The organism is Chryseobacterium sp. S0630, assembly GCF_024158915.1.
Taxonomy (GTDB): Bacteria; Bacteroidota; Bacteroidia; order Flavobacteriales; family Weeksellaceae; genus Chryseobacterium.
This window is the reverse complement of record NZ_JAMZGF010000021.1, coordinates 1-57,671: the sequence shown is the minus strand read 5'-3', so window position 1 is coordinate 57,671 and position 57,671 is coordinate 1. Positions and strand designations below refer to the sequence as shown.

Annotated in this window: 47 protein-coding genes, 2 tRNA genes and 1 pseudogene (1 of these 50 running past the window's edge); 29 read left to right on the top strand and 21 right to left on the bottom strand. The window is 35.9% G+C overall.

The features are described from left to right. The 4 genes from NK356_RS11475 to NK356_RS11460 form a co-directional block, all read left to right on the top strand. Positions 1-2,638, top strand: partial view of a SusC/RagA family TonB-linked outer membrane protein gene (locus tag NK356_RS11475; RefSeq protein ID WP_253317015.1) — the 3' portion only. It extends 692 nt beyond the left edge of the window; only the last 2,638 of its 3,330 coding nucleotides appear in the window; its start codon lies off the left edge, out of view; it ends in the stop codon at positions 2,636-2,638. 12 nt (positions 2,639-2,650) lie between these two features. Next, positions 2,651-3,970, top strand: coding sequence for a RagB/SusD family nutrient uptake outer membrane protein (locus tag NK356_RS11470; protein ID WP_034695167.1), 1,320 nt, complete (start codon positions 2,651-2,653; stop codon positions 3,968-3,970). Positions 3,971-4,049: 79 nt separating this feature from the next. Further along, positions 4,050-4,811, top strand: coding sequence for a LytTR family DNA-binding domain-containing protein (locus NK356_RS11465; RefSeq protein ID WP_034695168.1), 762 nt, complete (start codon positions 4,050-4,052; stop codon positions 4,809-4,811). Between the two features lie 73 nt (positions 4,812-4,884). Further along, complete coding sequence (locus tag NK356_RS11460; RefSeq protein WP_253317027.1) at positions 4,885-5,574, top strand: aldose epimerase family protein; 690 nt, start codon at positions 4,885-4,887, stop codon at positions 5,572-5,574. Positions 5,575-5,680: 106 nt separating this feature from the next. On the opposite strand, the gene NK356_RS11455 is transcribed toward NK356_RS11460, so the two are convergent. Then, positions 5,681-5,753, bottom strand: a tRNA-Phe gene (locus tag NK356_RS11455). Positions 5,754-6,295: 542 nt separating this feature from the next. Here NK356_RS11455 and tssD point away from each other — a divergent pair. From tssD to NK356_RS11410, 9 genes are all read left to right on the top strand, one after another. Beyond that, on the top strand, positions 6,296-6,700 hold the full coding sequence (gene tssD / locus NK356_RS11450; protein WP_034695169.1) for a type VI secretion system tube protein TssD: 405 nt from the start codon (positions 6,296-6,298) through the stop codon (positions 6,698-6,700). A gap of 127 nt (positions 6,701-6,827) precedes the next feature. Continuing rightward, positions 6,828-8,708, top strand: a complete 1,881-nt coding sequence (locus tag NK356_RS11445) for a type VI secretion system Vgr family protein (RefSeq protein ID WP_253317014.1) — start codon at positions 6,828-6,830, stop codon at positions 8,706-8,708. Position 8,709: 1 nt separating this feature from the next. After that, complete coding sequence (locus NK356_RS11440) at positions 8,710-10,071, top strand: hypothetical protein (RefSeq protein ID WP_253317013.1); 1,362 nt, start codon at positions 8,710-8,712, stop codon at positions 10,069-10,071. A gap of 4 nt (positions 10,072-10,075) precedes the next feature. Beyond that, positions 10,076-10,618 (top strand): hypothetical protein, encoded by a 543-nt coding sequence (locus tag NK356_RS11435; protein ID WP_034695171.1) that lies wholly within the window; start codon positions 10,076-10,078, stop codon positions 10,616-10,618. 1 nt (position 10,619) lies between these two features. Further along, positions 10,620-10,826 (top strand): hypothetical protein, encoded by a 207-nt coding sequence (locus NK356_RS11430; protein WP_253317012.1) that lies wholly within the window; start codon positions 10,620-10,622, stop codon positions 10,824-10,826. A 144-nt stretch (positions 10,827-10,970) separates the two neighbouring features. Then, complete coding sequence (locus tag NK356_RS11425; RefSeq protein ID WP_253317011.1) at positions 10,971-11,453, top strand: hypothetical protein; 483 nt, start codon at positions 10,971-10,973, stop codon at positions 11,451-11,453. Positions 11,454-11,485: 32 nt separating this feature from the next. Continuing rightward, positions 11,486-12,280, top strand: coding sequence for a hypothetical protein (locus NK356_RS11420; RefSeq protein ID WP_034695178.1), 795 nt, complete (start codon positions 11,486-11,488; stop codon positions 12,278-12,280). An 18-nt stretch (positions 12,281-12,298) separates the two neighbouring features. After that, positions 12,299-16,447, top strand: a complete 4,149-nt coding sequence (locus NK356_RS11415) for a TIGR02594 family protein (RefSeq protein WP_253317010.1) — start codon at positions 12,299-12,301, stop codon at positions 16,445-16,447. Between the two features lie 14 nt (positions 16,448-16,461). After that, a complete protein-coding gene (locus NK356_RS11410; RefSeq protein WP_253317009.1) occupies positions 16,462-17,760 on the top strand; it encodes a hypothetical protein in 1,299 nt (432 codons plus the stop codon). 115 nt (positions 17,761-17,875) lie between these two features. Here NK356_RS11410 and NK356_RS11405 read toward each other — a convergent pair whose 3' ends face one another. The 4 genes from NK356_RS11405 to NK356_RS11390 all read right to left on the bottom strand — a co-directional run bounded on the left by NK356_RS11405 (position 17,876) and on the right by NK356_RS11390 (position 22,729). After that, on the bottom strand, positions 17,876-19,225 hold the full coding sequence (locus tag NK356_RS11405) for a DUF3472 domain-containing protein (protein ID WP_253317008.1): 1,350 nt from the start codon (positions 19,223-19,225) through the stop codon (positions 17,876-17,878). Positions 19,226-19,444: 219 nt separating this feature from the next. Next, a tRNA-Phe gene (locus NK356_RS11400) sits at positions 19,445-19,517 on the bottom strand. Positions 19,518-19,626: 109 nt separating this feature from the next. Continuing rightward, positions 19,627-21,468, bottom strand: a complete 1,842-nt coding sequence (locus NK356_RS11395; protein ID WP_253317007.1) for a lysophospholipid acyltransferase family protein — start codon at positions 21,466-21,468, stop codon at positions 19,627-19,629. Between the two features lie 22 nt (positions 21,469-21,490). Beyond that, positions 21,491-22,729, bottom strand: coding sequence for an aspartate kinase (locus NK356_RS11390; RefSeq protein WP_253317006.1), 1,239 nt, complete (start codon positions 22,727-22,729; stop codon positions 21,491-21,493). Between the two features lie 324 nt (positions 22,730-23,053). Here NK356_RS11390 and fbp point away from each other — a divergent pair, with 324 nt between their 5' ends. Next, positions 23,054-24,070 carry a class 1 fructose-bisphosphatase gene (fbp, locus tag NK356_RS11385; protein ID WP_034695188.1) on the top strand — a complete coding sequence of 339 codons (1,017 nt, stop codon included), beginning with the start codon at positions 23,054-23,056 and terminating at the stop codon, positions 24,068-24,070. After that, positions 24,071-25,075: an o-succinylbenzoate synthase gene (locus NK356_RS11380; protein ID WP_253317005.1), complete on the top strand. Its 1,005-nt coding sequence runs from the start codon at positions 24,071-24,073 to the stop codon at positions 25,073-25,075. 14 nt (positions 25,076-25,089) lie between these two features. On the opposite strand, the gene NK356_RS11375 is transcribed toward NK356_RS11380, so the two are convergent. Then, positions 25,090-25,257 (bottom strand): hypothetical protein, encoded by a 168-nt coding sequence (locus tag NK356_RS11375; protein WP_156106428.1) that lies wholly within the window; start codon positions 25,255-25,257, stop codon positions 25,090-25,092. A 447-nt stretch (positions 25,258-25,704) separates the two neighbouring features. Beyond that, a complete protein-coding gene (locus tag NK356_RS11370) occupies positions 25,705-26,835 on the bottom strand; it encodes an alpha/beta hydrolase (RefSeq protein ID WP_034695190.1) in 1,131 nt (376 codons plus the stop codon). A 153-nt stretch (positions 26,836-26,988) separates the two neighbouring features. Between NK356_RS11370 and NK356_RS11365 the strand changes: the two genes are divergently transcribed. After that, positions 26,989-28,659 carry a glutamine--tRNA ligase/YqeY domain fusion protein gene (locus NK356_RS11365; protein ID WP_253317004.1) on the top strand — a complete coding sequence of 557 codons (1,671 nt, stop codon included), beginning with the start codon at positions 26,989-26,991 and terminating at the stop codon, positions 28,657-28,659. Positions 28,660-29,036: 377 nt separating this feature from the next. On the opposite strand, the gene NK356_RS11360 is transcribed toward NK356_RS11365, so the two are convergent. The 3 genes from NK356_RS11360 to NK356_RS11350 all read right to left on the bottom strand — a co-directional run bounded on the left by NK356_RS11360 (position 29,037) and on the right by NK356_RS11350 (position 33,105). Further along, on the bottom strand, positions 29,037-29,933 hold the full coding sequence (locus NK356_RS11360) for a 3-hydroxyacyl-CoA dehydrogenase (protein WP_253317003.1): 897 nt from the start codon (positions 29,931-29,933) through the stop codon (positions 29,037-29,039). A gap of 272 nt (positions 29,934-30,205) precedes the next feature. After that, positions 30,206-32,134 carry an oleate hydratase gene (locus NK356_RS11355; protein ID WP_253317002.1) on the bottom strand — a complete coding sequence of 643 codons (1,929 nt, stop codon included), beginning with the start codon at positions 32,132-32,134 and terminating at the stop codon, positions 30,206-30,208. 89 nt (positions 32,135-32,223) lie between these two features. Continuing rightward, positions 32,224-33,105: an AraC family transcriptional regulator gene (locus NK356_RS11350; RefSeq protein WP_034695194.1), complete on the bottom strand. Its 882-nt coding sequence runs from the start codon at positions 33,103-33,105 to the stop codon at positions 32,224-32,226. Positions 33,106-33,406: 301 nt separating this feature from the next. On the opposite strand from NK356_RS11350, the gene NK356_RS11345 reads away from it, so the two are divergent. Continuing rightward, complete coding sequence (locus NK356_RS11345) at positions 33,407-34,588, top strand: MFS transporter (protein ID WP_253317026.1); 1,182 nt, start codon at positions 33,407-33,409, stop codon at positions 34,586-34,588. Between the two features lie 92 nt (positions 34,589-34,680). Here NK356_RS11345 and NK356_RS11340 read toward each other — a convergent pair whose 3' ends face one another. After that, complete coding sequence (locus tag NK356_RS11340; RefSeq protein WP_034695196.1) at positions 34,681-35,646, bottom strand: YpdA family putative bacillithiol disulfide reductase; 966 nt, start codon at positions 35,644-35,646, stop codon at positions 34,681-34,683. 131 nt (positions 35,647-35,777) lie between these two features. Here NK356_RS11340 and NK356_RS11335 point away from each other — a divergent pair, with 131 nt between their 5' ends. After that, the gene (locus NK356_RS11335) at positions 35,778-36,419 is read left to right on the top strand and encodes a hypothetical protein (protein ID WP_253317001.1); all 642 of its coding nucleotides are present in this window, start codon (positions 35,778-35,780) and stop codon (positions 36,417-36,419) included. Positions 36,420-36,516: 97 nt separating this feature from the next. On the opposite strand, the gene NK356_RS11330 is transcribed toward NK356_RS11335, so the two are convergent. The 10 genes and pseudogenes from NK356_RS11330 to NK356_RS11285 form a co-directional block, all read right to left on the bottom strand. Next, positions 36,517-37,809 carry a glycosyl transferase family 1 gene (locus NK356_RS11330; RefSeq protein ID WP_253317000.1) on the bottom strand — a complete coding sequence of 431 codons (1,293 nt, stop codon included), beginning with the start codon at positions 37,807-37,809 and terminating at the stop codon, positions 36,517-36,519. Positions 37,810-37,866: 57 nt separating this feature from the next. Continuing rightward, on the bottom strand, positions 37,867-38,049 hold the full coding sequence (locus NK356_RS24265) for a hypothetical protein (RefSeq protein WP_367399303.1): 183 nt from the start codon (positions 38,047-38,049) through the stop codon (positions 37,867-37,869). Positions 38,050-38,243: 194 nt separating this feature from the next. Further along, positions 38,244-40,784 carry a YfhO family protein gene (locus NK356_RS11320; protein ID WP_034695200.1) on the bottom strand — a complete coding sequence of 847 codons (2,541 nt, stop codon included), beginning with the start codon at positions 40,782-40,784 and terminating at the stop codon, positions 38,244-38,246. A gap of 31 nt (positions 40,785-40,815) precedes the next feature. Then, on the bottom strand, positions 40,816-41,046 hold the full coding sequence (locus NK356_RS11315) for a hypothetical protein (RefSeq protein ID WP_253316999.1): 231 nt from the start codon (positions 41,044-41,046) through the stop codon (positions 40,816-40,818). A gap of 62 nt (positions 41,047-41,108) precedes the next feature. Further along, positions 41,109-42,158 (bottom strand): DUF6263 family protein, encoded by a 1,050-nt coding sequence (locus NK356_RS11310; protein WP_253316998.1) that lies wholly within the window; start codon positions 42,156-42,158, stop codon positions 41,109-41,111. Positions 42,159-42,172: 14 nt separating this feature from the next. Continuing rightward, a pseudogene (locus tag NK356_RS11305) lies at positions 42,173-43,159 on the bottom strand (serine hydrolase domain-containing protein). A gap of 135 nt (positions 43,160-43,294) precedes the next feature. Next, on the bottom strand, positions 43,295-44,044 hold the full coding sequence (gene rlmB / locus NK356_RS11300; protein ID WP_034695204.1) for a 23S rRNA (guanosine(2251)-2'-O)-methyltransferase RlmB: 750 nt from the start codon (positions 44,042-44,044) through the stop codon (positions 43,295-43,297). 70 nt (positions 44,045-44,114) lie between these two features. Next, a complete protein-coding gene (locus tag NK356_RS11295) occupies positions 44,115-44,507 on the bottom strand; it encodes a four helix bundle protein (protein WP_034695205.1) in 393 nt (130 codons plus the stop codon). 52 nt (positions 44,508-44,559) lie between these two features. Next, positions 44,560-45,030 carry a DinB family protein gene (locus NK356_RS11290; RefSeq protein WP_034695206.1) on the bottom strand — a complete coding sequence of 157 codons (471 nt, stop codon included), beginning with the start codon at positions 45,028-45,030 and terminating at the stop codon, positions 44,560-44,562. A 247-nt stretch (positions 45,031-45,277) separates the two neighbouring features. Then, positions 45,278-46,612, bottom strand: coding sequence for a peptide-N-glycosidase F-related protein (locus NK356_RS11285; protein WP_253316997.1), 1,335 nt, complete (start codon positions 46,610-46,612; stop codon positions 45,278-45,280). A 237-nt stretch (positions 46,613-46,849) separates the two neighbouring features. Here NK356_RS11285 and NK356_RS11280 point away from each other — a divergent pair, with 237 nt between their 5' ends. The 11 genes from NK356_RS11280 to NK356_RS11230 all read left to right on the top strand — a co-directional run bounded on the left by NK356_RS11280 (position 46,850) and on the right by NK356_RS11230 (position 57,209). Beyond that, on the top strand, positions 46,850-48,157 hold the full coding sequence (locus NK356_RS11280) for a hypothetical protein (RefSeq protein WP_253316996.1): 1,308 nt from the start codon (positions 46,850-46,852) through the stop codon (positions 48,155-48,157). Positions 48,158-48,435: 278 nt separating this feature from the next. Further along, entirely contained in the window at positions 48,436-49,440 is a 1,005-nt protein-coding gene (locus NK356_RS11275) for a MoxR family ATPase (protein WP_034695238.1), read from the top strand. Further along, entirely contained in the window at positions 49,440-49,898 is a 459-nt protein-coding gene (locus tag NK356_RS11270) for a GNAT family N-acetyltransferase (RefSeq protein WP_253316995.1), read from the top strand. The genes NK356_RS11275 and NK356_RS11270 overlap by 1 nt, the downstream gene beginning before the upstream one ends. A gap of 62 nt (positions 49,899-49,960) precedes the next feature. Continuing rightward, complete coding sequence (locus NK356_RS11265) at positions 49,961-50,824, top strand: DUF58 domain-containing protein (protein WP_076597442.1); 864 nt, start codon at positions 49,961-49,963, stop codon at positions 50,822-50,824. A gap of 61 nt (positions 50,825-50,885) precedes the next feature. Next, positions 50,886-51,782, top strand: coding sequence for a BatD family protein (locus tag NK356_RS11260; RefSeq protein WP_062674406.1), 897 nt, complete (start codon positions 50,886-50,888; stop codon positions 51,780-51,782). Next, on the top strand, positions 51,775-52,767 hold the full coding sequence (locus NK356_RS11255; RefSeq protein WP_034695211.1) for a VWA domain-containing protein: 993 nt from the start codon (positions 51,775-51,777) through the stop codon (positions 52,765-52,767). The genes NK356_RS11260 and NK356_RS11255 overlap by 8 nt, the downstream gene beginning before the upstream one ends. After that, positions 52,767-53,774: a VWA domain-containing protein gene (locus NK356_RS11250; RefSeq protein WP_034695212.1), complete on the top strand. Its 1,008-nt coding sequence runs from the start codon at positions 52,767-52,769 to the stop codon at positions 53,772-53,774. Before NK356_RS11255 ends, NK356_RS11250 begins: the two co-directional genes overlap by 1 nt. Before the next feature lie 99 nt (positions 53,775-53,873). Beyond that, positions 53,874-54,617: a tetratricopeptide repeat protein gene (locus tag NK356_RS11245; protein WP_051934307.1), complete on the top strand. Its 744-nt coding sequence runs from the start codon at positions 53,874-53,876 to the stop codon at positions 54,615-54,617. Then, positions 54,617-56,356 (top strand): BatD family protein, encoded by a 1,740-nt coding sequence (locus NK356_RS11240; protein WP_253316994.1) that lies wholly within the window; start codon positions 54,617-54,619, stop codon positions 56,354-56,356. The genes NK356_RS11245 and NK356_RS11240 overlap by 1 nt, the downstream gene beginning before the upstream one ends. A 44-nt stretch (positions 56,357-56,400) precedes the next feature. After that, positions 56,401-57,003: a MarC family protein gene (locus tag NK356_RS11235; protein WP_034695216.1), complete on the top strand. Its 603-nt coding sequence runs from the start codon at positions 56,401-56,403 to the stop codon at positions 57,001-57,003. Between the two features lie 5 nt (positions 57,004-57,008). Next, complete coding sequence (locus NK356_RS11230; protein WP_034695219.1) at positions 57,009-57,209, top strand: hypothetical protein; 201 nt, start codon at positions 57,009-57,011, stop codon at positions 57,207-57,209. The last annotated feature ends 462 nt before the right edge of the window (positions 57,210-57,671 follow it).

The following is a 57,671-nucleotide window of genomic DNA, read 5'->3' as shown; positions in this document are numbered from 1 at the left end:
CCCTAACGATATTGAAGATATTACCATTCTTAAAGATGCTGCAGCAACAGCTATTTATGGTGCAAGAGCAGCCAATGGAGTTATCTCTATCACCACTAAAAAAGGAAAGAAAGGAAGTCTGAAACTGAATTTCTCAGCAGATACTTTTGTGACATCACGTCCTGACTTTGATAAATTAAACCTTTTAAATGCCTCTGAAAAAGTAGATCTGGAATTGATGCTTGCCAAGCGTGCAGATCTTACGTACCGTGCAGATAAAGGAGAAGTAATGAGAATTCTGACTCAGAACAGCCAGCTTGATGCTTTCAGAAACGGAGGTTTTGATGCGTTGAATTCATTGACTCGCCAACAGATTAACGGTTTAAGAAATAACAATACAGACTGGGGCAAACTGTTATACAGAAATGCCATCAACAAACAATACGGATTAAGTGTTTCCGGAGGAAGTGACCGCGCAGATTACTATTTCTCTCTGGGATACTATGATGAAGAAGGAACAACTATCGGGACAGGTTTTAAGCGTTATAACCTGACTTTAAAAAACAACTACAAATTAAGCGATAAGTTAAATGCAGGAATCTCTATTTTCGGAACGCAAAGTGAACGTACCTCTTTTGTAACGGATGCTGATGCTTCAATAAACCCGGTTAACTATTCAAGAAATGCCAATCCATATCTGAGACCTTTTAATGCAGACGGAAGTTACAACTATGATAAAGATATGGATGGTTTTGAAGACCGTTATATTCCTTTCAACTTCCTGGAAGAAAGAGAGAATACCAACTATTCACTGAAAAATAACTCTCTGAAAGCGATTTTAGATTTAGAATATAAAGCTTCAAAAAGTTTAAGATTTACCTCTCAGTTAGGCCTTCAGTATGATGCTAATAAAACAGAGAAATTTGCAGCAGAGAATACCTACTTCACCAGAAAAATGAGAGAAAATACCCGTTACTATAAAGATGGTAAATACAATTACTTTCTACCGGCTGGTGCGGTAAAACAAAACTGGGATAATGATTTCTTCCAATACAACTGGAAATTGCAGGCAGCGTACAGCACAAAGATCAATAAGCATGAAATTGATTTGATGGCAGGTACAGAAATCCGTAAAACAGAAGATAACACGACTATCACGAGAGCTTTCGGATACGATCCTGCAACAAGAAGAGCCACAGCAATCGTTTTCCCGAATTCAAGTTTTGCAGCGGACAAAAGATATGAAACCTACCGTGAAGCAGCTCCTATAGAGAATGCTTATGCGTCTATGTTTGCGACAGCTTCTTATACTTACGATCAGAAATATACATTCTTCGGAAGTGTGAGATATGACGGAACCAACCTTTTCGGGGTGAATAAGAAATATAAATACCTTCCGATATGGGCTGTTTCAGGATCTTGGCTGGTAACGAAAGAAGACTTTATGAAGAATATTTCTGCGGTATCTAACCTGAGACTGAGAGCTTCTTATGGTCTTCAGGGAAATATCGACAGAAACACCTCACCGTTCTTCATCGGTGAATATAATGATGCCACAATTCTTCCGGGAGGAAAAGAACCTATTATCAATGTTCTCAGCCCTCCAAATGATAAACTGAGATGGGAAAAAACAACCAATACCAACTTAGGGCTTGATTTAGGATTGTTCAATAACCGTATCAGCCTTACCGCTGATGTCTACAGCAGAAAAGGTACAGATATGATCAGTATGAAAGAAACTCCTCTTGAAACAGGATTCGAATATACGATGATGAACTGGGGAAGCCTTACCAATAAAGGGTTTGAATTGGCCATATCTACCAGAAACATCAATCATGATAATTTCAAATGGACCACTACCATCAACTTTGCTCACAACAAGAGTAGAGTATTGAGCGAGCAGCCACGTGATAATGCATTGCTTCCTTCCAGAGAAGGGCTACCTGTAAATGCTGTTTTTGCTTTGAAAACCGCAGGAATGGATGAACAGGGGAACCCATTATTCTGGAAAGGAGATCAGAAGATTTCAGCAGCAGAATTCTTTAAGCTATATGATGTATATGCAGATTTCCTGCCAGGACAGCTTGTAGATACCAAACTTTCAAACGCGGAGCTGAGAAGCCTGTTTACCTATGTGGGAGACAGAGATCCTAAATTTACCGGAGGTATTATCAACACATTTAAAGTAAGTAATTTTGACCTTACCATCTCTGCAACATTCAACCTGAAGCAGACGGTAATGAGAACACCTTCTTACCGCGGTATGGAGCTGGACAGAGGAAGAAATTACACAAGAGATATTTATGAAGCCGGAGGTTCGCTTCCGGGAATTACAAGTCCTGATATGGACGCTAATCCGGACGGATGGATGGCGAATAAATGGTTTACCGGAAACCGTTCCAATGCATACAGTTTACTGGATGTATGGGCGAAAGAGATCAGCTATATCAGAATCAGCAGTATCCGTTTGGGGTATACACTTCCTAAAGAATTTACAAACCCGATGGGAATCACAAGTTTGAGACTGAGTGTTGAAGGACGTAACCTGTTTGTATTCAGTAACGGATATAAAGGATATTTCGATCCGGAAACGTATGGTAATATTTATGCACAGCCTATCACCAAGTCGGTAACCGTAGGATTTAATGTTTCTTTTTAAAACTTGAGAAAAATGAGAAAAATTACAGCAATCATAGCACTTGCAGCAATCAGCTTTATCAGTATCGGATGCGACAGGTTTTTAGATATTCAGCCTGAAGGAAAAGTGATTCCTACCACTGCTGAAGACTACAGAAAAGTACTTACATCTGCATATTCAAAATATCCTGTTCACAAATCACTGGTGGCACTTCGTACTGATGAGGTGAATATTGATGATAATTCAGCAGATTTTATTTCCTATCGTGAAATTGCGATGTGGAAAGACGCAAACAATGATCAGGCATCTACGGAATTCCCATGGGTAAGCTTTTATTCCGTGAACTTTTATCTGAATCAGATTATCAATGAAGGAAGCAAAACCATGCAGGATTCTCCGGAAAAGAACCAGATTTTAGCAGAAGCGTATGCCCTTCGTGCTTACCTGTATTTTGATATGGTGAATTTATACGGAAAGCCATACAACAGTGCTACGGCTTCTACAGACAGAGGAGTTCCTATCAATCTTGAAATTGATCTTGAGCAGGTATTGAAGCCATCTTCTGTACAGGAAGTATATGCACAGGTTCACGCAGACCTTAAAAAGGCTGAGGATCTGATGGTGGAGCAGAAGCAGGCACTGGGAGTCAATTATAGATTCTCAAAAACAGCATTGCTGGCATTTGAGGCAAGAGCTGCGCTATATGAAGGAGACTGGAATAAAGCTTTAAACTATGCAGATCAGGTATTGGCAGTAAAAGGAGATTTGAGCAATTTAAATACTGTCAACACACCACCCAACCATTATGCTTCTCCGGAGTCTATCATGGCTTTGGATAATACATGGGATAACTCTATAAAGAACTTATCTTTTGCATCTCCGGAATTGATTTCTTCATACAATTCTACTACAGATAAAAGGTTTGGCATGTATTTTGAAAAAAATGGTAGTAAGTATAAAGTCACCAAAGGAGGAAGCTTAGAATTTAAAGTATCTTTCAGAACAGCTGAACAGTACTTTATAAAATCTGAAGCATTATTAAAGTTGAATAAACTGGCAGAAGCTAAAGAAACACTTCTGAAAGTATTAAAAAACAGATATACTCCGGATGGATATACTTCAGTACAAAATGCAGTAAACTCAATGGATTCTGCAGCATTTATGACCTTTATTCTGGATGAGAGATTCAGAGAATTTGCTTTGGAAGGTCAAAGATGGTTCGACTTAAGAAGAGCAAATCAGAAAAAAATAAGCCACACGATTAGTGGTAAAGAGTATATTCTTCAGCAGAATGATCCGCGATATACCATTGAATATCCAATGAGTGCGAAGAAGAATAACCCTAATTTATAGAACTTCATATCAAATTCAATACAGAGGAAGCCGCTTGAACTTAATTGTTTCAGCGGTTTTTTTGTACTTTTGCATCGTTATGAAAATTGCCATTATAGAAGATGAGCTGCTGGCTGTGAATTATCTGAAAAATCTTTTAGATACACAGAACATTGTCCCTGTTACAGAGACTGTTATTCTTCGTTCCAAAAAACAGGCAATTGATTTCTTTGAGAAAGATTCGGCAGATCTTATTTTTATGGATATTCATCTTGGAGATGGAATGAGCCTGGAAATTTTTGAACAGATAGAGCTTTTTACCCCGATTATTTTCATTACTGCATTTGATGAATACGCGATGAGGGTTTTCAGACATTTCACCATTGATTATCTTCTGAAGCCTTTTGAGGAAGAAGATTTGCATAAAGCTTTACAAAAATTTATTTCCATAAGAAATAATTTCGACCCTGAACCGGTTCTTAAGTCTATTTCATCCCTTCGACAGGCAGGCGATGAGGTCATGAAACGTTTTATGGTAAGAGAGGGGAATAAACTCAAATCAATAGATGAACATAACGCCGCTTATTTTTTTGCCTCCGGGAAATACCTTTTCCTCACTACTAAAGATCATCAGACCTATATTTATGATGATACCATTAAAGATATTATTCAAAAGCTGAATCCTGAAATTTTCTTTAAAATAAACCGCAAGTTTATCATTAATAAAGACGCAGTTTCAGAAATTATCAAACATTCCAGCCAGAAAGTAGAACTTAGGCTCTCACCGGAACCGGAAGTAAATACTGAGATTTTTATCAGTAAAATGCAAATCGCCGAATGTTTAAGCTGGCTGAATAAGTAATTTTTTACATTTCGATCTTTTTGTGATTAATAAATCTCAAATGTGAAAATTATTAATCAAAACAATATAAAACATCTACTACACCGATACTACATCATTTTTTCAATACACTTCTCCTGACGGGGAAGAGGGTTATCCTGGTACAGAATCTGTAACGGTAACTTATTCCATTAGTGAAAATAATGAATTACGGTTAGATTATTCAGGGACAACAGACCAGGAAACTATACTCAATCTGGTAAACCATTCTTATTTTAACTTGGCGGGAGAGGGAAGTGGAACAATAAATAACCATCAATTGCAGATTGAGGCTGATTTTTACACTCCTCTTACAAAAAACCTTGAACCGACAGGTGAAATTTTAACTGTAAAAAATACTCCGTTTGATTTTACTTTCATAACAGGTATTGGAGACAGAATTGATACGGATCATGATCAGCTTACGATTGGAAAAGGATATGATCATAATTTTGTTTTAAGACACCCTATGCATCGTTTAGATTTAGTAGCTACTGTTATAGAACCGCTGTCAGGGAGAAAAATGGAAATATTTACCACTATGCCGGGTTTGCAGTTATATACTGCTAATTGGATAAAAAATATAAAAGGAAAAGAAGATCACCTATACCAGGAAAGAGAGGCGTTTTGTTTGGAAACACAGAATTTTCCCGATGCAATTAACCAATCCCATTTTCCATCACCAATACTGACGCCTAATAATGTATATAAGCATTCAACTATTTACAAATTCTCAATTCATTAACATCAAATCAGATTTAACAGTTGATAAATCCCAAGTTTAGAGATTGCTGAAAAGAAGTTATATTAAAAAACAAAAAAACCTCTAAAATAAATTAGAGGTTTTGAAGTGGTTTCTCCAGGAATCGAACCAGGGACACATGGATTTTCAATCCATTGCTCTACCAACTGAGCTAAGAAACCATTTATGTTTTCGTTTATTACTTCGTTGTTTTAAAGTGATGCAAAAGTATAATATTTTATAATACCACGCAAGTTTTTTGATTAATTTTTTTGAATAAATATGCTGGTATAGCTGGATTGTAGTTTTAATCTATTGTTCGTCAGTATTTTGGTGTATTTATTTTTTTTCTGTTTTTTTTTTGAATATAATGTTCAACGAGCCTTATTAAAAGATTTTCAGCTCTGATATCTAGATTTTTTCTCAAAAAATGTTGTACTTACAAAGGATGGAGCGGAAGATTTTTCTACAGGATTACTTTGGAGTTAAATTGTTGCCCCTTCAAACAATTTTAAACAGACCATAAAATAATCCTGTTTTTAGTTATGAAAAACAGCAAACACTTGATTTATAACACATAATTCACCTAACAAGTGTTAGTCGTACTATTACTACATTTTTTTAAATTTAATAATAAACGCTATTTGTTTTTTGCAAATACATCTATATTTGGTGATATAGAAAGCAAACAATCACAATACATTAACCATTAAAATTTACAATCATGGCAGAAAGAAATTCAAGAGGAATTTTAAAATTCAACAACGGAGAAGGACAAAAGCTATTAAAACTTAACTATAGCGTATCAAGAGCTACAGACGTATCAGGGCGTGTAGCATCAGATCCTTCCAACGCGCTTATCAAAATTACAGTGGAAGCTACTGATAAATCAGACATCCTGGAAAGTTTACTGAACGGAAAGTATAAGCCTACTGTAGGAGAGATTACTTTCAACAAATCTCACGAAGAAGGAACATTAACAACATTGAAGTGGAACAATGGTTATGTAATCCAGCATGAGGTAGATTTCGATGCTGTAGATGACAACAGTATGTATATCAGTTTTGTGGTAAGTGCAGAACAGATAGATCTGGGGAATTCTTCTTACTTCGGAGCATGGCCTTCTTAAGCATATTCAGAATTTAAATATCAGGCAGAATAGTACATCCGTTTCAAGGGAAGCTGTTCTGCCTTTTTTAACCTTATAGAACGACTGTTTATTCCAAATAAAGTTCTGAAAAAAACACCTAATCACTATGAATAAAAATGCCTCGAATTCCGATAAGATTTCTGAGAATCATATTCCCGGAATCAACCGTGTGGTAAAACTGGATATTGTGATTGAAGGCAAAATAATCAAACACTTCAAGCATTTCCGCCTACAGCAAAGTGCGAGACGCCATCACAATTTTGAACTTATTCTGGCCCATGATTCTCTTGGGGAAGCTCAAAACCACACACTGGAACAAGCCCGTCAGTTTTTGGGAAAAAGAATTACCATTGTTTTCAAATATAAAGATTATGAAAGTGAAAGCCCGGAAAGAACTTTTGTAGGAGTAATCACCAAAGCCGCATTCAGCCAGGAAAAAATGAGTCTGGGAAATATTGTCCTGAGAGGCCAAAGCCCTACCATTTTGATGGATGCTGCTCCCCATACTCAAAGTTTTGGAGGTGATCAGACCGTTAATACAGGAATTATTGCCAACAAAATACTTAAAGAAGCTCTGGGAACAGAAAAATTTGATTTCAGAGTAGATACACAGAATAAAAGCTATATCAATTATAGCTCACAATATAACGAGACCCATTATAACTATCTTGCAAGAACAGCCGAAGCCTACGGAGAACAGTTTTACTATGATGGGGAAGTACTTCATTTCGGAAAACTTCCACCTTCGGAAAAACCGATCAAGCTTGTTTATGGAAGCAATGCTACAGATGTTCAGGTAGAACTGAATGCTGTTCATACCAATCCTCAGTTTTTTGGATATAACAGCAGCAGTCATACTAAAATGGAGGGCTCAGAAAATAATATCAGGCATCTGGGAGAAATCCCTTCAAAAGCTTATGAGCTTAACAATACCATCTTTAAAACACCTTCTCTGTCTCCCGTACCTATCAATGCCAATATGTTTGTGGATGTAAGCGATTCTCAGAAAAGTGCTGCCGGAAGTGCTGCTGTGGAAGTATTTACAGTGGCAGGAAATACTACGGTTCCTTTTCTGTATCCAGGTTGCCTTGCTGATATGGAAATGCGAAAGCCTGACACCAGCCAGACTTCTTATTTTACAAAACTTACTATTACGGAGGTGACTCATGAAGTCAACGCCAGAGGATATTATAACGGTAGTTTTGAAGCGATTGCTGAAGGAACAGGTTTTATGCCAAAACCGGATTTTATACAACCCAAGGCCGAGCCACAGGTTGCCACTGTTATTTCCAATACAGATCCCCTTAACCAGGGAAGAATACAGGTAAGATTCGACTGGCAGAAAAATCCGGATACCACCCATTTTATCAGAATGATGAGCCCTGATGCAGGAGGTACAGATATGATCACTCAAAACAGAGGTTTTGTAGCTGTGCCGGAAGTAGGAGATCAGGTAATGGTCGGTTTTGAATACCATCATCCCGATTTTCCCTTTGCTATGGGAGGAATGTTCCACGGACAGGTTGCATTGGGAGGAAGTATTAATAATCACCTTAAATCTATTCAGACAAGAAGTGGTAATAAAGTGATTTTTAACGATCAGGAAGGAAGCATCTTTATTGAAGATCCTAGTGGAAATACTTATCTCATGGACGGAAAGGGGAATATTGTGGTGAATGCGCCCAAAAATATCACCTTCACAGCCGGAGAAAATGTGCAGATCAATGCCGGGAAAAACATTATTGCTTCTGCCCAGAGGAATATAAATATTATGGCTGGAGAAGATATCACTGAAACGGCTAATGATGATTATAATCTGATAGCAAGCAATATTATTGAAACCGCAGAGGCTGGCAGAAAATCTACTGCTAAAAATATTACAGAGAATATGGAAGCAGGTTCTTACATCAGTACAAAAGATGCCATTAATGTAGAAAGTGCCAAGGAAGTGCTTATCAATAGTGGTAAACAGGTAAAAATGCAGTAATATGGCAGGCGAAGGCGGAAATATCGTACGAAATGTCTTTGGTAGATCTTACAAGGAAGCAGAGCATATTATGAAAGATGCTTCCAAAGGAACTCTGGATTTTAAATCTCCTCAGGAAAACACCTTTTATGGGAAAAAAGGAGGAAAGAAATTTGATGAATATCAGGAGAAAGAGCAAACAAAGCCATTACAGGTAAAGGCTGTAAAATGCTATGAAGATTTTGCATGTACAAAAGAGATTAAAATTATAGAAAAAGGGAAAAGTTATTTTTTTAAAGCCATTCAATACAACAGAACGCCAACAAAATCAGAATTGAAGAGTCTTAAATGGGCGATACAATATGATGATACCAATATAGCTAATGCACCACAGGTAACGGGTGAAGAGAAGATTTCTTATGCTGTACCGAAGGATAGAAATATTGCTAAATTGAGAGTGTATGCCTTTTTTAAAGAATATAGCCCGAATGTAAAAGCAGAAGTATATTTAATAAAAGAAGAGGTAGTAATAATTATAGGTACTGAGCAGCACTCGACAAATATTGCAAATAAGCTAATGTTTCCCGGGGAAGCAGTCAGAAAAGTTCGTACTAAATATCCTAATTACCCTTTTGTTAAGGTAGCCTTATTTACTGATGGATATTCCGAAAATCAGTTGTCAACAATAACAAATGATTTAATTAAGCATAATAAGAGCTTAACAGTGATAAGAGTTACTACAATAGATGATGTTGTTAATATTATTAATTCTGGAAATAGGGATAGTACAGCTTTTGATAATAAAAGAAGAGTTAAGGAAATTTTTGCATATTCACATGGTTATGTAAGAAATACAACAAATGAAGGAGTAATAGCATTTGGGTACGAAGGTAAAGGCGCTGAGAAGCAGGAACTTGATGCCAAGAGCTTTTCAAAAGTTAATCCAGCTGTTTTTTTAGATGGAAACACATCTGTATTTTATTCTTATGCATGCAGAACTGGTATCGGAACAAGTTCGGAGACAACTACAAATGCTTTTAAAGATAAAAGCTTGGCACAAAAAATGGCTAATCATGGTAAAATAACAGTCTATGGCTATATGAGGAGATCACTATATGAAGATGCATGGGGAACACAGAATCATAGGGATACTTATGCTTCTGATCATGATGAGGGAGGTTCAACTTGGGAAAATTTTAAAACAGATTTAAAAGATACATATCAGTCGGATCCAAATGATATGGATACTTACAATAAATACAGGAAAAAAGAAATAAAATTAGATAAAGCAATCTGGAACCCGGATGGAGCATATTTGGATGTAAAAGCAGGTACCTGGCCGGTAGGTGTCCCAGCAACTTATGAAAAATTTTTACCAAAATAATATTATGAAAATAAAAACTCTTCTCACATTAATTTTTACAACTCTAATCTTAATAAGCTGTAATAAAAGTAAGGATCTGGGTGGATATAGAGAAAATTATAGTTTAGAAAATGACTCTATCACTAGTGATACAATTGCATTTAAAAATTTTGTAGGAGAAATTCCCCAATTATTTAATAAAAATGTACATCAACTTAGCAAGAAAATAACCTTTAAAATAAACCATTCAGATGGTATTGATCTGAAAGGAAATAAGATATTAATCAGTTTGGAAAATGAAAACATTTATTTTGGAGATTATAATCAGGATATAACAGTCAATGTTGGCTATGATCAACCCTATTATGCAAGTTTAAGGTTTTATATTATAAGTGATAAAAATAAAACCATTAATAAATTTACTTCAGATCTTCATTATCCAATTTTTAAAAAACAATATGATGAAATAGATGTTAAGCTTCTATCTGACTCAAAAAAGATATATAATGATTTAGAAACATCTTATGAAATAACTAATATTCCAGATGAAATAGCTGAAAAGAAATAGAATGATAATTGATAAAAGATCTAAGATAGCCATCGGAATTATAGTGTTTCTTGAGCTTCTATTTTTAGCAAGAGCGTATATTATTCATTCCTTTTATAAAAATGATGAATTGTATGGAGATGGTATTCCTGATATTGCTAAATATGATAAAGAATTTTTATCAACAGTGATATATTCTGTTTTGATAATGTTTTTTTATCAGTTATAAGTATTCTAATTTTTAAAAGAAAGCAAAAATGATATTAATATAAAGATGAAAAAAGCAGAGAAGATCATCTTCGTAATATGGGCAGAAGAAGGCCGGGAGAATATTAAATGATTAACGATTAAACCTAATAGGGATTACAAAAAAATGAAGTATTTGCAATCTATAAAAATGATCACGATAGTATGCTTTCTTTTAATAGCCTTGAGCTGTGACAAGAAACATAATGACTTTATTCCTCTTGAGCATATGACTTTTACCAATGCTTATTATAAAAATGCGGTCAAGATTTCATACTATATTCTTGTAGACAATCCGGAACCTACTGAAAATGTTCTGAAAAAAGAAATTATAAAGTATGTAGAAAACAGATTGAAAAGCAATAAAGTTCTTACAAAGCCGGAAACCTCCTCACTCAACTTTGTTTTTTACAGAAAAACGGATAATACTTCATATTTTATAACCAATAAAGAAAGTGCCGGAGAGCTGTTAGGAGAAGAAATGTCACATTATCAGCAGGATTTTATAGCCAATTATGTGGTAAGCAAATGTGGAAAAGGAACAATAGAGAAAATATACCTCTACAATCTGCCGGAAGAGACGGTGGCAAATAAAAACTGTGATAAATAGTGTCGTGTATTTTTTCTAAATAATAATCCCATATGGTAGAAACAAGAGTAAAGCCTTTTCAGAAATATACATCAGGAATCCATCATTATCAGGTGGAAAATGCTCTTGAAATACAGTTTGGAGAAACAAAAGGATTTTATTCATCTTTTAACATTACCCTTCAGGAAAAGGTAAATGAAGATCTCACCAAAAGCTGGCTGATAGAAAAAGTAGAAGATTCCCCTTTTCCATCAGAAAATAAATTCATGGAAATCCTGTATGTGCTGGAAAAAAGCTCTTATCCTTTGGAAATACAGGTAGATGAAAAAGGGAACTTTCTAGGCGCTGCAGATCATCAGAAAAATATAGAAAACTGGAAACTCAAAACATCAAACCTTCAGGAAAAGTATCAAAATGTAGAGGTTTTCAGAAGTCAATACTTATCAGCGCTTGAAGATGAAGCCGGTTTTTATAAAAATAAGCTCAAAGAACCCTTTTGGAATCTTCTTTTGTTTGCTCCTTATTATGTAGACAACGGAGGAAAAAATGAAGAATCCATGGTATGGAATATCAAAGGAATCGGAGATGTAGAATGCCACGGAATTATCAGTGCAGAGCAAAGGGAATATGGCTTTGAGGCTTTCTTTGCTTCTGAAATTAAAATTCCGGAAACAATAAAAAAAGAATTAGATACAAAATACCTGTATCAGGCAGGGCAGTATCACATAAGATTGCATATAGAAATGGAATATAATTCTCACAAAAAACAGTATTCCAAAAAGAAAGCTGACTTTATATTGTCAGATGGAGAAAAAACAGTATACCGGGAAACGATCACAATGACTTAAACTTTATGAACAAATGACATGGCGGATAAAGGATACATCATTATAGAAGGAGCCACTGCGTACTGCAGCAGTTCTGTAACCAACAACTCCAATGGGACAGCCGTTCCCATGGAAGTAAAAAGCCAGAAAAAAAAGCTGGGCAAAAACAAATATTTTGCACAGAATAAACCTGTAGCTACCTATCTTGATGATAAAGCAGACAGTTTCGGAGGGGGAAACGGATTCGGAAACTGTAAAGGATCAGATGGGAAAACCTATCCATGCAAAGGCAAGTGTAATATCAAATATAAAGACTATTACGAAAATGTAGAATTCAACAAGAGTATGAAAATCCTGTTGGATGCTTCTACTGGAAACTGTCCGGGATATGGTGTTCCGGGAACTATCGCTTTTGCAACCACCGGGCAGGCCAACAATGTTTCACAGATCGATGTGAAAGAAGCCGATGAGTTTTCCGTAGCCAATACTTCCCCGCAATGGCCTTCATCTTCCGCTTCTGAGGCAAGTATAGCAGTATCATCAATTTCAATGATAAGACCGATACCAACGGATAAACTTAATGGTACTTACTATTATATCAAAGGAATGAATGGCCCGCTTCTTCCTATTATGAATCCTTTTGGCGGAGATAATCTTGATCTGAAAGCTCTGTTCAAAGGCGATGAGAAGAAAATTATCTGGGCACTTTTTAAAGGAGAAGGAACAAAAGATAAAATAAAAACATTTATCGGATTGGGAAGCAATTTCAGTCAATCCATGAGTAAAATATTCGACGGACTTACAGAAGGGAAGTACAGACTGGAAGCTTATGGTAAAAAAGCAGGTGATGCCAAATGCTCTCTCAATGTGGAAGTCGTACAGGATTTTGTAAAGAAAATTGTCAGTCCGGGTTCTTCAACTTTAATTAATATTCCTCTGCCGCTATCCATTGAACGTAAGCTCAACAGTACAACAGATCAGGCAAAAATATTAAACAGAGGATTCTTTATGCCGGTAAATACTGTTCACTGGACTGTAAAACAAGGAACAGCAGTACTGTATAACAGTTCTTCCGGAGCTTCTTCTTCACATCTTGTTTCCGTTACAGGTGCAGGTGATCGTGTTATTCTCACTTTTAAAAATGCAGGTAAATATACAGTTGAAGCCTTTACAGATCCTACCGACCCCAAGCCGCAGTCTGTAGAAATTAAAATCGAAAACAGTCTGGGAGTAATGGGAGTCAAAGGAGAACCTGGTTTGGTGAGATTCAGTGATACTATCAAAGTGCAGGCTTCGAAGTTTAATGTTAATTATATGCCTTCAGGGACTTCTGTATATTGGTATCTTAAAAAAGAAGGAGTAGGAAGAGTTGCTTTATTTGAAAATTCACCTTCTTTCAAAACAGGAACAATTAATAAAAAAGTAGCTGAATTGCTTTATAATGATGCAAAACTGGCCAGTAATCAATATTTTGGAAAATATATACTTGAAGCCTATGCTAATCCGTTAGGAACTGGAAAACAGCCCGGATTTTCCGGATCAGACTGTTTTAATTTTGAGGTGATTCAAAATGTCATAGATAAATTTACCCTTCCGGCTGCCAATATTCCGAAAGGAACAAAAATAAAATATACAGCAACGGCAAGAATTGCTACGCTGGCAGGCAATGAAGCCATCAAAATAGAAGTTCCGGATAAAGTGACCAATAACGGAGACGGAACCATTACATTCAATGATCTCGGAGAATATACTATTTCGGCTTATTTAACAGGAGATTATACTGATGGAAAGAAAATAGAAGCGAAAGTAAAAGTTTCTGAACCTGCTGTAAAAAGAGCACTTTGGGCCTATGGAACTGGTGTGAAACGTACTGAAACCGGATTTGGAGAAGAAACGTATGGATTTATTGAGATTGATGGACTTCAGAATCAGGCTTTAAAAGTAAAAATCTGGGTAAAAGGTGAAGGTGATGATTTCTATAAAGAGAAAGACAAATACATGCTGGAGGAGAAAACAGTTACGTTGAACAATGAAGGCAAAGCTTCTTTCCTTATTACCACCAATGATGATTATAAGAAAAAATTGCTGGCGGCTATACCAAAAACAACAGAAAATCCCAATCCGTCATACCGAATCGTATTTACGGTAGAGCTTCAGGCAAGCTCATCTGGAGATATTGTGCTTCCAGGTAATATTACCATTCAGGGAACGAAACCTGTGGTGGTAGACAGTGCTACAACTTATCTGGAAGTTTTAGATTCCAATGAAGAACTGGTCATCACTTCCGAGCAGAAAATTGTTTCCATTATGTTCTCTACTGAGGATGGTAAAGATATTCAGCGTATGCAGACTTTCTATGGCAAAACCCATAAACTTTGGGTACATACCGTTAATATGACTGAAGAAGTTCTGAAGATTGATGTTTTGAAGGAGATTCCCAAAGAAGGCTTAAACGAAAAAGATCATATCACCTATACCCACGAAAGTAAGCAAAGTTATAACGAGGAAAAAACAGGTAAAGACGGTCTTTTGGAAGTTTCCTTTACAGCAAAAGAAGAATGGAAAAATCCACCGAAAAACTTTGATTACTACATTGCTCAGGTTTCCCGTCAGGTTCAGGATCCCGCCGATCCCAAAAAGAAAGTCTGGAAAATAGAAAAAAGCCAGTTGACAATCAATAGTACGCTTCCTGCTGATCTTGTCAGAACGGAGGATATGGAAAAACTGGGAATTAAAGCGTATAAAAAAGATGGAACAGCATTTACTCAGCAAGAGATGTTGGAGTTGCGTAAGCAATTTATTTTCTACGAGAGTGGTTGTCTCAAAGTATCTCAGAAAGAGACACCGGAGGCTATTGAGAATGATGTGATGCCTGTGGTTGTGGAAATGGCGGAGGTGAGAAAACAGAAAACATGTTATTGTAATCGTGATTTTACTGAAAGTGAAATCAAAAGTTTGGTAAAACATATGCGTGGTAAAGAAGAAATATGGGAATCTACAGACATGGATCGTGAAAGTTTTGCAGATTTAACAATGGAGTTGAATGCTATGTTTAGAAAATATGATATTAATAAATGCATTCAAAAAATAGCATTTTTAGCAAATGTTTATTCTGAAACCAGTTTTTTTAGAACAGCAGGAGAAGAATCAAGTTCTCATGCCTCTAGTGGCTACAAGTATAAAGGTCGTGGAATACAGCAGCTTACTGGGGATGGGAGTGATCCTGTTGCATATAAAGATTATGATGAAAAAGTTCCTGAAGATATTGTTACATATCCTGAATTGGTGGCTACTAAGCTTTATTTAGCGGTAGACAGTGGTGGTTGGTTTTGGTCAGTTTATAAAAAAATACCAAATTGGAAGGAAAATCCTAATAAAGACTATTCGCAAGCAGAAAAGGATGCAATGAAGTTTAAAAGAGAATATTTTAGTAAAGCGCTTGGGAAAACATTAAATGAAACTGCATTATTAATGGAGGATGAGGAAGAACGTTATTATTTTTTAATTTGTAAAGTATTAAACGGCTATACCTTGACTCATAAATTAGAAGTAAATCCTAATGGATGGGAACATAGAAAACAAGGTCTTTCCAATCTTAAAGCATGGTTTAAATACGATAAAAAAGTCTGCGATGGAGAAGCTGTGGCAATGCCAAATCTTGAAGGAAGAGCGCCATGGATGGAACTGGTTTGGAAAGAAGAAGCAAGGAATCTAGTAGAAACCGGAACCAATAAAGAAATTCAGAAGTTTTTTGATGGAACTCCTTATGAAAATGCAATGAAAAATGGTACAGAAAATGAAACAACTATTGCATGGTGTGCGGCTTTTGTCAACTGGATTATGAAACATTACGGTTACGAAGGAGTTACTACTGATAAAGGATATGATGCTGTGAGAGCATTAAAATGGGCAACATGGGCAGAAGGAAAAGACCTGAAAAAACCTGTTTATGGAGCAATTGCTGTGAAAACAAGAACCGGAGGAGGGCATGTAGGTTTTGTTGCTGGAAAAAAAGGAAATAAAGTCGTTATTTTAGGGGGTAATCAATCGCAGAAATTGTATTGTGTAGCATATGAGATTTCTGATTATTATGCCTATGTAGTCCCTACAAATTACGAAATTACAGACGCAGATTATAATTTACCGGAATATAAAGGAAATCCTGGTGCAAAAGGATCTGAACTTTAAAATATAAAAAGAAAATGAAACATAGAATTTTAATGAGCCTGCTTTTTATTTCTTCTGCTTTAGTATCATGTCAGGATAAAAAGGCTGAAAATAAAAAGAATGTGGCAACTATTACAGAAAGTTCTGCAGGTCTGCAATTTAATCAAGATGTTAATACTATGCTAAAAAAACAGTTAGAATATGGAAAACCTTCTTTTGATAATCCATACCAGTATTCCGATAAAGATTTGGAAGTAGCAACTCCAATATTGAATCAATTACTTTTAGATAATGGTTATAAAGCTATCAGCAATGAAGAGTTTAGTAATAAAATAAAACAGATTTTTAACCGGATTATTGATAAGAACTCAACCAGTAAATTTCTGTATATCAATTTAATTGATAAGTGTGATAAGGAGTTGAATTTTTTTCCAAATAACGCAGAGAATAATGGGGTATTTGTAGTTAAAAATCAGAACTTCATTACTGATCTTTATCCACTTCCCTTGATTATTGATTATCAAAAAACATATAGTGAAGCAGCTCAGGAAGAAAATTCGGCTTCAAAAAACTATAAAGATGCCAACGGAAATGAAGTTAAGAAATATTTATGGAAAGATATGTCCAATCTGAAGGAGCAGAGAAAGAAGAATATACAAACATTAGTTGCACGTAACCTCTATTTGTTTAATGATAATAAGGCTCAATACAAATGGCTTACCCTTAATGATTCCTATTTTATGGAGGCTTTAGTAAAAACTTTTGGCTACACTCAGGATATTGATTTATTGAAGTGGGTTATTGAAAGAACAAAATTTGATAAAAAAGACCCGTCTGATTATGGGAAATTGTTTTGGGTAAAGCAATGTGATGAAACAGTAAAAATACATGCTAATACTTTTAAAATTTTACAAAAATTATATCTTCCTACTGATCCGTCAGAAAATAGATTTATCTTGGATAATATAAAAAATTATCTTGAATATTTTGCTGATTTTAATAACAAAGAAACTGGTGTTTCGAAGGAGGATAAGGTGAAAATACTTGCAAATATTGTTTATTTTGGTGAACAATATAAGTATGACAAAAGATTTGTTTCAGGATACGGAGACAACTCTAAATTGATGGGGAGGTTACGCTTCTTTTTAGATAAGGAGGAAGTAAATATTTTACAGAAAAATAATTATTTTAACCTTCCAAAATTTAAAGAATGGTGGGATAATGCAGACTATGATGAATATTTTGTTGAAGAATGTGAATACAATGGAACATGTGGCCCGGATAATCAACCGATGAATATTACAGATTGGCGAAAACAACATCCTAAAAAATAATATATCAAGCACAGTCAGAAATGAGTGTGCTTTTTATAAAAGTTTCTAATCCTTTAGAATTTAAAAAGCCAGCTATTATTTAAAGTAGCTGGCTTGTTATTTTTAAATGATCATTCTAAGGAAGTGTAGAAAAATTAATATTTGGAGCTGATGTAGGTGCACTAACAGAAAACTGTGTGCCGGGAGCAACGACTGTATTAAAGAACCCTCCATTTTGCAAAAAGAAAGCGTTACCATTGGTGCCTCCTATGGCATCTATTCTTTGTTGGGCATTATAAGTGTTATCCACACTGAACTTTGCTCCGGAAATGGCAAACCAATTGCCGTCTGAAGTTTTTACCCATTGATTTTTGAATTCTGCTTTTCTGCCCTGATATCCATTTTCGGGATTGAAATTTTCAACAAAACTATAGAAGCTTTTAAGATAAGTACTGGTTTGAGGCCGTTTCCAGCTGGCTATCAGCTTCCATGTCGTAGAATCCGGAGATAAAAACCAGGCTGTAAAATCTGTTTTTCCGGTTCCATCAGGTTCACCTTTTAATAAAAATTTATAGGTTTGTCCTGCGCTCCAGTTGTATTTGTAGTAGCTTTGCCCGCCCGAGCCTTCATTGCCGAATTCTCCGATTGTTACTCCGGTTCCGGCTCTGTTCAGAATGATTTTGTGATCAGGAGGAATATTATTCGGATCATCCGTCTCAAATGGGCTCCATACTGAGAATAAAATCCTTCTTTCCGTAGCAGAATTAACCTGCATTCCAAAATAGCCCGCACTAAAGCCATTGGCCATAAAATAAGAGCCAATTTTATCTTCTCCCACAGGGACTGTTACTTCGTTGTAATAGTAGCTGACATTACTCGTAGTAGGAATCATATAATTCAGGTGGCAGGAAGGCCCTCTGCGTGCCCAGTAATAATAAGATGGATCATTGCTGTAAATATTGGTTCCTGTAGAAGCTGCTCCCCTGAAAGTAACACCTGTTACATCAGCAAAATATCCTCCGGTTTTAGAGACTCCCTGAAGATCAACTTTTACATAACCCGGAGAAGAAATAGTAAAATCTCCCACGGTGTAATCCTTAGAAGTAGATCCGGTTAAAGTAACATTTTTGGAGGTGTTGCCTACTGTTACCTTTACAACACTTGTACCTGAAGGAACAGAAGCTTTTAATCCAATGTTTAATGTTCCGGTATTACTCACCCTGAAATAAGTACTTATAACACTATTGGAGTTGGTCCAGTTACCCAGGTTAGTGGAAGTAATAACTTCACTGGCTCCCGAAGGCTTTACTGTTAAAAAAGAATTTCCGGCAATTGGCACGGTGAAGGATGAAGTTTTATTTACAGCTGAGGTGTTTTTTTGTTTTGTAACAGTATCCTCTGTTGCCATAGTGTTTTCTGCACATGATTGAAAAATGAGCAGAGCAGCAATACCCCAAAAGGTATTGGCTAATAATTTTACTTCCATAGTTTATTTGTAATTAGGTTTGTTCTACTAAATTAAGTCTTACCTGTCAAATAAAAAATTAATTCCCAAACTTTTGATTAATTTTTTGTTTTAAATCAAATATGGAAAAATGTATTGTGCTTTTATATCCGTTTAGCAATATGTCTGAAGTAAGAATGAGAGAAAGGAGCTGAATGTAAAAAACAAAAAAACCTCTAAACTGAATTAGAGGTTTTAAAGTGGTTTCTCCAGGAATCGAACCAGGGACACATGGATTTTCAATCCATTGCTCTACCAACTGAGCTAAGAAACCATTATATTTTTGTTTGACTTACTTCGTTGTTTTAAAGTGATGCAAAAGTAGTAAGTTTTAGTATACAAAGCAAGTATTCATCGTACTTTTTTTGAATAAAATTAAAAACTTACTGATTATCAGTCGGATTATTTTCCTGCTCCTTTCTGATCTGCTCGCTCATCTCTTCCAATACCGGTTTGATCGTGTTTTCCGGAAGATCACTGATTCTGATATACATCAATCCATCGATCGCATCATTAAAGTTTGGATCCACGTTAAAAGCAATTACTTTAGCATTTTGTTTGATGTATTTTTTGATCAATACAGGAAGTCTCAATTCAGGCTCAAGGTCATCAATAATCTTGTCCAGTTTATTAAGATCAGACTCCATTTCCTCAAAGAAAATGTTTTTATCCCTGTCGCGAAGCTTTACTTTGTATTCATTCCTTGGAGTGATATACTGAGCTACTGCGGAATCAAAATAATTTGAACGCATAAATTCAATCATCAATGATTTCGAGAACTCTGAGAATTTATTCGAGATACTCACCCCACCCATAAGGAATTTATGATCAGGATTTCTCAGACATACATGCACAATTCCTCTCCATAAAAGGAAGAGTGGAAGTGGTTTCTGCTGATATTCCTGACAGATGTAAGCACGACCCATTTCAATTACCTTTTTGAAGAAAGGATGGATGTCCTGTTCAAACTCAAATAAAGAGCTTGTATAGAAGCCTTTGATACCATATTTCTTCATTACCTCTCTACCCAATGCCATTCTGTAAGCACCAGCCAGCTTTTTCTCACCATTGTCCCAAAGGAACAGATGATGGTAATGTTTATCATACTCATCAAGGTCAAAAGGAAGATTACTTCCTTCACCTACCGCACGGAAAGTAAGTTCTCTCTGACGTCCGATTTCCCTCATAATAGAAGGAATTTCCTCGTAAGTCGTAAAGTAGATTTCGTAATTTCCGTTACTGAAAAGCATTTTATCAGTTCCTCTCAATTTATCGACATCTTTAATAATATCTTCCAGAGGGGTTTCATCAATGATGTTCTGAACAATATTCTCTTCTTTTAATAAAGGGAACTTAACAGATAAGTTCTGAAGATTGATGCTTTGGGCAAGGGATTTTCTCTTTTCATAGTAAGATTTCATCATATAAACCTTACGTTTTAAAAACTCTCCCAATTCCTCAATCGTTTCCATCTCGTCCATTGCCTTTACGGTAATTGGGCGTCCAATTCTGATTCTGATAGGTTTTTCCCTGTCATTCATCATTTCTGCAGGAAGCATCAGAGTCTGCAAATTCGGGTGAAGCTTAGCCACCTGATAAAAAAGTCTGCTGTTCTTAGCATGGAAATACATAGGAACTACCGGCACTTTAGCCATTCTGATAAGCTTAAGTGCCGTTTTTTCCCATTCCTTATCTAAAATTTCTCCGTAAGGATTGTTCTTGTTGGAAACTTCTCCTGCCGGGAAAATACCTACACAGCCTCCATTTTGTAAATGCTTGAGGGTTTCACGCATTCCCGAAGAGCTGCTGTAAGCGTCTTTTCTGTTTTCAAAAGGATTTACAGCGATTACGTATGGTTCCATAGGTTTGATCTTCTCCAAAAGGAAATTTCCCATTACCTTAAAATCCGGACGAACCTCTGATAAGACCTTGCACATCAGAATCCCGTCAATAGCACCCAGCGGGTGATTGGAAACCAAAACAAATGGTCCAGTTTTCGGAATCTTTGCCAGATCCTCTTCAAAAGCTACATAGCTTAGGTTTCTTTCTCTCACAAATGAGTCGAAAAAGTCTTTGCCTTCCTTGTCTTTTAATTTATCGTATAATTTATTTACTTCGTTTATTTTAGCAATGCTCATCACAGCAGATGCTACCGGGTTCTTGAGGAACCCAAGTTTACTTAAGCCGGAAGCTTTGATCAGATCGTTTTTCGAAATTAAACTCATGTGTGTTTAGTCGCAATTAATATTATTGTGTTACCATTTGAAGAGTATTCTTGGAGATTTGTTCCAATAATACATTTTTTTCATGGTAAAATTTATCAATGTGATCCTTCTTCGCATTTCTTACTGTGAATAAAGATACATTTTTAATTGCTTCGGTTTTAAAAATTTTTTGAAGCTCTTCGTTGAGCTCATCAATATGATTAAATTTATCCTCAAGGCACAGTGCCAAAGAGATTGCAGAATTCTGCATCAGGGAAACTTTGATCTTGTATTTAGATAAATATCCAAAAATCAGGCTCATATGATCTTCTGCAATAAAAGAGAAGTCTCTGGTTGAGATTTTCAAAAGATCCTGGTTTTCTTTCAGAATGTAAGATTCTTCCTGTTGGTTTTTGTCAGAAGCACCTACTTTTGTTCCTTCTTTAGTAGGATCTACAAAAGATTTTACATAAAAAGGAATATTTTTTTGTTGAAGTGGCTGTAATGTTTTTGGGTGAATGACACTTGCTCCATAATAAGCCATTTCAATAGCTTCCTCATAAGAAATGTTGGAAAGAAGAGTTACATCACTGAACTTTCTTGGATCTCCGGTCATTACTCCAGGTACATCTTTCCAGATCGTCATTGCTTCAGCATTTAAGCAATATGCAAAAATAGCAGCAGAATAGTCAGAACCCTCTCTTCCTAACGTTACCGTAAAATTATTGTCGTCAGAACCGATGAATCCCTGAGTTACGTAGCATATTTCAGGATTAAGATGAGAAATAAATTCTTCTGTTCTTGTCCAGTCTACCGTACCTTCTCTGTAAGAATTATCCGTTTTTACATAATCTCTGGCATCCAGCCACTGATTTGTAAATTGGATCTCATTCAGATACTCACTCACGATTTTAGTAGAAATCATTTCTCCACAGCTTACCACCTGATCGTATACGAAGTTGTAATTAGGAGATTTATTTCTTCTTAAAAAAGAATCAATATCATCAAAAAAGAGATTGATTTCAGCAAAAACCGCATGATTTTCAGGAAAAAGTCCTTCCGCAATTTCCATGTGTTTTCGTTTTATCTTTTCAATCTCAGCTTGATAGTTATCTTTTTTGAAATAAAGTTCTACAACTTTTTCCAACTCATTTGTCGTCTTGCCCATTGCTGAAATTACCAGCAAACATTTGGCAAATCCCTGGCTTTTTAGAACCATGGACACGTTTTTTACACTGTCAGCATCTTTTACCGATGCTCCACCAAACTTGAAAATTTTCATTAAATTGTTAAAAATAAAATTGTTAGATAAAAAATTACATGAGTTTTTTACGGACGTCAAAATTATAAATTTACAACGAGATATGAAATAGCCTAGCGAGGAGATAGAATTAAGATTTCCTTAAAATCAACAAATAATGAAATAATTTGTATTTTTTGTGTTCCTGATTCAACAAAATCGGAGACATAATTTCCAGTAAAGGCTTGGGATTATCTTGTGTTTTGTTTGTATTGTGTTGAAATACAGTGATTAATCTCTTTTTTAATTAAATTTTCTTAATGCGATAAATTTTCCGAAATTTGGGCAAAACGTAAAAAGAAAAATATGTCAAATCAACCATTACAGACTTTAGGAGAATTTCTTATAGATAAACAGGACGATTTTCAGTATTCTACAGGTGAATTTTCTCGTCTTCTAAGTGCAATAAGATTGGCTTCGAAAGTGGTAAACAGAGAAGTAAATAAAGCCGGAATTGTAGATATTACAGGAGCTGCAGGAAACCAAAACGTTCAGGGAGAAGAGCAGCAGAAACTAGATGTGATTGCTAACGAAATTTTTATTACGGCTTTGTCTCAAAGAGAGGTTGTTTGTGGTATTGCTTCTGAGGAAAATGATGACTTTATTGATATTAAATGTGGTGAAAACGGACATTTAAGTAAATATGTAGTATTAATTGATCCTTTGGACGGATCTTCCAATATTGATGTAAATGTTTCTGTGGGAACTATCTTCTCTATCTACAGAAGAGTTACAGAACCGGGAACTCCTGTACAGTTGGAAGACTTTTTACAAAAAGGGATCAACCAGATTGCTGCGGGATATGTTATTTACGGTTCATCTACCATGATTGTTTATACAACAGGTAATGGAGTAAACGGATTTACATTGGATCCATCTTTGGGAACATATTATCTTTCACATCCTAACATGACTTTCCCAAAAACTGGAAAGATTTATTCTATCAACGAAGGAAACTATATCAAATTTCCTCAGGGCGTAAAGAATTACCTTAAATACTGCCAGATGGAAGAAGGTGACCGTCCATATACTTCAAGATATATCGGTTCTTTGGTAGCAGACTTCCATAGAAATATGCTGAAAGGAGGTATCTATATTTATCCTTCTTATTCACAAGCTCCGAATGGTAAATTAAGACTTTTATACGAATGTAATCCAATGGCGTTCCTTGCAGAGCAGGCAGGAGCAAAAGCAACTGACGGATTCAGAAGAATTCTTGAAATAGAGCCTACAGAACTTCACCAAAGAATTCCTTTCTTCTGCGGAAGTATTGAAATGGTAGAAAAGGCTGAAGAATTTATGCGTATCGACAGCGTGAAATAAATGGAAGCAACATACTTACAATATTTATTACAATTTAAACGCCCGAGTGGAACATCTCGCGGCGTTTTGCTTGATAAAGAAACCTTTATTCTGACGATTACCGAAGAAGGAAGAAAAGGAGTGGGAGAATGTGCTATTTTCAGAGGACTGAGTTTTGATGACAGACCCGATTATGAAGAAAAACTGAAATGGCTTTGTGAAAATATCAATCAGGATGCGGAATTTTTGAAGGAAGAACTGAAAGAATTTCCTTCTATCTGGTTTGGATATGAGCAGGCAGTTCAGAATCTGAAATATGGAGACAGTCTTTATTTTCCTGGTGAATTTACCGAAGGAAAATCTGCGATTACCATCAACGGACTGATATGGATGGGCGATGCTGGGTATATGGAAGAACAGATTCAGGAGAAACTGGAAAAAGGTTTCCATTGTATCAAATTAAAAATTGGTGTCGATTGGAAATCTGAGCATGTTATTCTCCAGAAATTAAGAGAAAAATTCTCCAAAGATCAGCTGGAACTTCGTGTGGATGCTAACGGAGGATTCAGTAAAGAGGAAGCAGTCATTGTGTTACAGCAGCTTGCTGATCTTCATATTCACTCTATTGAACAGCCTATTAAAGCCGGAAATTGGAATGATATGGCTGAACTATGTGCAAAAACACTTACTCCCATTGCATTGGATGAAGAACTGATCGGAATTATTGATCCTGAAAAAAAGAAACAGCTTTTAGAAACGATAAATCCTCAGTATATTATTCTTAAACCTGCTTTAGTGGGAGGGTTTTCAGGTTCAGATGAATGGATTTCTCTGGCAGAAAATCAGAATATAGGCTGGTGGATTACTTCAGCTTTGGAAAGTAATATCGGTTTGAACGCCATTGCTCAGTATACATTTACCAAAAAAAATCCAATGCCTCAAGGTTTAGGCACTGGATCTTTATTTGTCAATAATTTTGAATCCGATTTAGAACTCAGAAATGAGCTGCTGTGGTTCAAAATATAATTGTTAAAAATTAATTAGCATAATGGTGGAGGTGAATCTGGACAAGTAGTTTGGCCACAATAGTCAGGTGCCCATGATCTGCAGCACATAGCAACCGGATTCCAGCTGTTGCATCCAAGAGGTGGTCTTCCTCCTTTGATGGATTTTAATTCTCCTCTTTTGATTTTCTTTAGATTTTTCATGTTATTGATTTTATTTGATTGGTAAGTAAATGTCGATAACTTTTTTTAATTATACAACACATGGGGAATTATTTAGTAATATTTAACAATTTTACTAAAAAGTTTGTATTGTTTGAAATCTAAAAAGGTAGTTCCGGTTTTTCAATTTAGCAATCCCTTCCTATGCAGAATAGATGAGGGTTATTTTTAATCCGGTCTTTATGAGGATGTAGTAGTTCTGTATCGAATATTTTGTTGATTTAGAGGTTTTTACTCAGTTAAATCACATCTTTTACGAAGATGGCTTTCTTGATATAGTTTAATATATCAGAAAACCTTTTTTTAATCTGTCCCATAATAAAAAATTGTAATTCCCTAACGTTTGAATTAGCAATCTCTGTGCCATACTGTAAATTGAGGCTAATTTTAACACAGAGTTTATTTTTTAAGAATTATTTTAATTATTTGTTAAGAAATAATTGTGAAAATATTTTCGTTATCCTTTGATCTGTTGGTGATAAGATTTCTGTCAATTCCGTTTAAATTTTGAAAGATATCTTTCTGTACCTGCGAGCTTGAAAGGTACCCCCAATGATTTCCTACTTCATATTTAAGACTGTTGAGAAGATCATCTTTTACAAATGTACAGTCGATAATAGACACAATATCTTTGTAATGAGCAATATCACTTGGTCCATTTTTACCAAGTCTTGGGGTAAGAATATTTTTGGTAAACTGAGAAGCCCCCAGAATAATATCCTGTCTGTTTAAGTAAATAGAAATCCGGTTGGCTAATAATGGCAGTTTATTGAATGAATCCTCAGAATCTTCAAACACTTTATAACTCACATCTGCATTCAACAGGAGAACCTGGTCAATAACACGCAGTATATTCTCTCTCTTAAGGCTGTATAACATACTTTGAAGCACTCTGTTTCCCATAGAGTGAGCCATAAGATGTATTCTTTGATTGCAGGGAGCAAGATCCCGGTTAGAAAAAATATCTTTTAAAAACTGAGTATAGAAATAAAACAATCTCACCAGAGAAGTTCCGGAGTTGATGCTGGAAGCCTTATCATCAAAATAACTCAAAGGGATCATACTGCCGGAAGCGGGCCAACTGACAAATAAGATATGTTCTACAGGAGATGCCGGATTATCAATGAATATTTTTTTTAGATCAAGTATGGCCTTTAATTCATCATCAAAATCATACAAATAACCATGGATGAATATCAGTACATCACTTCTGTCTTTGGTAGAAGACATATTTTTGTACAATTCATAAAACATTCTTTGGGTTCCGCCAAGATTATTGGCTGTAAGAGAGGATTTTTTAATTCCCTTTTCATTTAACAGAACCTCTAGGACTTCTTCATACCCTTGTTTTTCAGGTTCGGAAAAAAGCTTGTAATTCAGAATGTTTCTGTTGGTATAATCTTTCTTCTTTTTGACCTGTGCGGTAGGTTCCTTATAATTGTCAAAATCGCACTTGGCGATCCTGAAATTAGGAATCGAGTATTCTTCATTGGAAAAAGAGTCTACTCTTTCGCCTTTGTGCCGGATAATTTTCCGGTTGCTTAAGATATAAACGGCCATGACGGTTAATTGGTTAAAATGGTATTAGCATCCCGAAATTAGTGAAAAATATTGAAATACAATACATAAGGCTTTTAAATTATCACTTTTACAAAAGCTTATTTTTCCGTAACTTTGTGAAACTTTTTTTGCAAAAAAATAAAAGCTACTTTAATGGAAGAAGAAAAAAAATCACTCAATTTTATTGAGCAAATTATAGAAGATGATTTGGCAAACGGTCTGAAAAGAGATCAGATTCGTTTCCGTTTTCCGCCTGAACCTAATGGTTATCTGCATGTAGGGCATACAAAAGCCATCTGCATCAACTTTGGTCTGGGCGAAAAATACAATGCTCCCGTAAACCTTCGTTTCGACGATACGAACCCTGAGAAAGAAGAACAGGAATTCGTAGATTCTATCATGAAAGACGTTGAATGGTTAGGTTTCAAATGGGATAAAGTTTTGTATGCATCCGATTACTTCCAGCAGCTTTACGATTGGGCGGTTCAGTTAATTAAAGAAGGAAAAGCTTACGTAGATGAGCAGCCTTCTGAAGTAATTACTGAACAGAGAAAAAATCCTGCAGAACCGGGAATTGAATCTCCATACAGAAACCGTCCTGTTGAAGAATCTTTAGATTTATTCGAAAGGATGAAAAACGGAGAATTTGAAAGTGGTTCAATGTCTCTTCGTGCAAAAATTGACATGGTTTCACCTAACATGAATATGCGTGACCCTGTGATGTACAGAATTTTGAATAAGCCTCACCAGAGAACCGGTACAGCTTGGAAAATTTATCCAATGTACGACTGGGCTCATGGTGAATCCGATTATATTGAACAAATTTCGCACTCGCTTTGTTCTTTGGAGTTCGAAAACCACAGACCTCTTTATAACTGGTATTTAGATCAGGTTTACGAAGAAGGAAGAGTTAAAAACAAGCAGAGAGAATTTGCAAGGATGAATGTTTCCTATATGATTACTTCCAAAAGAAAGTTACAAAGATTGGTAGCTGAAGGAGTAGTAACGGGATGGGACGATCCTAGAATGCCTACTATCTCAGGGATGAGAAGAAAAGGATTTACTCCTACTTCTATCAGAAATTTTATTGAAAAAGTTGGGGTAGCGAAAAGAGAAAACCTTATCGAAATTCAGTTGCTGGATTTCTGCGTACGTGAAGACTTGAATAAAGTTGCCAAGCGTGTAATGGCAGTAGTAGATCCTGTAAAATTGGTGATCGAAAACTATCCGGAAGATAAAGAAGAATGGTTAGAAACTGAAAATAATCCTGAACAGGAAAATGCAGGAACAAGAGAAATACCATTCTCAAGAGAAATCTATATAGAACGTGAAGACTTTAAAGAAGAAGCTAACAATAAGTTTTTCAGACTTAAATTAGGTGGAGAAGTTCGTTTGAAATCTGCTTACATCATTAAAGCTGAAAGAGTAGAGAAGGACGAAAATGGTGAAATCACTACCATCTATGCTACTTATGATGAGAAGAGTAAGTCTGGAAGCGGAACAGAGGAAAGTTTAAGAAAAGTAAAAGGAACTTTACATTGGGTATCTGCAAAACATGCTATTCCTGTAGAAGTAAGAACCTACAACCAACTGTTTACAGTGGAGCAGCCTGATGCAGAAAAAGATGTAGATTTCTTAAACTTCATCAATCCTGAATCAGTGACTACTGTAAAAGGATTTGCTGAACCGAACCTGAAAGAAGTAGCTGTTGGAGAGCCATTGCAATTCCAGAGAATCGGATACTTTACAAAAGATCAGGATTCTACAGAAGATACTTTGGTATTTAACCGTACAGTAACATTGAAAGATTCTTTTAAACCTTAATAATTTAAGAGAATATATAATAAACAAAAGCAGGACTTCATTTGGAGTTCTGCTTTTTTGTTGGAATACGCAAAGGCGCTAAGAAGTTTATACTTTATGAGTATTTTAAGGCGCAAGGAAATCGAAGATTTCCGGCAAATGCAATCATTAATCTATGAATATTCTTAGCTTAAGAAATTAACAATGTTTAATTTTATCGGAGATAAAATCCTTGCGTCTTAAGAACGTTTCAGAAAGAAATAACATTGCGTCTTTGCGTTTTCTAACAAACAGCTTTATAAGCCAGAATTAATCCTAAGGCATTTAATAAACAAAAAAGCAAGACTACATACAAGTCCCGCTTTTATTTAATAGTTTAAAATCTGAAGTATAAGATTCTATTTCAGAAAGTCTTTGTCGCGATATGCAGGATTAGGATATTTATAAAATCCTTCCCCTGTCAATACTCCTAGTTTTCCTTTATCAATATAGTCTTCTTTTAATTTTTCTACAGCTTTTATTTTCAACGGATCCTGAGTTTCCTCAGCTTCCATTTTGTTGATATTGTAGGCGGTTGTAATTCCTACCACATCCAGAATACCAAAAGGCCCTGCATGTGCTCCTGTAGCTACCATCCATGTCTTATCAATTGTTTCTATATCTGATACTTCATCAACCCAAAGGTTGACTGCTGCGCCAAGCAAAGGAACTAGTAATGAATTGACAATATATCCAGGTTGTTCCTTCTGGATAGGTAAGGCGACCATTCCAATATCTTTTGCAAATTGGATGACAGAATCAAATACTTCCTGTGAAGTTTCCGGGTGACGCATCACTTCTCCGGTATTGTGTTTCCAGATTTCATTAGCAAAATGAAGGGCTACAAATTTCTCCGGTCTTCCCGTATCTTCAGCAAACTGACTTGGAAGTAGTGTAGAGGAGTTCGTTGCAAATACTGTTTTTTCAGGTGCTACCTGTGCCAGCTTATGGTAGAATTCCGTTTTGATGGCTGGATCTTCAGGAACTGCTTCTATCAGAAGATCGGCATCTTTCACGGCTTCAGCAAGGTCTGATGAATAATTGATATTTTTAAATGTGGCATCAAGTTGTTCCTTTGTTGCTGCTAAATCCTGCTGGTAAGCTTCACTTAAAGCGGTGAATTTACCTTTGGCTTTTTCCAATACTTCATCATTGATATCATATACGGTAACGTTGAAACCGTGATAGGCAGTCTGGAAGGCGATCTGATATCCCAATACACCACTTCCTGCTATCGTTATATTTTTAAAATCCATGAGATTTATTTTTAATTAAAAATGTTTTTAAAGTAGATGATACTTTTAAAAAAAATGCTACTTTGTCTTTGACGCAAAGGCTTAGAATAATAATGATTTATTATAGGAAGCAAAGAAGAGAATCAACAAGTTGATTTGATGAAGCGTATTGCTTTGCAGAGCAGATTTATCTGCCTTTGCTCTCTTAGAATAAGAATAAGTTTTTTATAAACCTTTGCGTTAAGAATAAAGTATATACTACTTTAAAACTATTGTTTTGTAAGCTAATATTTTCAATCTTTTACTCCTTTTACCCATTCCTGAAATCTGGTTAAGAAAGATTCGTGTTCTTCTTTTTCTTCCGGACGGTTTACAAGGATGTGTTCAAAATAAGTTCCTTTTAATATTTTTCTTAAAATTCCTTCTCCTAAGAAAGGTTTATAGTCATTCAAAGCCTGGGTAGCTTTTAATAAATGTCGGATGTCATACTGTAACGGATTAATGTCCGGAACCTGTTTGTTGAGATTAAGAAGGTTGTAAACAGCAATTCTTGCAGTTCTCACAGAACTTTCCATAGTGAATACAACATCATTATTGGTTTCTACAAACTGTCCTACAAGACCTAAGTTGGTACATCCTTCAGGAACTACTCTCGGACGGTCTCCCTGTGCTCTTGGCATAAACATAGAAGTAATATAAGGCATAAATGCAGTACGAACAATGGTGTTTTCTATAACGTTGTCCAGCTGATCAGCCATTCCAAGATGGTAGCAAAGCTCAGCTAAGATCTCGTTTCCGGTACACTGAGGCATTGGTTTTTTAATATAATTACCTTCTTTATCCATCAATAAAGCGTATACCCATACTACAAGGATATCATCTGGCTGAGTAGGGAAATGGGGCTGTCTGTTGCAGGTAAAACTCATTACCCAATTGGAGTCTGTAATGGTAATAATCCCTCCGGTAGCTGTTCTTCCTGAATAAGGATCATTTACACACAGTTCTTTCAGTTTTTCTGTAAAAGCAGAAGGACGACAGGTTAATGTAGCAGATTCCCATGAAGATTTTTCAATATGGCTACAGAATTTTTCAGGTTTCCCGAACACTTCAGATTTTGCAGCAAGATTTTTCCAAAGTTTCCATCCGGCACTTTGTCCGGCGCTGCTGTTGTCTATCGTAACTTCAGGAACGGTATTATTGTCTCCGTAGAATGTACTTTCAGTCATAGATCCGGTAGTTACGATAACGTAATCATCTTTACCGATGGGTATTCTTACTTCCTCTCCATTCTGTTCAGTGATGATTCCTTCTACAGTTTTTCCTTCCGTATTAATATGAATATCAAGATCTTTTACCAATGTATTGAACCGGATCTGTACTCCTTTTTCCACCAGGAAGTTTTTTAATGGAGTTACATACGTATCGTACTGGTTGTATTTTGGGAATACAAGGCATGAGAAGTCTTTCATTCCGTCAATAGCATGAAGGAATCTGTGCATGTATAGTTTCAATTCCAGTAAGCTGTGCCAGTTTTCGAAGGCAAACATAGAACGCCAGAAGAACCAGAAATTACTGTTGAGGAAAGATTGAGAAAAATAATCTTCAATCGTAAGATCATCCAGCTCTTCTTTTTTCTTTAACAGCAATTTTACAATCGCCAGCTGATCTTTTTTCTCCAGCCCGAATTTACTGAAATCTTTAATTTGTCCCTGATTGTGGATCAATCTTGCTTTAGAATAATTCGGGTCGTTGTCATTGACAAGACGGTATTCATCTAATACACTATAGGGTGCAGGAAGTTCCAGAGCAGGAATATCCTGGAACATATCCCATAAATTTTCATAAGTCATATCCATTTCTCTACCCCCACGGATGATGTAACCGTCTTTTGCATTACCGGCTCCATCCAGAGATCCGCCTTCCACATTCAGCTGGTCAAGGAAAATAATATTTTTGCCCGGTACACGGCCATCACGGATAAAATAATAAGCGGCAGACATGCCGGCAATTCCGCTTCCTACAATATAGATTTTACTGTTTTCGTAAGACTGTAAAGGAATTCCTTTATTACGTTGATAGTTTCCGATCTGGTCGGAGAAAGGCATAGTTTTTTCAGGAGTGTTAATCTGAACTTCTTTACTTGAATCCGGTTCGTGGTTTACGTTTCCAAACTGGTCAGAGGCATTTAAAACTTTGTCGAATTTTGAATTGATCGTACTCATTTTGTATTGTTTTTAATTAACAGTATAAAGGTAGCTCTATTCACAAAGCGATATATATCCCCAAGTTCAGAATTATTATCCCCAAATTCTCATGACTGAATATTTTCTTTCATTCTGTATTCTGACGGAGAAAGCGTAGTATGTTTTTTAAAGAAACGGCCGAATGCCGAGGCGGAATTAAACTGTAACTCAAATGCAATTTCAGAAATCGTCATATCAGGATTTCCGAGCATGACATAAGCTTCTTTCAGTAAGGCTTCATCAATAACCTCATGAGGTGTTTTTCCGCTTGCTTTTTTAATGATTTCGATGAGGTATTTATTGGAAACATGGAGCTGATCCGCATAAAACTGAACCATTCGTTCCCTGGTGATGTTTTCTCTGATCAGTTTACTGAATTTCAGATAAAGATCTTTTTTTCCTTCTTCTTTTTTGTCCGGATTTGAAGAGTTTTCCTGTTCTATAATTTCAGCGGCCTCCAACAACAGATTGAAAATAATAGTGCGGATAATTTCTTCCGTAAATTTTCCCTGCTTCTTCGATTTTTTATCAAGATAATCCAGAAGGTTTTGCAGCTGCGATGAGTTTTTTGCAGTGGTTTTTATAATGCTGTAGGAACCTTTAGAGAAAAGGTTCATTTTTTCAATGATGAAAGGATTGGAGATATTTTTAATCAGAAAATTCTTGTCAAAGAACAGCAGTTTCATTGTAAAATCATTGCTGGTTTTTCCAAATTTTACAATCGTAGATGGTGCAGCGATAAGGAAACTATGAACATCTACTTTATATTTCTGACGATCTATCTCAATATGGATTTCTCCTGCAGTACAGACGCACAGCGCATAATAATCCATTCTGAAAGGAGTCTTTGGAAATTCAAAAATGGGTTTTCCGGAAGAAATATAGTAGGATTGCCGGCAGTCAATACTGTAAAAGGATAGCGTATCATGTAAATTTTCGTAGGTTACCATTCTCAGTATCGGTTAAATTTTTATTGTGTTTTTAAGTGTTTTTAGTTTAAAAACCCTTGTTGTTACTGCAATTTACGATTTTTATAAAGGTATTAGGATTTTATATTATAAAAATTTCCATTTTTTTCGAAATATGGTTTATTGGGTATTTTTATGAATGTTATTGATAAAAAAGAGGTGTAAACAAAGGCTTTTGGGTTATTTTTATCTAATTTTGCACTTTCAAATTCCCCCAAATATTATTGTGAGACTAATTAACGTATATACGAGTTCTTTTAAAGGACTCTCGCAGGAGAGTTGGATGCTGGCGTTGGTAATGCTCATCAACAGGGCCGGTTCTATGGTACTTCCGTTTCTGGGAGTTTATATGACTAATCATTTACATTTCAGTATTGAAAATTCCGGAATTGTACTGAGTTTTTTTGGAATAGGCTCGGTTATTGGATCGTGGCTGGGAGGAATGATCACGGATAAAATAGGTGAGTACAGAGTACAGAGTCTGAGCTTACTTCTCAGTGTTCCTTTATTTTGTATGATCCCGCTCTTTACTACCGAAGCTGGTCTGGCAGGAATTATTTTAGCCCAAAGTATTGTAAGTGAAACTTTCCGTCCTGCGAACTCGGTGGCGATTACCAAATATGCAAAACCTGAAAATATTACCCGTGCTTTCTCACTGAACCGTATGGCTGTAAATCTCGGGTTTTCAATTGGTCCTGCGCTGGGTGGTATTTTGTCGGCTATTTCTTATGAATTTCTGTTTTTCAGTAATGCACTGGCTGCTTTGCTGGCGGGATTGATGTATATCTGGTTCTTTAAAGGCCGTGCAAAATTGGCAAAAGAAAAGGCAAAAAAGGTAAAAGAAGTTATCATTATTAAAAAAGAAAGCTCTCCCTATCGGGATAGTAAATTTTTGATTTACTGTGTATTCTGTATGCTGTTTTCCATATGTTTCTTCCAGCTGTTCAGTACTCTGACCATATTTTATAAGGATACAGCACATTTAAGTCAGCAAAATATCGGATACATTCTGGGATACAGCGGTTTCCTGATTGTATTGCTTGAAATGGGACTGGTACAGGTCGCTGAGAAATATTTTACTTTAGCCTTTACAATGCTGTTCGGGACTTTCCTATGTGGTATTTCCTATGCAATGCTTGCGTTTGATTACAGTATGATTACCCTTGTGCTGTCTATGACCTTACTTTGTGTAGGAGAAATATGGACACTTCCATTTATGTCTACCATTACAGCATTACGCTCGGGAAAGAACAATAAAGGCGCTTATATGGGACTGAACGGGATATCATTTTCCATAGCATTTATCATTACACCTTATATAGGAACACTCATTGCAGAAAAGTTAGGATTCAATGTATTATGGATCGGAACCGGATTGCTTGCAGTATTTATTGCCATTGGTTTTTACTTTATCATTCCATGGATGCTTAAGGATAAAAATAAAGCTGAAGAAGAGATGATATAATGTTTTTGATTCATGAATTTTAAAATAAAAGGGTTCGGGCAATTTCGTAGAAATTGCCCGAACCCTTTTTAATATATCTTAGTCGTTTACGATTAAAATTTTGAAATAATCGAATTGATGATCATATTCGCATGAACCCTGGAATTTTCAATGAACCAGAGGTGGGTGTCTTTTCCTCCGCAAACTACTCCTGCAAGATAGAGATTAGAAATATTGGTTTCCATGGTTTCAGGCTGGTAAAAAGGATTCAGGCAATCTCCATGAAGCTCAATCCCTGAATTTCTCAGGAAATCGAAATCCGGAAGATAGCCGGTCATGGCCAACACGAAATCATTGTCAATTTCATGAGTTTCTCCTTTCTCATCTTTAAAAACAACAGAATTTTCTTTAATTTCGATCATTTCTGCATTAAAATGAGCTTTAATACTTCCTTCAGCAATTCTGTTTTCTATATCTGGCTTTACCCAATATTTTACACTTTTTGAAACCTCAGAATGACGAATAATCATCGTCACTTCAGCTCCTTTTCTGTAAGTTTCCAGGGCTGCATCTACAGCAGAGTTACTTGATCCTACTACCACAATTTTCTGTTTTGCATAAGGATAAGGTTCGGTATAATAATGTTTGACCTTCGGAAGATTTTCTCCTGGGATATTCATAAGATTAGGAATATCATAAAATCCGGTAGCAATAACTACATTTTTGGCCTGATAGATTGCTTTGGTAGTTTTGATCTCAAATATTTCATCCTTTTTCAAAACATTCAAAACCCTTTCATAAAGATTGATATTCAGATTTTTTTGTCTTGCAATGCCCTGATAGTATTCCAGAGCTTCCTGTCTTCCAGGCTTTGGAGCAGTAGAAATAAATGGCACTTCGTCAATTTCCAGTTTTTCTGCAGTAGAGAAGAAACGCATATATAAAGGGTAATTGTATAGTGAGTTGACAATAGTTCCTTTTTCTATAATTAGATGACTAAGATTGTTTTTTTGAGCTTCAAGGGCACAGTTCAAACCGATTGGTCCGGCCCCGATAATCAGAATATCCAACATTTCCATCTAACAAATGTACGATGTAATTTTTAAAATGAGAAGCCTAAACCTATCAACTCTTATAGTCTTTATCTCTTTACATCATTTACTGCTTGGCATCAGTTTTGGTGTTTTTTATCAATTTCAAAATGTAAAATATGAAAAAATTATTGATTGCGGTTTTCGCTATGAGTATTGTTGTTGCCTGTAAGAAAGAAGTAGGGAAACCTGTTCCTAGCGAGATTGATTCTGTTGCACAAGCAAAAACAGACACCGCAGGCACTGTTCAGAATAATGCTGAGAAAGAAGCTGTTGTAAAGCAGACTAATGATGAGGTTTTGAAAGCACTGAAAGCTAAAGATTATACAGCTTTTGCATCCTTGATTCATCCGGAAAAAGGAATCAGGTTTTCAATGTATGCTTTTGTTAATTTGAAGGAAGACAAACATTTTTCTAAAGCAGATTTTGAAAAATATCAGCCCACCAAAACTTTGTTTACCTGGGGAGCACAGGATGGTTCAGGTGATCCTTATAAAGCAACGATCAATGATTATCTTGGTAAATGGGTGTTTTCTAAAGATTTTACAACATCACAATATTCACTGAATAAATTCATCGGAGGAGGTAATTCCCTTAATAATTTACAAGAGATTTATCCTAAACATGATTTCACCGAAAATTATATCAAAGGAACCGAAAAATATGGCGAAATGGATTGGAAAACAGTTCGTTTTGTATTTGAAGAATTTCAGGGTAAATATTACCTGATTGCTGTTGTGAATGACCAATGGACGATATAGAAGTTAGAAGTTAGAAGTTAGAAGTTAGAAGTTAGAAGTTAGAAGTTGGGAAATGGAATAAACTTCCAGCTTTCAGCCTCTAACTTCCTTTCTCTTCTTATTTCAAAACTTCAGTCAGTTGCTGAGTAAGATTTTTTCTTGTAAACTGTTCTATATGTTGAGTGTTTTCGAGAAGGCTACCATTTTTCCAAAGTTCAAATTTTTCAAGAATAAACATTTTAATGGTTTCAGTATCCTGATAGCTGAAATGTTTTCCTGCTTGTGTTTCTTCCAGAATTTTTGCGACATCCGCTTTGTCCGGACCGAATGACAGGATCTGTTTGCCTGAAGCAAGATATTCAAATATTTTTCCGGGGATGATACCTTTTGAAGAATCATTCGGGAAATTAGTGATAAGAAGAATATCTGAGTTTTGCATTTCTTCTACAGCTTTCCCATGAGCCAGATACCCAAGGTTCAGGATATGATTTTTCAGACTTGAATTTTCTATAGTCTGAAGGATTTTATCATCTATTCTTCCTACAAATTTCAGCTTAAAATCAGCTGCAAATTCAGTGTTTTCCTTAATCAGTTCATCAAGCGCTTTCCATAGATTTTCAGGATTTCTAAGCTGTTCCAAAACTCCGATATAACTTAAGGTGAATTTGTTTTCACTCTTTTGTCCTTCCACTTTTTTGCCTGAATCACTTTCATCAAACCCATTCGTAATACAAACTGCATTAGCTCCTGCTTTCCTGAAATTTTCAGCATCAGTATAGCTTGTAGCCAGTGTGATATCTGCATTTTTAAATACAGAACTTTCCAATTGACGATGCTTTTTATCCGAACTTTTAGTTAATTTCAGGTGTTTGTAATAGGAAATCTCTGTCCATGGATCACGGAAATCGGCAATCCATTTCAAATCTGGCATTTTGCTTTTCAGTCCCAAACCAATCAGATGAAGTGAGTGAGGTGGACCGGAAGTAACGATGGTATCTATTTTATTTTCTTTCAGGTATTTTTCCAGAAATGTAACAGAAGGTTTTACCCAAAAAACTCTGGCATCAGGAATGAAAAAATTACCTCTTACCCAAATTGAAAGTTTGGATTTCCAGCTTTGGTTTTTGCCTACATCAAATTGTCCTGCCTTGAACTTTTTATTGCTTTTATTAAGCTTTTCAGCCAGCTGATAAGGTTCCCAAATTTTGGTTCTTACCATCTCGATGTTTTCCGGAACATCTTTCATCAATGTTTCGTCCAGCAATGGATAGTTTGGATTTTCCGGAGTATAGATGATCGGTTTCCAACCAAAATCAGGCAGATATTTTGCAAACTTCAGCCATCTTTGAACACCAGGACCTCCCGCAGGAGGCCAGTAATAGGTGATAATCAATATTTTCTTTTGTTCCATTTTTAAAGTTAAATGGGTATTTGTCATTCTGAACGAAGCGGAGCGCAGAGAAGAATTTCATTCTATTTCTTCATTGAGAAATTTCCAATCTGGATTGAATTCTTTAATTAAGTTTTCTTTCTTTTGTCTGGTCCAGCCTTTTATTTGCTTTTCCTTTGTTATTGCTGTCTCAATCTCATTAAAATGTTCAAAATATATTAAATAAAAGCATTTATATCTTGAGGTGAAGCTTTTTTCAATAGCTTCTGGATTTTTATGCCAATATAATCTATTCTTTAAAATCGTTGGTAACTCCTGTATATAATACTGTTTTAATTTTATTAGTCAGTATATAAACATAGTCATTATGAGTACCTAACGTTTTCATATTTGGTTTTGAGATTCTTCATTACGCTATGCTTCATTCAGAATGACATTGCGCAATATTATATTGTTTAAGCTTTTTGTTCAGCTACAATTTCTTTTTTCTTGTTCTTGTTCATCCAGAAAATTCCAAATGCAGCCAACAGGATAAATAATCCGAATGAAAGAAGGGAAACCCATTTTCCTTTTTCAATCACTTCAGGTTCAAAAACCATTCTGATATGGTGATTTCCTGCCGGAACATGTACTGCACGAAGTAAGTAATCTGCTTTGATGTACGAAACTTCTTTCTCGTCTACCAGTACTTTCCATCCGTGAGGATAATATACTTCAGAGAATACAGCCAATTGAGGTGTTTTCGACTGAGATTTAAACTCAAGTTCGTTAGGCTGGTATTTTGTAAGAGTGATAAATGCTGTAGAATCTGCCTGAACAGGTTTGTTATCAAAATAGGATTTGTCAGATGAAGCAATGACAGCTGTTTTCTTATTGTCGATAGATCCGATAGCTTTAATTTCCTGATTAGGAGTATCTACAAATTTTAAATCACTTACAAACCATGCATTTCCATTGGCTTTAGGATTAGGAACAACCTGGGGCTGCTCAGGACCTCCGAAAACCATGTATTTTGCATTCAGTAAGTTTAATACATTCGGTGTTTTTACACTGTCAATACTATTGATATATTCATTCAATACATCGTCATATCTTCTTAATTTTACAGCGTGATAACCACCGATGGAAGCCTTAAAATAAGATGTATTGGTTTCGCTGGTAACTCCCAATGTCTGGTTGTAAATTCTGTAGTGTGTTTTATCTTTTTCAGCGATAGTTTCCAATGTTTTGTTGATGTTGACATTGGATAAAATAGATTCCAGATTTGGATTTCCCTGCACTTTTTCAGCCAACAGGTCTGAACTTTCTGTCTGGAAAGGATTTTCAGCAAAGATTTTATCTACATAGTTTTCGTCATTCAGATAACGCTTGTTTACAGTCCAAAGGTCGAATAAACTTACAACTCCGATCACTACCAAAGCAATATTTTGGTTCAGCTTTTTCTTTAAAGTTAAGAATAACGCAGCAGCAGTAATCGCTACATAAATAAATGCTTTTATAGCGTCTATTCTGAATAGTTTATATCTTTCATCTACCAGATAATCAAGTAGGAAAGGAGGGAAGTAGGTTTTTTCGCTTTCTGTAGCAAAACCTAGCAATGATTTTCCAAAGATTAAAAGAATCAATAAAAATCCTAACGTTCCACCTCCTACATACATAAGGATCTTTTGTTTGTATTCTTCAGTCAGTTTTTCATCTGTAAAGAATCTGTATAATCCCAGAATAGCAATTAACGGGAATAATAACTCTACTACAACTAAGATTGAAGAAGGAGCTCTGAATTTATTATAGAACGGTACATAATCGATAAAGAAATCGGATAATGGCATAAAGTTACTTCCCCAAGCCAGTAAAATGGTCAGGATAGAAGCTCCCAAAATCCAGTAACGGTATTTTTTTGAAGCAAAAAAGAATCCTAATAAGGCAAGGAAACATACAATAGCTCCCTGATAGGCAGGTCCTGATGTTCCCGGTTGATCACCCCAGTAAGTAACTCCGCTGAAACCTTTGGAAATTCTATCCATTTCAGCCTGTGAGCCTACATTTTCCTGAACAAGTTCCTGAACTCTGTTCATGATTTCTTTTCCTTCAGGTTCCTGGCTTCCTCCACCCATTAATCTTGGAATAAAAAGGTTTAAAGTTTCCAGTTGCCCGTAGCTCCACATTAGCATACTCTCTTTGTCCATTCCGGATTTTCCTGAAGTATGGCTGTCGTTATTTAAAATCTGCTTTCCACGAACCGTTTCTTTTACGTATTCAGAATTAGCCATGATTCTTTGTGAATTCATTCCAACTCCGATAATGCATGATGCCGCAATGATTCCTGATGAAATAAGGAAATGCTTCATCGGTGTCTTTTTCTGGATAGCTCTGATCAGCTCAGAAAGGAATAAGAATCCTAACGCAATGAACAGATAATACGTCATCTGTGGGTGGTTGGCAGCAATTTGAAGCCCCATAAAAAGGGTAGTGACAATGAACCCCCAGATGTATTGTTTTCTGATATACACCAGTAAAATACCGGCCAGCAACGGAGCAAAATATTCAATAGTGTTTACTTTACCGTTATGCCCGGCTGCAATAATAATATAAAAATAGGTTGAAAGCCCGAAGAAAGTAGCTCCCAGAAGAGCATATTTCCAGTTTCTGACCACTACCATTCCCAAAAGGAAAAAACCTGCAAATAGCAGGAAGAGATAATTAACCGGCCTTGGCAGGAAATTCAGATTGCTGTCGATTTTTTTGATGATGTCACCTTTGAACTGGCTTCCCATCTGATAAGTCGGCATTCCTCCAAACATGGAGTCACTCCAATAGGTTTCATTTCCGGTATTGGCTCTATAGTCGAGCAGTTCTTTTGCTCCTCCTCTGTACTGCACAATATCGTGCTGGAAAAGCTGTTTTCCTGAAAATACAGGAGTGGAATATAAAAATGCTAAAACTATAAATACTACTAATGAAGCTGCAATATAAATTAAGTTTTTATTTTTTGCCATGCTGGTTATTATCTTTTATTTCTTGGAATTTTTACCTTTTGTCCTTACTCTCTTTCACCTCTTCGTAGTCTACAGTTTCTGCATCCCACTTAAGGTTTTGTTGGTTATTCTTATTCGAGTTGTGTAGGTCCTGCTGTCTGTTATTCTGGTTATCATTATTGAAACGATAGCTGTAAAATGTCTTAAAGAAAATTCTTTTCAGAATATTCCAGACAAAGAAAATAATAATGGCAGAGAGTACTAACTCAAGAATGTACTTCATAATTTAAAAAATTTAAAGTTCAGGGTTTAAAGTATATTGTAAACCCTGAATGTTTACTTCAGTTATTTAGCAGATGGGTTTACCATTACCGAAGAATTGGAAACGCTTTTCATAGACTGAGATTGTTTTCCATCTGAAATGGTTTCTATCTGAGTTGTTTTTACGTTGATATTCTGGTTGGTAATCCATCCTGTGCTTTCGTCAAACTTAATGGTTCCGTTCTGAACCAGTTCACTGCTCAGGCTGTGTGTGATAGGTCCCTGAGCTTTCTTCTCGGTTTTCTTAGGAATACCTCCCGTTACTGCAATTTCTGCTGCTCCGTTCCCTAGGCTTTTCAGTACATAATTAGATGTTACTTTTACGCTTCCGCTTGGGTCAGCATTTTCAGAAGTTGACCACTTTTCTCCCATTTTTACTCCTTTTTTAGGAATAATCATCAGATTTTTGTGGAACTGATCTTTCAGTACTTTTTCATTGAATGATTGTTTAAGACTTGCTACTACGCTTGCTTTTTCATTGGCATCTTTGATAAGCGTACCTACTGCATTACCTACTTTTGTGTAAACAGCATCAAATCCTGTAATAGAAATCACATTCCCTTTTGTATCCATCTTCATCTGAAGTTTGTTTCCGGTAAGTGCTTTGTTTACGTTCCAGATCATTTTAAGATCATCTTCTTTAGGAAGAGGAAGCTTGGTGTCTACCACTACCGTTTTTCCCTGTGCAGACTGAGAATTTCTCTTTGCTACAAGGTTAAGAGTCATTTCATATACATTTCCTTTAATGTCATCTACTACAAAATTCATTTCATCTGTAGACTCACTTGTCGCAGTGATAGATTTCCCCTGAGGATCTGTCATTGTTTTTACATCTCTCTGATAAGTGGTAAGAGGATATGTTTTTCCTTTTTCAAGTTTAAAAGTCTGTGTAATCACGCCCGCAGAATCTTTGATAGCCGGGTTTTCTGCAACTTTCGCTACAGAATCAGCAGGAACTTCTACAGTTACTGTCTTTCCGGTTTTAGGATCTACTTTCGTTATTTTTGCTGTTTCTTTTTTACAAGATACAAGGGCTATTGATGATATAAGCGCAAGCGCTGCAATGTTCTTCATTTGATTTTTTAACTTTATTTTTTACTACTATTTCTTAATAAATTATCTGCGATGTCGTGCAGCTTCCCCTGAGATTCTCCATCAGATTCATTGGAAAGTACTACCACTCCCATTTTTTTTGATGGATAAATCTGGAGCACACTTGAAAAACCAAATGTACCTCCTGTATGATAAACGGTTTGGGTACCATCTTCATAGGTGTGCAATCTCCAATATAATCCAATAGCATCTCCTTCACTTTTTACAAAAGGAGTATGGGATGCTTTCACATATTTATTATTCTCATCCAGATGATACTGCATGTATTTCACCAGATCCTCCGTAGTGGACAAAATACCTCCTGCAGGAGCAAAGATTGTGGTGAAGTTTCAGGGCATTACCTTTCCTTTTTCGTTATAACGAGTCAATAGCTGTGCAGAATTCGTACCAATAATGGTATGATTCATTTTCAGTGGCTTTGTAATATGCTCTGAAAGCAGGTTTTCATAGCTTTTATGATATACTTTTTCAAGGACATCTCCGGCAATCTGTGTTCCTACATTGGAATACTTATACTCTGTTCCGGGTACAAAATCCACTTTGGCCTGATGAAGATCTTCATAAAAGTTTTTCTTTGAATAGTTTTTATAAAAATCAGACAGTGCCATAGCAACAGAGTCCATTGGTTTTTTGAATGTTTCAGACTGATCCGGCAGAAACTGTGGCAATCCTGATGAATGATTGGTTAGATTACCGATCGTTATCGGGTGCTTTTCAAATTCAAGATTAGGATAATTTCCAATATATTTCCGGATATCATCATCCATTTTAATTTTGCCGTCTACTAAAGCATGAGCCAGAAGTGTTCCGGTAAAGGTTTTGGTGATGGATGCAATCTCGTATAAACTTTGGGAGGTTGGAAGTTCTGATTTTCCTATCTCCGTTGTACCATAATTATAGAAATAACTTTTACCATCTTTAAAAACGCCTATTGAAATTCCTACACGGGCGGGATTCTGCATATAGGCGAGAGCTTCTTTCTGAACCATCTTATCAAGATCAGTCGTAAGACGGTTGTCTGTTGCTATTTTTTTTGTCTGCGCATTAAAAGCTAACGGGACAAAAAATAATGGTAAAAGTGATTGTATTTTCATGGTTTAAGGATTTGGTATCACGGACATTTTCTGTCTTACCGCTTCATACAAAATCGCTCCACATGCTACAGAAACATTCAGGGATTGAGTTTTTCCTTCAATAGGAAGTTTTATTTTTTCATCAGCATGATGCAATACTTCTTTAGAAATTCCGGTTTCTTCATTTCCCATCACGATAGCACATGGCTCAGTCATATTAACATCATAGATTAATTTCTGAGCTTTTTCACTGGCTGCATATACGGAAATTCCGCTTTGCTGTAGGAAATCTACTGCATGAGCCAGGTTATTTTCCTTACATATTTTAATATTGTAAATAGCACCTGCAGAAGTTTTTATCGCATCAGAGTTAATAGGAGCTGCACCCTTTTCTGGAATGATTATAGCATCAACACCTACACATTCTGCTGTTCTGCAGATGGCTCCAAAGTTTCTTACATCAGTAAGTCTGTCCAGAATCAAAAGAAAAGGTGTTTTTCCCTGTTCAAATAATTGTGGAACAATATCCTCCACTTTATGAAACGGTACATCCGAAATAAAAGCTACCACACCCTGGTGGTTTTTTCTTGTAAAACGGTTCAGTTTTTCAACCGGAACATAGTTGGGACGGATTTTATTTTTCGCTAAAATGGCTTTTAATTCAGCATAAATAGGACCCTGAAGTGCATTTTGCACAAAGATCTTGTCAATCGTTTTTCCCGCTTCAATTGCTTCAATCACGGGACGCAGCCCGAAAATAAAATCGTCTTTCATTGAGTTGTTAAAATTTTATGTTTAAGGTTCAATGTTCATTGTTTAAAGTTCAAAGTTTAAAGTTTTGAATTTAAGGTTTGTACTTTGTTCCTTTTAAATCTGTTGTATTTAAATATTTTATAAAAGAGCTGATCTTTTTACTTAACGTTTCACTCTGCTCAATTAATGTTTCAAATTTTTCCTGCGAAATAAAACTTCTGTCAAAAACCCTATACAATTGTGATCTGGTTTCTCCACAGGAAGCTTTCGCAATAGAAAGAAATTGTATAAATTCTCTATTCCCGTTTCTTTCAAATCCTTCAGCAATATTATCCATTACTGAGCCTGAAGATCCATCAATTTGATTACAGAGTTTAAAGTTATTCTTTAGGTTGGTAGATGCTATGATGTCATAGATTTCATTACAAAGATGTCGGGATAACTTCCATATCTCTAAATCCTCAAATCTATTAATTGTCCCCATAACCTTAAACTTTGAACCTTAAACCTTGAACCTTGAACCTTAAACCTTGAATCTAGTACTTCTCTCCTAAAATTGCTCTTTTCTGTGCCATCACATATCCGTAGTGAAGACTTTCGTGCATATTGTTAAAGATAATGGCATCCTGGATGCTTTTCAGATCCATTCCGAAACTTGTGGTGTAAGGAGTGTAATCTGAGAAGAAATCACTGTCATAATCCTTCATTAAAATCTTTGAAGTTTCTGTAAGCAAAAATTCTAAATCTTCCACTTCAGATTTCTGAACATCTAAGTTGGGTAAAGTTCCTTTCTTGTAAGTTTCAATCCAATATTTGTCGATACGGAACGGATTTCCGCTCAGGTAATAGTGCAATAGTTGCTGTGTAGCAACGGTATGTGCAATATTCCAGTAAATATTGTTGTTGAAACCATCCGGAATCAGAATCAAATCTTCATGAGATGTATTCTGAAGGATATCTAAAAGGTTCTTTCTTACTTGTCTGTGTGCTTGAAAATGATAATTCATTTTGCAAAATTTTTAATCACCAAAAATAGTTTAATAAACTGGAAATGACAATTTTTTTGCGTAGAGGATTAAAGTTAAAATTTTTTAACTATTGAAAAAAAGAGTGAATTAAGGTTATTTTTTGACAGATTTTTATCGAAATCGGAATGCTTTTATATTGAGTTGTGTATGATGGTTAATATAAAAACCCTCCTGAGGAAAGTTTCAGAGAGGGTTTTATTATTCTGTTTAAAACGTTTACTTGTAGTTATTTCTTTATGATTTTGTGTTTGAAGGTGGTTCCGTCTTTTAAAACAATATGTAAAAAGTAAACTCCTGTGGTGTATGGAGAAAGATCTATGCTGTTTTCTTTATAAGTTTCAGAAAGTTTTCTTCCTTCTATATTGAAAAGGCTTATTGAGCTGACATCTACTTTTGATTTTATGTTCACCAAGTCAGCAGTAGGGTTGGGGTAGATATTTACATCTACTGTTTTGATCTCTTTTATATTCAAAGTGGTATTGCTTTTCCCCTGCATATAAACTGATAACATAACATATCCCTGCTGTTGGTTGAAAACTGCTGTTGGAATTGTATGTTTCAAAGTATGGTTACCTGCCGTTAAGTTAGGTAATGTAAATTCTCTGATAGGAACAGAATTTCCGGGACACCAGTTATTCCATGAAGTCCAGTCTGCAAAAGTTTTAGGGGTGGCTCCATAGATTCCGTTTCCTTGAGTGTTGTATACACGGTACGGTTCACATGAAATACCTCCCGGAGTATAGGTGAGTACCTGTACATCATCTATATAAGTATAGTTTTGTCTTCTGATATATTCTTCACCACCACTGTTGGCACCATGAGGAGTAGAAATTACAAAGAAACGGGCATCGGTAACAGGGTTTGGTAGATTAAAAGTAACAATTCTAACAGTTTCTCCGGTAACATCAGTGTTGTTATAGTTATTAAGGGTGCTATAACTTAATATGGGTATGATAGTGTTGCTGTCGGTAGGAGTGGCTCCTGTATCCGTTGAGAAAAAGGTAAGAGTTCCCGAAAAAACATCAATTCTGTTTGCACAGCCTGCAACCTGGGTTTGTGCTGCGTAAGGAACCCCAAAAACATCCAGTTCCATATAGAGGTCATACATGCTACGCAATGCTGTATCATGAAATATATTGTACAAATTGCTGACATTATAGGTGTAAGGAACTTCAGAAGGAGTTCTGTTTTTATTCATGAAAGGAGTAATGTATCTGCCAACTTCTATTCTTTTGACATTAGGGTCATTAATGGTATAAGTAGACTGATTTTTAGGAACCATGGTCAAAAAGACTTCTCCAAGGCGGTCATAATTATCACACAAAGGGGCAATGGTTACACGCATCGCAATTTTGGCTTTAAAAGCATCTAATTCTGCATCAGTGAGTTTTCTTGTATACCTGGCATTAGTAAGTCGGGTCAAACCGGCAGGAACAGGGTTGGATACCATAGCAGCATAGCCATCGTAGTACACTGCATCTGAAATTATATTAGTCATTGTCGTTTGGGCGAAAATGAGATGGGTAATGAGAAAACTGAAAAAGAATAGCTTTTTATACATGGAATTGATGTTTAGTGTAAATATATGAAATGTGTATCAAAATTACTTTTAATTTCTTTTGTTTTTGTTATTTTGGCGTGTTTTGTTATTAAATGTGTATTGTTTTGATTGTAGAGTGTGTTTTTGTCTAATTCTTTTCTTAGTATTGAATACTGTTATCAAATGTTTTTTTTTATTACTATAATCAAAGTATTTATTGTTAAATTAGCAAGATATTCCAGATTAATGTTATTAATAATGAAAAGAATTTTACTTTTAGCTTTATTTTTTATTGTTACAGGATTAAATGCTCAAATCAATATCAATATTGGAAGTCCAAGTATTGGTGTAGCTCCTATAAGTAGTTTTTTTTCCTATTCTTATGTACAGCAGATATATCCTAAACAGGAATTAAATGCCAACACGGCAGGTAATATTACAGGTCTCACATTTTATGTGGATCCTTCCTCCGTAATTACTGAATCTTCAAACTGGACGGTATACCTTGGTCATACTTCAAAAACTGCTTTTTCTTCCGGTACAGACTGGATTCCTGCTGCACAGTTGACGCAGGTATTTACAGGAGCTGTTACCAAAAATAATAATAAGGTTGAAATTGTTTTTACTACACCGTTTGCGTATAATAATGCTGATAATCTGGTTGTTGCGGCAAAAGAGAACTCTCCGAATATGGATATTAATAATTTTGATGAAGCTTTTCATGTGTATCCACATATCCCATATTCTACCCTGTATTATAAAGGAGACCGTGCAGTAGTGGATATTGCATCTCCTCCTGGAGGCATTAGAGCGGATTATAAATCGTCAGTTACAATTTCCGGTCTTACACCAAGTGCAGCTCCTGCATGTCCTTTTGTTGTTTATCCGGTAAATAATGCTCAGAATGTCTCTTTGTTGCCTAATTTCAACTGGCTTCCGGTTTCTGGTGCTACCTCCTATAAAGTTTCATTGGGAACAAGTTCCGGAAGTACTGATATTATTAATCAGCAAACAGTGTCCGGAAATAGTTTTTCACCCTCTGCGGCTCTTGCTCCCGGAACCACTTACTATTTGAAAGTGACATCAGTTTCAGGAAATACAGAATCCTCAGGATGTTCAGAAATTATTTTTAAAACCGTACCTCCAATACCTGTCAATGATGCATGTACAGGAGCATTACAGGTTTCGGTATTTCCTTACAGTTATACTCAGAATGATGCGGTATCTACCACTAATAATGCCGGAAATATAAGTGTATGTACAAGTAACGGAGACACAGGAATGAATGATGGTACCTGGTTTAAGTTTACCGGTGATGGAAGTCAGTATACTATTAAAGCGACAATGCCTTCTGGCAGTAGTTATGATCCGCAGATAGGTGTATATAGTGGCAGCTGTAGTAATTTGTCATGTACAGGAACTGTAGACAATGGTGGCGGAGGTGCTGCGGAAACGCTTACCATTAGCACAGTATCCGGAACAGAATATTTTATAAATGTCGGAGCTTATGAAGATACTACTGATGCTCCTGAAAATATATTTACTATTACAATAACTAAGCTTTAAAAATAAATAATCAAGTTTTCGATTAAAAATTAAGATGTTAAATTGAAATGTTGCAAAAGTGATTTTGTGACATTTTTTGTGAATGGTGGTGAAAATAGAGATATGGCTTGCTGTAATTTGAATTTTTGAATTTGTTTATACATAAGAAATTCAGCGTTATAGCTTTAAATATCTTGTCAATCCCGGATTTTTAACAAACTTTAACTCAAAAATGGCATTTATTATGTTGATTAATGCAAGTATTTATCAGAAATTTACCACTTATTTTAAATCAAGCTATGTCAGAGATATATCAAGCTGAAGATATCCGCCAATTGACGGAAAAAGTAAAAGAAAAAAACTACTTATTTTCTCTTCTGAGACAGGAAATCAACAAAGTTATTATTGGACAGGAATACATGGTAGACCGTCTTTTGGTAGGGCTTTTAGGAAATGGACACGTTCTTCTTGAAGGAGTACCCGGGCTGGCTAAAACCTTAGCGATAAAAACACTGGCAGATGCTGTTCATGGAGATTTCTCAAGGATTCAGTTTACACCGGATTTGCTTCCTGCAGACGTCGTGGGAACTATGATTTATAATATCAAAGACAATGATTTCTCTATAAAAAAAGGACCCGTATTTGCGAACTTTGTTCTGGCGGATGAGATCAACCGTGCACCAGCAAAAGTGCAATCAGCGCTTCTGGAAGTTATGCAGGAAAAACAGGTGACGATTGGTGATGAAACCATGAAGCTTCCAAAGCCGTTCCTGGTATTGGCAACACAAAACCCAATTGATCAGGAAGGAACTTACTTGCTGCCTGAAGCACAGAGCGACCGTTTCATGCTGAAATGTACCATAGATTATCCTGCTTTTGAGGATGAAAGACAGGTGATGAGAATGGTTTCAACTTCGCATCAACCAACGGTAAAACCTGTCATCTCCCTTCAGGATATTGTAGATGCAAAAGAACTGATCAATCAGATTTATCTCGACGAGAAAATTGAAAAATATATCCTGGATATGGTGTTTGCAACACGTTATCCTGAAAACTACGGACTTTCCGAGCTTAAAAATTATATCAGCTTCGGAGCTTCTCCAAGAGCGTCCATTAACCTTGCTATTGCTTCAAGAGCTTATGCATTCTTAAAAGGAAGAGCATTTGTCATTCCGGAAGATGTAAAAGCATTGGCAAAAGATGTATTGAGACACAGAATGGGCTTAACCTTTGAAGCAGAAGCAGAAGAGATCACAACTGAGGAAATTATCAATAGAATTTTAGCAAAAATCCAGGCACCATAATGAGTGATGTAATCATAAGAAAAGCTGTTCTGGAAGATTGTTCTTTCATGCTTGATTTAATTAAAGAACTGGCGGAATATGAAAAAGCACTGCATGAAGTAACAGTGACTTTGGATGATTTTATTCAGGATGGTTTTGGAACTTCTCCTATATGGGGAGCTTTCGTAGCAGAATATGAAGGAGAAATAGTTGGAATATCCCTGTATTACGACAGATATTCAACATGGAAAGGAAGAAGGCTTTATCTTGAAGATCTTGTTGTAACAGAAAGATTGAGAGGAAAGCAGATTGGAAAGAAATTATTTGATGCAACACTGGAATATGGTAAAAGCAATAATTACAGTGGAATGGTATTCCAGGTATTGAACTGGAATGAACCAGCCATCAATTTTTATAAAAAATACGATACAAAGTTCGATAATGAGTGGTCGAACGTATCCATTGAGTTTAAAGATTAACCCCAAACCCGGATCCCGAAACTCGAACATTAAACTTTGAATTTTAAACATTGAACTCGTCTATGCAGATAAAAGATATTGTAAAAAAAGTAAAGCAGATTGAAATCCGTACCCGTAAAAAGACGGAGGCTGCTTTAATGGGGCAATATCACAGCGCTTTTAAAGGGCAGGGGATGACTTTCTCGGAAGTTCGCCCCTATCAGTTTGGAGATGAGATCAGAAGAATCGACTGGAATAAAACTGCACGTTTCCGTGAGCCATTTGTAAAAGTAATGGAAGAAGAAAGGGAACTGACGATGATGATTCTTGTTGATATTTCTGCTTCTATGGATTATGGAACAAAAGTTCAGCTGAAAAGAGAATATGTAGCCGAAATTGCTGCCAGCTTGGGATTTTCAGCCGCCGGCAATAATGATAAAGTAGGATTGATCTTGTTCGCTGATAAAGTATATAAAGTCATTCCTCCCCAAAAAGGAAGAAAACATATTCTTTCGATTATCAGCAATATTCTCACTGCAGATTATGTTCCGGCAGAATCTAAAATAGATAAGGCAATGGAATATATGATGGGGATTTTTAAAAGGAAATCTCTGGTATTTTTGTTTTCAGATTTTGAAGATGCCTATGATTCCAAAATGCTGAGAGTGGCTTCAAAGAAACACCAGCTGTTGGGAATGAGGATTTATGATGAAAAAGACAATGAAATTCCTGATGTAGGCTATGCCCGTTTACTTGATGTGGAAACCGGAAAGGAAATTTGGGCCAATACATCCAGTGCAAGGTGGCGATATACCTTCGCGGAAGCTCAAAAACAAAAACTGAGAGCTTTGGAAGAAGATTTTGCCAATAGCTCTGCCAGTTTTATGAATATCAATACCGGCTCAGATTATTCAAAATTATTGTATAATTACTTTCAGAAAAAATAACATCGGGCTGAGCTCGTAACTAAAAAAAAACATAAGGCGTTTTGCCTTTATTATTTTAACATTGAGAAAAATACTTTTAATATTATCTTTTCTGATCTGTGCAAATGCTTTTTCACAGATATTATCCTCTAACGTAGAAAAGAAAACCCTCGCTCTGGGAGAAATCAATCATCTTACCATAAAGATTGATAACCTTAATGAGCAGCAGGTTACTTCAGCAGCTAAGAATGAGCTCTTGCCTTTTCATTTTGAAGAAACCAAAGACAGTATCGGACAAACAGCTAACACCTATGAAAGAAAGATAGAATTTGCTGTTTTTGAAGAGGGAAAATTTACCATTCCTGAACTGGAGTTCAAAGTAGGAGATAAAATTCTTAAAACAATTCCTTATGAAATAGATGTCATTAATACAGCTCAAAAAGCAGATCAGATCAATGACATTATGAATAATAAGCAGGTGAAACTTGAACCCAAAGATTATTGGGAGCTTTACAAGTTTTATATTCTTGCAGCGTTGGCTGGTATTGCACTGGTTATTGCCATTATTATGTTTGTAAAATGGGGAAGAAAATCAAAGAGTTCTCCAGTAGTGGCTACCAATCAGACATTAAAAGAACTTGATTCTCTTAAAAAGAAAAAATATATTGAAGGAGGAAACTTCCGTTCGTTTTATGTGGAACTGATTGATATTTCCAGAACCTTCATTACAAAACAATATCGCCTTCCGGCAGATGTACTTCTTACTGATGATCTTATCGATGTCATGAAAAAAAATAATACAATCTCGCAGGACAACGAAAAAATAATAGAAGATGTATTCCTTAGGGGAGACCTGGTGAAATTTGCCAAAACATTCCCGGATCAGGAAACAATGGAAAGAGATTTTGCCAATATCAGGGATTTTGTGAAAAGATCATCCAAAGATTTAGAATTCGAAAACTTAAGAAAGGATGTTTAATTTTGAGTTTTACAGCCCATGGTTTTTGCTGCTTTTTCTTTTGTTTATTCCACTTTTAATTAAAGATATTGGAAGAAACAAAAGAAAAGGTATAAAAGTTCCTACCATAAAAAATATGGATCACAGCGGGAGTATTCAGGGTGTGCTTTTTTTGCTGAAAATATCAAAATATATCATTCTTTCCGCGTTGATTATTGCGATGGCAAGGCCGAGAACGTTTACTATTTCTCAGGACAGAGATGATACAAAAGGAGTGGATATCATGTTGTCTATCGATGTTTCTCTAAGTATGCTGGCGAAGGATCTTAGCCCGGACCGAATTACCGCCCTGAAAGATATTGCGGTAAAATTTGTTCAGAAACGCCCGAATGACCGGATAGGAGTGGTAGCATATGCTGCGGAAGCTTTTACTAAAGTTCCGGTAACCTCAGATCATCAGGTTGTTATTGATGAAATTAAAAATCTGAATTCTGCAGGTCTTGAACCTGGAACAGCGATCGGGGAAGGCCTTTCTGTAGCAGTGAATCATTTGATTAAAAGCAAAGCCAAAAGTAAAGTGGTCATCCTGATGACGGATGGAGTAAGCAATATTCAGAATGCTATTCCTCCACAGCTTGCTGCTGAACTGGCAAAAAATAATAATATAAAGGTATATTCAATAGGAATCGGGACCAATGGTTATGCGCTGATGCCTACATCGCAGGACATTTTTGGAGAGCTTATCTTTACCGAAACAGAGGTTACCATTGATGAAAATACCTTGAGAGAAATAGCCCAAACTACGGGAGGTAAATATTTCAGAGCTACCTCAAACAGTAGTCTGGAAGAAGTGTACAATGAGATCAACCAACTGGAAAAATCTGATGTGAAGGTTTCCAAGCTGTACAATTATGAAGAGTATTTCAAAATATTCCTTTGGATTGCGCTTGCTATGTTGGTGTTGGATGCATTGTTGAGATGGGTGTTTTATAAAATTTTAAGCTGATGAGTTGGTCTTTAGGAAATTATTGGTATTTATTTTTACTGTTGCTTCTGCCGCTGTTAGCTATCTTTTTGATCCGTTTTTTACAATGGAGAAATAAAAAAAGAGAAATTTTTGCCGCTAGCCAGTTTCATGAGAATTTATTTGAAAAAAGATCAGGATTTACAAAGTTTTTTCCTGCATTATACTTATTGGGAACATTGTTTCTGATATTCTCTATCATTGACCTTTTGAACGGTTCAGAAGAAGTGAAAAGTACCCAGAAACTGAACAATGTAATCTTTATGCTGGATGTATCCAATTCTATGAATGCTGAGGATATAGAACCAAGCCGTTTGACGGAAGCCAAAAATCTGATGCTGGCTACCATGAAGAAAATGAATAATGATAAGGTAGGTATTGTGATTTTTGCGGGGAATGCAATGTCTATTATGCCTCTGACAACAGATTATAATTCTGCAGAAACTTATATCAGCGGTATTGAAACCAGTTCTATGCAGATTCAGGGAACAGATTTTCTGAAAGGAATGCAGGCTGCTGCTGAAAAATTTAAAAATGTAAGCAAAGGATCCAGAAAAGTAATTCTATTGAGTGACGGTGAGGATAACGAAGGAAATGATAACGCTGCCATCAGATTAGCTAATAAAGAAGGAATAAGCATTACTTCTGTAGGTGTAGGAACAGATGAAGGTGCTCCTGTTCCGGAATACGTGTTCGGACAGTTGATGGGATATAAAACCGATGCCAATGGAGGTACAGTGATTTCTAAAAGACAGACAGAAGCATTAAAGAAAATGGCGGAATCTACAGACGGAACTTATATTGACGGAAATAATATCAATGAAGCTCCGGACAGAATTGTAGATGCTGTCAATAAAAAATCGGCAGGTGCTGAAACGATGGTGAAATCGCAGAATGCCAATCATTATTATCAATATTTTCTTGCGGTATCTCTTCTGTTTTTCTTTTTAATTTATATTTTTAATCCAAAAAAAGACTTTAATGTGTAGAATTCCTTTATTTATAGAAGAAATTCTACAAGTACTTTAACCGAATTTTAACAAATAAAACTCTGTTTCTTAACATATAAAGGAATAATTTTGCAAGTGATGAATACTAAAATTATATTTTTATCGTTTATTGTTGCCATTTCATTCTCAGGCTTCATGTTTGGGCAGGAAAGCTATAGGAATTTAGTGTATGAAGGCAATCAGAAATTTGACGGTAAAGATTATGATGGAGCCTCCTCAAAATACATGGAAGCGATAAAATCCAATGATAAAGATTTTACCGCTCACTACAATATGGGGAATGCATTGTATAAAAGTAAAAAATACGAAGAGGCAAAAGCAGAGTTTGAAAAAGCAGAAAAACTTTCACAAACCCTTCCCGATAAAATGGCGGCTCTTCATAATTTAGGGAATGCTTATATGCAGATGAATCAGCCGGAAAAAGCCGCTGACTATTATAAGAAAGCTTTGAAGCAGGATCCCCACAGTGAGGTAACCAGAAAAAATTATGAGATTGCCAAACTGAAAGAGAAAGAAAAACAACAGCAAAAAAACGAACAGAATAACTCAGGAAAAGGTGGCGGCGGAAATGATCAGAACAAAGGAGATGATCAAAAAGGCGACAAAGACAAAAAACAGGATCAGGGTAGCGGTCCTCAAAACCAAGGTAAAGGTGACCAGGGCGACAATCCTAAGCAGGATCAAAATAATGAAGGCAGAATGCCTAAGAATCTTGAAAATGCGATCTTAGATAAAATAAACGAAAAAGAAAAAGAAACCGCCAGAAGAATTTTAAACAAAAATTCTTATTCGATGCCTGAAAGCAACGAGAAAGATTGGTGATGCAGCACAAATTGATTTACATATTGCTTACTCTTGCATCCGTAATTACTTACGGACAGGTAAATCTGTCTATGGATGCAGATAAAACCGAATATGCAGGTAAGGATATTATCAATCTGACCATTGTTCTTGAACTTAACGGAAGTGATCTTGTGCAGCAAACAGGTTTTCAGCTTCCGGATCTTTCAAAATTTAATATCATAGGAAGCGGATCTGTTACCAATACCGTGATTGATCCGGCTACCAATACTTTAATTACCCAGAAAGTTTCCAGAATTGCCCTTGAGCCTAAGAAAAAAGGGAAAATAAAAATCGGTTCCGTTCTCGTTACCGTAAACAACAGAATCTATAAAACAGAACCTTTTGATGTCAATATCCGTTATATTGTAGACAGAAGAGCTTTGGCTGCGAATACTTCCAATGATGTTTATCTGAATATGGAAATTGATGATCGGGATGTATATCAGGATCAGCCTACGATAGCCGTTCTGAGAGTATATTCAAGAAATATGGATAACCTGAGAAAGGTGAAAAATATCCATCTTCCGCAACAGGATAATATCAACGTACATCCTATCAATTTTGATAAGTCTGAGATAGATCCTTCCGGATATGGAAATATGCCTTCACAGGTTCTGGCTATGTTTATGGTATTTCCTAATGAAGCAGGATATGTGGAAGTTCCAGGTGTATCCGCTTCAGTAAATACCTATTCTAATAAAACAAAAATTGTTTCCAATAAAGTTAAAATAAACGTAAGAAAGCTTCCTGAAGGAGCTCCCGAATGTTTTAAAAATGCTGTTGGAAATTTTAATGTCAACGTATATAATGCTTCCAAGGAAAAACCGGAAGCGAAAAAACCTCTGAATGTGGTAGTAAAAGTTTCAGGTGAAGGTAACTTACCGGATATGGAACTTCCTAAAATTGCTGCCTCTCCGGATTATGAAGTTTTTGCCCCGAAAATTACCTCTAAAGTAGCTCCGGGAACTTCAGGAATGAAAGGAGAAATCCTGGCTAATTATGTGATTATTCCTAAAAAATCAGGTGCTATTTCAATTAAAACAGAACAATTCGCTTTCTTTGACCCTGCAAGTAAAGAATATGTAGATCTTGGACAGAAAACACTGGATCTGAATGCATTTTCTCACGATCAGATTCTGGAGGCACGTTCTACCGTAGAAAAGGTAAACGAATACACCAATAATCTTCTGGAGACGGTAAATACTCCGGTATTAAAAACCACTTCATTCAAAGTAAAAGAAAAAAGTAAATTCCACTGGAATATTCTTTTGACCAATATAGCTATTCTGATCAGCTTATTTGTTGGATATCTGCTATTTAAAAATTGGCAAAAAAAACGTACATTAGTTAGGGAAACTGTACCGTCAAAACCTTTAGGTTCAGTGGCCGAAACAGAAAAAGAGATCAGAGAATCGATGAAAACGGATATCAATGATTATTTCGGATATCTGGAAAATCTTAAAGATAACGGAGAGTATGAAAAGTTCTTTATAACTCTGGAAGAATTGGATGAAGAAGTAAGAGGGCAGTATTTTCAGAGCTCTACTCCGGAGTTTAAGACTTTTCTTGAAAAGCACAAAGGTTCTTCGGTTGCAGAAGAATACAGCAAACTGCAGCAGAAAGTTCAGATGGAAAAATACAATCCTGTGAAATCTGCTGAAGCTCTTGAAGAACTTTTGAAAATTATTGTTAATTTATATTCACAAATTAGCAAATAATCAGTTAATTTTCATATTTTTGCGAAATTTTTAATTACAAAGAGATGGAAATTTTTGATGGTTTTTCTTTTAAAGAGATTGTTACCAGCTTTATGGTTCTTTTTGCCGTGATCGATATCATCGGCTCAGTTCCTATTATCGTAAGCCTTCAGCAGAAGTTTGGACAGATTGAAGCTGGAAAGGCTGCCATTACTGCCGGAGCTATTATGATTGTTTTCCTGTTCGTAGGAAATAAGATTCTTAAGCTTATTGGAGTGGATGTAAATTCCTTTGCTATTGCAGGAGCTTTTGTGATTTTTGTCATAGCACTGGAAATGATTTTAGGAATTGAAATTAATAAAACCACTGAAGCAAAGGCTGCATCCATTGTACCCATCGCATTTCCGCTGGTTGCAGGAGCTGGAACGTTAACCACTGCACTCTCTCTTAGAGCTGAATTTCATGATATTAATATTATCTTCGGAATTATTCTTAATACAATTTTCGTATATTTGGTGCTGAAATCAGCGAAATGGCTGGAGAAGAAAATTGGGGATGCTACTTTGATGATCCTTCAGAAAGTTTTCGGAATTATCCTTTTGGCAATTTCAATTAAATTATTCACCGCAAATTTTGCCCAGTTGGTGCAAAATTATATTAATTTTTAAGAGTCATGAAGAAGTTTTATAAAGTATTTTTAGTACTGTTTATTGTATTCATCACCATCAATCTTTATGCTATCAACTGGCAAGCGACAGATATCCTTGGAGATGAAGATAACATTAGGTTTGCATTCTCAGCTGGTGCTGCTGCAATAGGTCTTATCCTGCTTTTTGTAATGGATACCTGGAGCAGAATCGGTATAAAGAAATAAATTGAATATTTCAATATAGATATAGCCTCTTTCTTTTTGAAGGAGGTTTTTTATTTGGTAATAGGTTGGAGGTTTTAGATAAAAGGTAGCAGGGAATAGGGATTAGGAAATAGATTTACTGAAATATGCATATCTGTTTTTCCTATTCAATAGGAGCGGGCTTTAGCCCGTTCAAACAAAGGAAATATATTCCATTGGCTTTAGCCAAAACCTATATTATTACGCAAAGTCCGCAGAAGGACGATGAATGGCTTTAAAATCGTTCGCAAAGGCGTTGCCACTCAGCAAAGAAAATATATACAAACATCTGAGCAATCTGTGGGCAAATCTAACAGTATCAATCCCTATATTACATAAATAATTGATCTGATTAATTCAATAGGAACGGGCTTTAGCCCGTTCAAACAAAGGAAATATATTCCATTGGCTTTAGCCAAAACCTATATTATTACGCAAAGTCCG

What these genes read in the sequence shown, in the direction of transcription:
- NK356_RS11275 (WP_034695238.1), top strand. Translation starts at nt 48,436, where the DNA reads ATGTCAGAGATATATCAAGCTGAAGATATCCGCCAATTGACGGAAAAA.
- NK356_RS11310 (WP_253316998.1), bottom strand. Translation starts at nt 42,158, where the DNA reads ATGAAGAACATTGCAGCGCTTGCGCTTATATCATCAATAGCCCTTGTA.
- NK356_RS11340 (WP_034695196.1), bottom strand. Translation starts at nt 35,646, where the DNA reads ATGGAAATGTTGGATATTCTGATTATCGGGGCCGGACCAATCGGTTTG.
- NK356_RS11330 (WP_253317000.1), bottom strand. Translation starts at nt 37,809, where the DNA reads ATGGAACAAAAGAAAATATTGATTATCACCTATTACTGGCCTCCTGCG.
- NK356_RS11235 (WP_034695216.1), top strand. Translation starts at nt 56,401, where the DNA reads ATGGAAATTTTTGATGGTTTTTCTTTTAAAGAGATTGTTACCAGCTTT.
- NK356_RS11350 (WP_034695194.1), bottom strand. Translation starts at nt 33,105, where the DNA reads ATGGTAACCTACGAAAATTTACATGATACGCTATCCTTTTACAGTATT.
- NK356_RS11345 (WP_253317026.1), top strand. Translation starts at nt 33,407, where the DNA reads ATGCTGGCGTTGGTAATGCTCATCAACAGGGCCGGTTCTATGGTACTT.
- NK356_RS11370 (WP_034695190.1), bottom strand. Translation starts at nt 26,835, where the DNA reads ATGGCCGTTTATATCTTAAGCAACCGGAAAATTATCCGGCACAAAGGC.
- fbp (WP_034695188.1), top strand. Translation starts at nt 23,054, where the DNA reads ATGTCAAATCAACCATTACAGACTTTAGGAGAATTTCTTATAGATAAA.
- NK356_RS11315 (WP_253316999.1), bottom strand. Translation starts at nt 41,046, where the DNA reads ATGAAGTACATTCTTGAGTTAGTACTCTCTGCCATTATTATTTTCTTT.
- NK356_RS11425 (WP_253317011.1), top strand. Translation starts at nt 10,971, where the DNA reads ATGAAGTATTTGCAATCTATAAAAATGATCACGATAGTATGCTTTCTT.
- NK356_RS11390 (WP_253317006.1), bottom strand. Translation starts at nt 22,729, where the DNA reads ATGAAAATTTTCAAGTTTGGTGGAGCATCGGTAAAAGATGCTGACAGT.
- NK356_RS11265 (WP_076597442.1), top strand. Translation starts at nt 49,961, where the DNA reads ATGCAGATAAAAGATATTGTAAAAAAAGTAAAGCAGATTGAAATCCGT.
- NK356_RS11430 (WP_253317012.1), top strand. Translation starts at nt 10,620, where the DNA reads ATGATAATTGATAAAAGATCTAAGATAGCCATCGGAATTATAGTGTTT.
- NK356_RS11320 (WP_034695200.1), bottom strand. Translation starts at nt 40,784, where the DNA reads ATGGCAAAAAATAAAAACTTAATTTATATTGCAGCTTCATTAGTAGTA.
- rlmB (WP_034695204.1), bottom strand. Translation starts at nt 44,044, where the DNA reads ATGAAAGACGATTTTATTTTCGGGCTGCGTCCCGTGATTGAAGCAATT.
- NK356_RS11290 (WP_034695206.1), bottom strand. Translation starts at nt 45,030, where the DNA reads ATGAATTATCATTTTCAAGCACACAGACAAGTAAGAAAGAACCTTTTA.
- NK356_RS11245 (WP_051934307.1), top strand. Translation starts at nt 53,874, where the DNA reads ATGAATACTAAAATTATATTTTTATCGTTTATTGTTGCCATTTCATTC.
- NK356_RS11355 (WP_253317002.1), bottom strand. Translation starts at nt 32,134, where the DNA reads ATGAGTACGATCAATTCAAAATTCGACAAAGTTTTAAATGCCTCTGAC.
- NK356_RS11420 (WP_034695178.1), top strand. Translation starts at nt 11,486, where the DNA reads ATGGTAGAAACAAGAGTAAAGCCTTTTCAGAAATATACATCAGGAATC.
- NK356_RS11405 (WP_253317008.1), bottom strand. Translation starts at nt 19,225, where the DNA reads ATGGAAGTAAAATTATTAGCCAATACCTTTTGGGGTATTGCTGCTCTG.
- NK356_RS11280 (WP_253316996.1), top strand. Translation starts at nt 46,850, where the DNA reads ATGAAAAGAATTTTACTTTTAGCTTTATTTTTTATTGTTACAGGATTA.
- NK356_RS11410 (WP_253317009.1), top strand. Translation starts at nt 16,462, where the DNA reads ATGAAACATAGAATTTTAATGAGCCTGCTTTTTATTTCTTCTGCTTTA.
- NK356_RS11240 (WP_253316994.1), top strand. Translation starts at nt 54,617, where the DNA reads ATGCAGCACAAATTGATTTACATATTGCTTACTCTTGCATCCGTAATT.
- NK356_RS11295 (WP_034695205.1), bottom strand. Translation starts at nt 44,507, where the DNA reads ATGGGGACAATTAATAGATTTGAGGATTTAGAGATATGGAAGTTATCC.
- NK356_RS11250 (WP_034695212.1), top strand. Translation starts at nt 52,767, where the DNA reads ATGAGTTGGTCTTTAGGAAATTATTGGTATTTATTTTTACTGTTGCTT.
- NK356_RS11445 (WP_253317014.1), top strand. Translation starts at nt 6,828, where the DNA reads ATGAATAAAAATGCCTCGAATTCCGATAAGATTTCTGAGAATCATATT.
- NK356_RS11285 (WP_253316997.1), bottom strand. Translation starts at nt 46,612, where the DNA reads ATGTATAAAAAGCTATTCTTTTTCAGTTTTCTCATTACCCATCTCATT.
- NK356_RS11440 (WP_253317013.1), top strand. Translation starts at nt 8,710, where the DNA reads ATGGCAGGCGAAGGCGGAAATATCGTACGAAATGTCTTTGGTAGATCT.
- NK356_RS11230 (WP_034695219.1), top strand. Translation starts at nt 57,009, where the DNA reads ATGAAGAAGTTTTATAAAGTATTTTTAGTACTGTTTATTGTATTCATC.
- NK356_RS11270 (WP_253316995.1), top strand. Translation starts at nt 49,440, where the DNA reads ATGAGTGATGTAATCATAAGAAAAGCTGTTCTGGAAGATTGTTCTTTC.
- NK356_RS11470 (WP_034695167.1), top strand. Translation starts at nt 2,651, where the DNA reads ATGAGAAAAATTACAGCAATCATAGCACTTGCAGCAATCAGCTTTATC.
- NK356_RS11365 (WP_253317004.1), top strand. Translation starts at nt 26,989, where the DNA reads ATGGAAGAAGAAAAAAAATCACTCAATTTTATTGAGCAAATTATAGAA.
- NK356_RS11375 (WP_156106428.1), bottom strand. Translation starts at nt 25,257, where the DNA reads ATGAAAAATCTAAAGAAAATCAAAAGAGGAGAATTAAAATCCATCAAA.
- NK356_RS11435 (WP_034695171.1), top strand. Translation starts at nt 10,076, where the DNA reads ATGAAAATAAAAACTCTTCTCACATTAATTTTTACAACTCTAATCTTA.
- NK356_RS11380 (WP_253317005.1), top strand. Translation starts at nt 24,071, where the DNA reads ATGGAAGCAACATACTTACAATATTTATTACAATTTAAACGCCCGAGT.
- tssD (WP_034695169.1), top strand. Translation starts at nt 6,296, where the DNA reads ATGGCAGAAAGAAATTCAAGAGGAATTTTAAAATTCAACAACGGAGAA.
- NK356_RS11335 (WP_253317001.1), top strand. Translation starts at nt 35,778, where the DNA reads ATGAAAAAATTATTGATTGCGGTTTTCGCTATGAGTATTGTTGTTGCC.
- NK356_RS11360 (WP_253317003.1), bottom strand. Translation starts at nt 29,933, where the DNA reads ATGGATTTTAAAAATATAACGATAGCAGGAAGTGGTGTATTGGGATAT.
- NK356_RS11465 (WP_034695168.1), top strand. Translation starts at nt 4,050, where the DNA reads ATGAAAATTGCCATTATAGAAGATGAGCTGCTGGCTGTGAATTATCTG.
- NK356_RS11415 (WP_253317010.1), top strand. Translation starts at nt 12,299, where the DNA reads ATGGCGGATAAAGGATACATCATTATAGAAGGAGCCACTGCGTACTGC.
- NK356_RS11395 (WP_253317007.1), bottom strand. Translation starts at nt 21,468, where the DNA reads ATGAGTTTAATTTCGAAAAACGATCTGATCAAAGCTTCCGGCTTAAGT.
- NK356_RS11255 (WP_034695211.1), top strand. Translation starts at nt 51,775, where the DNA reads ATGTTTAATTTTGAGTTTTACAGCCCATGGTTTTTGCTGCTTTTTCTT.